At 54.1% G+C, this 56,048-nt stretch carries 62 protein-coding genes and 2 pseudogenes (2 of these 64 cut by a window edge); 46 read left to right on the top strand and 18 right to left on the bottom strand.

The genetic code is table 11. The features are described from left to right. Positions 1-644: the 3' portion of a hypothetical protein gene (locus BMX91_RS10430; RefSeq protein ID WP_092053501.1), read on the top strand. The gene continues 307 nt to the left of window position 1, outside the view; 644 of the gene's 951 nt are visible here — the last part of the coding sequence; the start codon falls outside the window, past its left edge; the stop codon is at positions 642-644. Between the two features lie 51 nt (positions 645-695). Here the strand turns inward: BMX91_RS10430 and BMX91_RS10425 are convergent, their stop codons facing one another. Then, positions 696-1,376, bottom strand: coding sequence for a hypothetical protein (locus BMX91_RS10425; protein ID WP_092053497.1), 681 nt, complete (start codon positions 1,374-1,376; stop codon positions 696-698). Beyond that, positions 1,363-1,905 carry a sigma-70 family RNA polymerase sigma factor gene (locus BMX91_RS10420; RefSeq protein ID WP_245744404.1) on the bottom strand — a complete coding sequence of 181 codons (543 nt, stop codon included), beginning with the start codon at positions 1,903-1,905 and terminating at the stop codon, positions 1,363-1,365. Before BMX91_RS10420 ends, BMX91_RS10425 begins: the two co-directional genes overlap by 14 nt. Positions 1,906-2,073: 168 nt before the next feature. Here BMX91_RS10420 and BMX91_RS10415 point away from each other — a divergent pair, with 168 nt between their 5' ends. Next, positions 2,074-2,808 (top strand): sulfite exporter TauE/SafE family protein, encoded by a 735-nt coding sequence (locus BMX91_RS10415; protein ID WP_092053491.1) that lies wholly within the window; start codon positions 2,074-2,076, stop codon positions 2,806-2,808. Between the two features lie 87 nt (positions 2,809-2,895). On the opposite strand, the gene BMX91_RS10410 is transcribed toward BMX91_RS10415, so the two are convergent. Further along, the gene (locus BMX91_RS10410) at positions 2,896-4,203 is read right to left on the bottom strand and encodes a helix-turn-helix domain-containing protein (RefSeq protein ID WP_092053489.1); all 1,308 of its coding nucleotides are present in this window, start codon (positions 4,201-4,203) and stop codon (positions 2,896-2,898) included. A 222-nt stretch (positions 4,204-4,425) separates the two neighbouring features. Next, positions 4,426-4,569 carry a hypothetical protein gene (locus BMX91_RS15775; RefSeq protein ID WP_177168351.1) on the bottom strand — a complete coding sequence of 48 codons (144 nt, stop codon included), beginning with the start codon at positions 4,567-4,569 and terminating at the stop codon, positions 4,426-4,428. A gap of 240 nt (positions 4,570-4,809) precedes the next feature. Here BMX91_RS15775 and BMX91_RS10405 point away from each other — a divergent pair, with 240 nt between their 5' ends. The 21 genes from BMX91_RS10405 (at position 4,810) to glsA (ending at position 24,320) form a co-directional block, all read left to right on the top strand. Further along, positions 4,810-5,370: a hypothetical protein gene (locus BMX91_RS10405; protein ID WP_092053486.1), complete on the top strand. Its 561-nt coding sequence runs from the start codon at positions 4,810-4,812 to the stop codon at positions 5,368-5,370. A gap of 104 nt (positions 5,371-5,474) precedes the next feature. Continuing rightward, a complete protein-coding gene (locus BMX91_RS10400) occupies positions 5,475-5,654 on the top strand; it encodes a thiazolylpeptide-type bacteriocin (protein WP_092053483.1) in 180 nt (59 codons plus the stop codon). Positions 5,655-5,697: 43 nt separating this feature from the next. After that, positions 5,698-5,865, top strand: a complete 168-nt coding sequence (locus tag BMX91_RS10395) for a thiazolylpeptide-type bacteriocin (protein WP_092053480.1) — start codon at positions 5,698-5,700, stop codon at positions 5,863-5,865. A gap of 79 nt (positions 5,866-5,944) precedes the next feature. Continuing rightward, positions 5,945-6,961 (top strand): hypothetical protein, encoded by a 1,017-nt coding sequence (locus tag BMX91_RS10390; RefSeq protein ID WP_143059375.1) that lies wholly within the window; start codon positions 5,945-5,947, stop codon positions 6,959-6,961. Further along, positions 6,958-9,459, top strand: a complete 2,502-nt coding sequence (locus BMX91_RS10385) for a hypothetical protein (RefSeq protein WP_092053474.1) — start codon at positions 6,958-6,960, stop codon at positions 9,457-9,459. The genes BMX91_RS10390 and BMX91_RS10385 overlap by 4 nt, the downstream gene beginning before the upstream one ends. Next, a complete protein-coding gene (locus BMX91_RS10380; protein WP_092053472.1) occupies positions 9,432-10,169 on the top strand; it encodes an ABC transporter ATP-binding protein in 738 nt (245 codons plus the stop codon). Before BMX91_RS10385 ends, BMX91_RS10380 begins: the two co-directional genes overlap by 28 nt. Further along, the gene (locus BMX91_RS10375; RefSeq protein ID WP_245744389.1) at positions 10,166-10,909 is read left to right on the top strand and encodes an ABC transporter permease; all 744 of its coding nucleotides are present in this window, start codon (positions 10,166-10,168) and stop codon (positions 10,907-10,909) included. Before BMX91_RS10380 ends, BMX91_RS10375 begins: the two co-directional genes overlap by 4 nt. Positions 10,910-10,923: 14 nt before the next feature. Further along, positions 10,924-12,225, top strand: a complete 1,302-nt coding sequence (locus BMX91_RS10370; protein WP_092053470.1) for a hypothetical protein — start codon at positions 10,924-10,926, stop codon at positions 12,223-12,225. Beyond that, positions 12,225-13,940 (top strand): YcaO-like family protein, encoded by a 1,716-nt coding sequence (locus tag BMX91_RS10365; protein WP_092053464.1) that lies wholly within the window; start codon positions 12,225-12,227, stop codon positions 13,938-13,940. The genes BMX91_RS10370 and BMX91_RS10365 overlap by 1 nt, the downstream gene beginning before the upstream one ends. Continuing rightward, positions 13,897-15,129: a hypothetical protein gene (locus BMX91_RS10360; RefSeq protein WP_143059374.1), complete on the top strand. Its 1,233-nt coding sequence runs from the start codon at positions 13,897-13,899 to the stop codon at positions 15,127-15,129. The genes BMX91_RS10365 and BMX91_RS10360 overlap by 44 nt, the downstream gene beginning before the upstream one ends. A gap of 22 nt (positions 15,130-15,151) precedes the next feature. Further along, positions 15,152-16,003, top strand: coding sequence for a thiopeptide-type bacteriocin biosynthesis protein (locus BMX91_RS10355; protein WP_092053455.1), 852 nt, complete (start codon positions 15,152-15,154; stop codon positions 16,001-16,003). Continuing rightward, complete coding sequence (locus BMX91_RS10350; RefSeq protein ID WP_092053452.1) at positions 16,000-16,728, top strand: SagB/ThcOx family dehydrogenase; 729 nt, start codon at positions 16,000-16,002, stop codon at positions 16,726-16,728. Before BMX91_RS10355 ends, BMX91_RS10350 begins: the two co-directional genes overlap by 4 nt. 9 nt (positions 16,729-16,737) lie before the next feature. Beyond that, positions 16,738-17,604 carry a hypothetical protein gene (locus tag BMX91_RS10345; protein WP_143059373.1) on the top strand — a complete coding sequence of 289 codons (867 nt, stop codon included), beginning with the start codon at positions 16,738-16,740 and terminating at the stop codon, positions 17,602-17,604. A 171-nt stretch (positions 17,605-17,775) separates the two neighbouring features. Beyond that, a complete protein-coding gene (locus BMX91_RS10340; RefSeq protein WP_092053442.1) occupies positions 17,776-18,576 on the top strand; it encodes a hypothetical protein in 801 nt (266 codons plus the stop codon). Continuing rightward, positions 18,577-18,939, top strand: coding sequence for a GntR family transcriptional regulator (locus tag BMX91_RS10335; RefSeq protein ID WP_092053438.1), 363 nt, complete (start codon positions 18,577-18,579; stop codon positions 18,937-18,939). After that, positions 18,936-19,658 carry an ATP-binding cassette domain-containing protein gene (locus BMX91_RS10330; protein ID WP_092053434.1) on the top strand — a complete coding sequence of 241 codons (723 nt, stop codon included), beginning with the start codon at positions 18,936-18,938 and terminating at the stop codon, positions 19,656-19,658. The genes BMX91_RS10335 and BMX91_RS10330 overlap by 4 nt, the downstream gene beginning before the upstream one ends. Continuing rightward, a complete protein-coding gene (locus BMX91_RS10325; protein ID WP_092053430.1) occupies positions 19,642-20,571 on the top strand; it encodes an ABC transporter ATP-binding protein in 930 nt (309 codons plus the stop codon). Before BMX91_RS10330 ends, BMX91_RS10325 begins: the two co-directional genes overlap by 17 nt. After that, positions 20,549-21,526, top strand: coding sequence for an ABC transporter permease (locus BMX91_RS10320; RefSeq protein ID WP_092053426.1), 978 nt, complete (start codon positions 20,549-20,551; stop codon positions 21,524-21,526). The genes BMX91_RS10325 and BMX91_RS10320 overlap by 23 nt, the downstream gene beginning before the upstream one ends. Before the next feature lie 137 nt (positions 21,527-21,663). Continuing rightward, on the top strand, positions 21,664-22,458 hold the full coding sequence (gene murI, locus BMX91_RS10315) for a glutamate racemase (protein ID WP_092053423.1): 795 nt from the start codon (positions 21,664-21,666) through the stop codon (positions 22,456-22,458). An 81-nt stretch (positions 22,459-22,539) separates the two neighbouring features. Beyond that, positions 22,540-23,094: a M15 family metallopeptidase gene (locus BMX91_RS10310; RefSeq protein WP_092053420.1), complete on the top strand. Its 555-nt coding sequence runs from the start codon at positions 22,540-22,542 to the stop codon at positions 23,092-23,094. A 296-nt stretch (positions 23,095-23,390) separates the two neighbouring features. Beyond that, a complete protein-coding gene (gene glsA / locus BMX91_RS10305; protein ID WP_092053416.1) occupies positions 23,391-24,320 on the top strand; it encodes a glutaminase A in 930 nt (309 codons plus the stop codon). 151 nt (positions 24,321-24,471) lie between these two features. Here glsA and BMX91_RS10300 read toward each other — a convergent pair whose 3' ends face one another. Next, on the bottom strand, positions 24,472-25,353 hold the full coding sequence (locus BMX91_RS10300; protein ID WP_092053413.1) for a helix-turn-helix domain-containing protein: 882 nt from the start codon (positions 25,351-25,353) through the stop codon (positions 24,472-24,474). 139 nt (positions 25,354-25,492) lie between these two features. On the opposite strand from BMX91_RS10300, the gene BMX91_RS10295 reads away from it, so the two are divergent. After that, positions 25,493-27,793 carry a hypothetical protein gene (locus BMX91_RS10295; protein ID WP_092053410.1) on the top strand — a complete coding sequence of 767 codons (2,301 nt, stop codon included), beginning with the start codon at positions 25,493-25,495 and terminating at the stop codon, positions 27,791-27,793. 13 nt (positions 27,794-27,806) lie between these two features. Further along, a complete protein-coding gene (locus BMX91_RS10290; protein ID WP_177168350.1) occupies positions 27,807-28,682 on the top strand; it encodes a lantibiotic dehydratase C-terminal domain-containing protein in 876 nt (291 codons plus the stop codon). Positions 28,683-28,918: 236 nt separating this feature from the next. Here BMX91_RS10290 and mscL read toward each other — a convergent pair whose 3' ends face one another. Beyond that, the gene (gene mscL / locus BMX91_RS10285; protein ID WP_092053405.1) at positions 28,919-29,305 is read right to left on the bottom strand and encodes a large conductance mechanosensitive channel protein MscL; all 387 of its coding nucleotides are present in this window, start codon (positions 29,303-29,305) and stop codon (positions 28,919-28,921) included. Between the two features lie 211 nt (positions 29,306-29,516). Between mscL and BMX91_RS10280 the strand changes: the two genes are divergently transcribed. The 4 genes from BMX91_RS10280 (at position 29,517) to BMX91_RS10265 (ending at position 32,483) form a co-directional block, all read left to right on the top strand. Beyond that, positions 29,517-29,738, top strand: coding sequence for a WYL domain-containing protein (locus tag BMX91_RS10280; RefSeq protein ID WP_092053402.1), 222 nt, complete (start codon positions 29,517-29,519; stop codon positions 29,736-29,738). A 156-nt stretch (positions 29,739-29,894) separates the two neighbouring features. Beyond that, on the top strand, positions 29,895-31,241 hold the full coding sequence (locus BMX91_RS10275; RefSeq protein WP_092053400.1) for a M20/M25/M40 family metallo-hydrolase: 1,347 nt from the start codon (positions 29,895-29,897) through the stop codon (positions 31,239-31,241). 152 nt (positions 31,242-31,393) lie between these two features. Then, positions 31,394-31,741 (top strand): PadR family transcriptional regulator, encoded by a 348-nt coding sequence (locus tag BMX91_RS10270; RefSeq protein WP_092053397.1) that lies wholly within the window; start codon positions 31,394-31,396, stop codon positions 31,739-31,741. Further along, complete coding sequence (locus BMX91_RS10265; protein ID WP_092053394.1) at positions 31,719-32,483, top strand: DUF1129 family protein; 765 nt, start codon at positions 31,719-31,721, stop codon at positions 32,481-32,483. Before BMX91_RS10270 ends, BMX91_RS10265 begins: the two co-directional genes overlap by 23 nt. Before the next feature lie 21 nt (positions 32,484-32,504). On the opposite strand, the gene BMX91_RS10260 is transcribed toward BMX91_RS10265, so the two are convergent. From BMX91_RS10260 to BMX91_RS10240, 5 genes are all read right to left on the bottom strand, one after another. Next, a complete protein-coding gene (locus BMX91_RS10260) occupies positions 32,505-33,059 on the bottom strand; it encodes an RDD family protein (RefSeq protein WP_092053391.1) in 555 nt (184 codons plus the stop codon). Between the two features lie 64 nt (positions 33,060-33,123). Next, positions 33,124-34,029, bottom strand: coding sequence for an acetamidase/formamidase family protein (locus BMX91_RS10255; protein ID WP_092053388.1), 906 nt, complete (start codon positions 34,027-34,029; stop codon positions 33,124-33,126). Between the two features lie 149 nt (positions 34,030-34,178). Next, on the bottom strand, positions 34,179-34,514 hold the full coding sequence (locus BMX91_RS10250; protein WP_092053385.1) for an MGMT family protein: 336 nt from the start codon (positions 34,512-34,514) through the stop codon (positions 34,179-34,181). After that, complete coding sequence (locus BMX91_RS10245) at positions 34,487-36,043, bottom strand: PH domain-containing protein (RefSeq protein WP_177168349.1); 1,557 nt, start codon at positions 36,041-36,043, stop codon at positions 34,487-34,489. The genes BMX91_RS10250 and BMX91_RS10245 overlap by 28 nt, the downstream gene beginning before the upstream one ends. Then, the gene (locus tag BMX91_RS10240) at positions 36,043-36,540 is read right to left on the bottom strand and encodes a PH domain-containing protein (protein WP_092053379.1); all 498 of its coding nucleotides are present in this window, start codon (positions 36,538-36,540) and stop codon (positions 36,043-36,045) included. Before BMX91_RS10240 ends, BMX91_RS10245 begins: the two co-directional genes overlap by 1 nt. 123 nt (positions 36,541-36,663) lie before the next feature. On the opposite strand from BMX91_RS10240, the gene BMX91_RS10235 reads away from it, so the two are divergent. Further along, on the top strand, positions 36,664-38,313 hold the full coding sequence (locus BMX91_RS10235) for a DUF2207 domain-containing protein (RefSeq protein ID WP_092053376.1): 1,650 nt from the start codon (positions 36,664-36,666) through the stop codon (positions 38,311-38,313). Between the two features lie 16 nt (positions 38,314-38,329). Then, positions 38,330-38,599, top strand: a complete 270-nt coding sequence (locus BMX91_RS10230) for a hypothetical protein (protein ID WP_092053373.1) — start codon at positions 38,330-38,332, stop codon at positions 38,597-38,599. 91 nt (positions 38,600-38,690) lie between these two features. Here the strand turns inward: BMX91_RS10230 and BMX91_RS10225 are convergent, their stop codons facing one another. After that, a complete protein-coding gene (locus BMX91_RS10225) occupies positions 38,691-39,326 on the bottom strand; it encodes a spore coat protein (protein WP_092053370.1) in 636 nt (211 codons plus the stop codon). 106 nt (positions 39,327-39,432) lie between these two features. Between BMX91_RS10225 and BMX91_RS10220 the strand changes: the two genes are divergently transcribed. The 5 genes and pseudogenes from BMX91_RS10220 to BMX91_RS10200 all read left to right on the top strand — a co-directional run bounded on the left by BMX91_RS10220 (position 39,433) and on the right by BMX91_RS10200 (position 42,721). Then, positions 39,433-40,002, top strand: a complete 570-nt coding sequence (locus tag BMX91_RS10220; RefSeq protein ID WP_092053368.1) for a GNAT family N-acetyltransferase — start codon at positions 39,433-39,435, stop codon at positions 40,000-40,002. Between the two features lie 101 nt (positions 40,003-40,103). Further along, a pseudogene (locus tag BMX91_RS10215) lies at positions 40,104-40,451 on the top strand (carbohydrate ABC transporter permease); the annotation flags it as partial. Further along, complete coding sequence (locus BMX91_RS10210) at positions 40,451-41,329, top strand: carbohydrate ABC transporter permease (protein WP_092053365.1); 879 nt, start codon at positions 40,451-40,453, stop codon at positions 41,327-41,329. The pseudogene BMX91_RS10215 and the gene BMX91_RS10210, both read left to right, overlap by 1 nt. A 71-nt stretch (positions 41,330-41,400) precedes the next feature. Next, on the top strand, positions 41,401-41,634 hold the full coding sequence (locus tag BMX91_RS10205) for a hypothetical protein (protein ID WP_092053363.1): 234 nt from the start codon (positions 41,401-41,403) through the stop codon (positions 41,632-41,634). Next, complete coding sequence (locus BMX91_RS10200) at positions 41,594-42,721, top strand: ABC transporter ATP-binding protein (protein ID WP_092053360.1); 1,128 nt, start codon at positions 41,594-41,596, stop codon at positions 42,719-42,721. The genes BMX91_RS10205 and BMX91_RS10200 overlap by 41 nt, the downstream gene beginning before the upstream one ends. 64 nt (positions 42,722-42,785) lie before the next feature. On the opposite strand, the gene BMX91_RS15770 is transcribed toward BMX91_RS10200, so the two are convergent. Further along, on the bottom strand, positions 42,786-42,941 hold the full coding sequence (locus tag BMX91_RS15770) for a hypothetical protein (RefSeq protein ID WP_177168348.1): 156 nt from the start codon (positions 42,939-42,941) through the stop codon (positions 42,786-42,788). A gap of 129 nt (positions 42,942-43,070) precedes the next feature. On the opposite strand from BMX91_RS15770, the gene BMX91_RS10195 reads away from it, so the two are divergent. From BMX91_RS10195 to BMX91_RS10180, 4 genes and pseudogenes are all read left to right on the top strand, one after another. Beyond that, entirely contained in the window at positions 43,071-43,925 is an 855-nt protein-coding gene (locus BMX91_RS10195; RefSeq protein ID WP_092053357.1) for a dimethylarginine dimethylaminohydrolase family protein, read from the top strand. 75 nt (positions 43,926-44,000) lie between these two features. After that, positions 44,001-44,390: a DUF302 domain-containing protein gene (locus BMX91_RS10190; protein WP_092053353.1), complete on the top strand. Its 390-nt coding sequence runs from the start codon at positions 44,001-44,003 to the stop codon at positions 44,388-44,390. A gap of 166 nt (positions 44,391-44,556) precedes the next feature. Continuing rightward, positions 44,557-45,014, top strand: a pseudogene (locus BMX91_RS10185) (helix-turn-helix domain-containing protein). Positions 45,015-45,120: 106 nt separating this feature from the next. Next, complete coding sequence (locus tag BMX91_RS10180) at positions 45,121-46,110, top strand: M23 family metallopeptidase (protein WP_092053350.1); 990 nt, start codon at positions 45,121-45,123, stop codon at positions 46,108-46,110. Positions 46,111-46,141: 31 nt separating this feature from the next. Here the strand turns inward: BMX91_RS10180 and BMX91_RS10175 are convergent, their stop codons facing one another. The 3 genes from BMX91_RS10175 to BMX91_RS10165 form a co-directional block, all read right to left on the bottom strand. Beyond that, on the bottom strand, positions 46,142-47,551 hold the full coding sequence (locus BMX91_RS10175) for a sensor histidine kinase (RefSeq protein WP_092053347.1): 1,410 nt from the start codon (positions 47,549-47,551) through the stop codon (positions 46,142-46,144). Continuing rightward, the gene (locus tag BMX91_RS10170) at positions 47,548-48,258 is read right to left on the bottom strand and encodes a response regulator transcription factor (protein WP_092053344.1); all 711 of its coding nucleotides are present in this window, start codon (positions 48,256-48,258) and stop codon (positions 47,548-47,550) included. Before BMX91_RS10170 ends, BMX91_RS10175 begins: the two co-directional genes overlap by 4 nt. A gap of 220 nt (positions 48,259-48,478) precedes the next feature. Further along, a complete protein-coding gene (locus tag BMX91_RS10165) occupies positions 48,479-49,906 on the bottom strand; it encodes a trypsin-like peptidase domain-containing protein (RefSeq protein ID WP_092053341.1) in 1,428 nt (475 codons plus the stop codon). Between the two features lie 148 nt (positions 49,907-50,054). Here BMX91_RS10165 and BMX91_RS10160 point away from each other — a divergent pair, with 148 nt between their 5' ends. Together BMX91_RS10160 and BMX91_RS10155 are read left to right on the top strand one after the other, a co-directional pair. Continuing rightward, positions 50,055-50,339 (top strand): DUF6509 family protein, encoded by a 285-nt coding sequence (locus tag BMX91_RS10160; protein WP_092053338.1) that lies wholly within the window; start codon positions 50,055-50,057, stop codon positions 50,337-50,339. A gap of 199 nt (positions 50,340-50,538) precedes the next feature. Then, positions 50,539-50,721, top strand: coding sequence for a hypothetical protein (locus tag BMX91_RS10155; RefSeq protein ID WP_092053335.1), 183 nt, complete (start codon positions 50,539-50,541; stop codon positions 50,719-50,721). A 57-nt stretch (positions 50,722-50,778) separates the two neighbouring features. Here BMX91_RS10155 and BMX91_RS10150 read toward each other — a convergent pair whose 3' ends face one another. Together BMX91_RS10150 and BMX91_RS15765 are read right to left on the bottom strand one after the other, a co-directional pair. Further along, positions 50,779-51,162: a VOC family protein gene (locus tag BMX91_RS10150; RefSeq protein WP_092053974.1), complete on the bottom strand. Its 384-nt coding sequence runs from the start codon at positions 51,160-51,162 to the stop codon at positions 50,779-50,781. A gap of 100 nt (positions 51,163-51,262) precedes the next feature. After that, complete coding sequence (locus tag BMX91_RS15765) at positions 51,263-51,400, bottom strand: hypothetical protein (protein WP_177168329.1); 138 nt, start codon at positions 51,398-51,400, stop codon at positions 51,263-51,265. A gap of 129 nt (positions 51,401-51,529) precedes the next feature. On the opposite strand from BMX91_RS15765, the gene BMX91_RS10145 reads away from it, so the two are divergent. The 4 genes in view from BMX91_RS10145 to BMX91_RS10130 are tightly spaced (at most 16 nt apart) and all read left to right on the top strand, a layout consistent with a single transcriptional unit that may run on beyond the window. Beyond that, positions 51,530-51,931 (top strand): (deoxy)nucleoside triphosphate pyrophosphohydrolase, encoded by a 402-nt coding sequence (locus tag BMX91_RS10145; RefSeq protein WP_092053332.1) that lies wholly within the window; start codon positions 51,530-51,532, stop codon positions 51,929-51,931. 16 nt (positions 51,932-51,947) lie between these two features. After that, entirely contained in the window at positions 51,948-55,079 is a 3,132-nt protein-coding gene (locus BMX91_RS10140; protein ID WP_092053329.1) for a DEAD/DEAH box helicase, read from the top strand. Positions 55,080-55,095: 16 nt separating this feature from the next. Next, entirely contained in the window at positions 55,096-55,548 is a 453-nt protein-coding gene (locus BMX91_RS10135; RefSeq protein ID WP_143059372.1) for a hypothetical protein, read from the top strand. Position 55,549: 1 nt separating this feature from the next. Beyond that, positions 55,550-56,048 carry the 5' portion of a phosphotransferase family protein gene (locus BMX91_RS10130; protein WP_092053323.1) on the top strand. 284 nt of this gene lie beyond the right edge of the window, so only the first 499 of its 783 coding nucleotides appear in the window; the start codon lies at positions 55,550-55,552; its stop codon lies off the right edge, out of view.

Raw genomic sequence — 56,048 nt, 5'->3', positions numbered from 1 at the left:
AAGAAACGTCCGCGCTGAAAGCTGAGCTTAACCGTCCTGAGTATGAGTTCCTCGATGACGACTGGGAAGCGTTCCTGCAGGAAAAGGAACTGTGGATGCGCAACAACGATGAGGCCGCAGTCAAGAAGCTTCAGCAGGTGGCCGATGAACGGGCGATGCTCCAGTCGCTCCGCCGGGAGATCGAGGAAGCGATCCATGCCGGTCAGGATGCCGGACGGGTGCTGCAGTCCGCAATGAGCCAGCTCGGCAATGCGGAAGGGATGTCCATGTGGGATACATTTCTCGGCGGCGGCATGATCGTCACGGCGATGAAGTACTCCAGCATCAACAGTTCCGATGACAAGATCCACCGCGCCCAGCGTGCGCTGCGCCGTTTCCAGTCGGAGCTCGCGGACGTTGAGGAATTCGACCAGCATCGCCTGACGGTCAACAAGGGAGATTTCCTGAACTTTACGGACTTCTTCTTCGATAATATGTTCACGGACTGGATGGTCCACTCGCGCATCACGGAAGCGAAAGGCGAGCTGGACCGTGTCCTCGTTGATATTGAGCGAGTGCTGCGTGAACTCCGCGACCGGCTCACGCGTACCGATGAAGAAATTGCGCGTCTTGCCGCACGGGAGCGGGAGATCATTCTTTCATAATCAGCAAAGCACCCGGGACCTTTCAGGTCCCGGGTGCTTGCATGAGCGGACTTATTCCGCCACGCTTTCGGATCGGCCAATGGAGAAATAGCGCTCCGGCTTCATTACCCCGGCGTATCCTTCCAGGTCGAGGGTGAGGCCGGCCAGGTTCACCTTGTCCTCGCGGAAAACAGCAGATGGCAGGCTCGTTGTGAAAGAGTACGTTTCTCCCGGTGCCAGTTCCCGGTCGGAGAACAGGGAAGCACGGAATGGATTGGCCTGAATCTGATTGTTATCGTTCCGGTCGTAGCTTGCGTACAGCCGGAGGGCTACCAGACGGATAGAAGAACGGTTCACAATGGTGAATTCATAGCTGGTCGCCCGTTCGCTTCGGCTGATCTCACGGGAAGTCAGCTCAACGTTCTTAAGTTCTTCCCAAAGCCCGTCATCTGCCAGAACGGCGGTGGATTTCCCGGGACTGACCTCTGTGGGCGGAGAGGCCGGGTCCGGAGCGGCTGTTTCGGGGGATGCCGAGGGTTCTTCAGTCAGTTCCGGCATCAGGAATGAAGCCCCGAGAAGGAGGAACAGTGCGGTAGCGGCAGCTGCGACCACCCAATAGATCGGGCGGGCTTTCTGCTTTCTCTCCGTATTGATGGAATGGTAAAGCCTTTCTTCTTCACGTGCCGTGAACCGGATGTCACTGTTCACAGACTTCTTCAGCTCCGAAGAAACGCTGCGGTCAAACGGATCCATTCGTCTCGCTCCTTTCCAGTGAATGCTTCAGGGACTCCCGGCCCCGCTGCAGCCGGGTTTTGACGGTGCTGACGTTCAGTTCCAGAACCTCGGCGATCTCTGATACGCCCATCTCCTGATAGTAGTACAGGATGAGGATCTCCTTGTATTTCGCGGGGAGCGCGGAGATCCGGTCAATCATTTCCTGGGAGTGATGCCGGCCCATCAGCTTTTCTTCGGCGGAAGGGCCGGTTCTGAACAGGCCGATGACCGGCTTGTAGACCAGGTTGCGGAAACTCCATTTCCGATGATGGTCTTTGCACTTGTTGATGGTGATCCGGATCAGCCAGGTTTTATATTCGGATTCCTGCCGGAAGTTCCCCAGGTTCTTGTAGCAGCTGATAAACACTTCCTGGACAATGTCCTCGCACTCTGCACGGTCGTGGACATAGATGTAAGCAATCCGTTTCAGCTCGTCCGCATGCTGACGGACGAGGCTGTTGAACAGTTCACGGTGCCCCGCGCCGGTTTCAGCCTGACTGTGTGCCATGATGTCCAAGCGCTCACCTCCTTTTCAATGATTAGACGGATGCCAAAAGGTGCCGGACTCAAATCATTTGATAAGAGTTACTTATATTAATGAATAATAACAATCTAATTTTCTTATCGATGATTTAGTCGTATACTTATATTACCAACTAAAGAGGGAGGTGCGGTGATGGAATACATCGGGCTGTTTTTTATCGGGCTCGTGGCGGTGACGATCGGGACGCTTGCCGGAGGCGGCGGGCTGATCACGTTGCCTGCGATGCTCCTGCTCGGCATACCGGTCCACGCCGCGGTCGGGGCGAGCAAGATTTCCAACACTGTCAGCTCGCTTTCGACATTCCTGACGGTCCTCCTGAAGAAGAAAATATCTTTTAGGGAACTGTACTGGATCATGCCGGTATCGCTTTCGGGCGGGTTAGCAGGCGGTTTTATCGCAAACGGGCTGAGCGAAGCGACGATGCTGGCAGTCGCATCGGTGCTGCTGGTCGTGGCGTTTATTTTCTCTTTCCTCTCGAAAGGGGACTTCAGCGGGGATGCCAAGCTCAAGCCAAGCAGGACCGCTGTTCCGAGCCTGTTCGGGGTAGGCATTTATGACGGCCTGTTCGGTCCCGGCCAGGCGACGATTCTCCTGCAGCTGTTCGGCCACCTGAACATTTCCTATATCCGGGCAATCGGATTTGTCCGTGTCGCCACGTTCTCCAGTGCGTTCGGAGCGGCGATCGGCTATATCACATCGGGCAACATCATCTGGCCGGTTGCCATTGCGCTCATGCTCGGCTCGCTGACCGGCGCGCGGGTCGGCGTGCATATCGCGGAGAGGATCAATCCACGTTTTGTTAAGCCGATCCTTCGCCTGGTCACGCTCCTGCTGATCGTCGAGATTGCAGCGGAGAACTTCCTATAACCTTGTACGGCCAAAAGCGCCAAGTCCCCCGGGGGCTTGGCGCTTTTGGGTGCAAACAAAAAGACCCGTGACCAGGATTGGGACGGATCAGTCTCTTTCAAGTGCAAGCCGGTAATACTTGGCGGCCATCTTGTATGCCCTGACTTCATAATAATGATCGGCCAGCTCTGTGCTGATTTCTTTTACGTCAACGGTGAAACTCCAGTCGGATGCCAGCTGGATGGCTTTCTGCATTTCTTTCTCGTATGCGGGTTCGTCACCCTTCACTTTGTGCAGATGTGCCTGTTTATGCAGAAGCAGGACTTTTGATCCCGGCAGGTCGTACTGTTCAGCAACGTCGAAAGCATGGTTCAGGTAATACTCCGTCCGTTCCCAGTTTTTCTGTTCGGCGTAGAGTTCTGCGAGTCTTGTCAGAACCGGAGTGGTGAATTTTTCGTTTTGGGCGAGTGTATCCAGTTCGAGGCTTTTTTCAAAATAGACAAGGGCTTGCTCTGCATCTCCCATCTTTTGATAAATTCTGCCGTAGTTATAGTCAATGACAGCCCGTTTGGTGAGTTTGGCATGACCGTCTGTTTCGTCTTCGGAGACAGACAAGTAGCCGAGCGCCTCGTCATCCAATTCATTCAGGTATTCAAGGGCGTTTTCAAATTCCCCCATTCTGTGGGTGATGATCGATAGTGTGGTCAGGCAATCCGCCACACCTTTTTGGTGATCTGTCTGGCGGAAGATGTCAAGCGCCTGGCTGCCGTAATGAAACGCGAGTTCCAGGTCTGCGTCGTCGTCGAGCTGTGTGCGGGTGAGGGCGAGGTTGAAGTAATTTCTCGCGCGGTCGATGCCGGGACAGTCTTCGTCCAGATGCTTCTCAATGATCTTCTCGTAACGGTAGGCTTTTTCAAATTGCTGCTTGGAATAATAGAAGCGGGACAGTGCTCTGTAGTAGTCGAGTGCAACGTCCCGGTCGTGGGGTTCAGGTTCTGAAGGCAGAAGGTTTTCAGAGCGCCGGACATATTCTTCTGCCTGGATGGCCGGGTTTTCCTGAGAAGAGGCATGTTCGATCAGCATGGTGTAGATCTGGAAAAACGTTTTGGGTGAGTGATTTTCAAGGGCGGTCATCCCGAGGAAAGATTGTGTCGAATCATCAAGCGGTGTTCCCTGTTTATAAGAGTCATAGATTTTGGCGACTTCGAGTTCAGCCTGCTCATTGTCCGATTCAATGATCAAAGAAGGCAATACGCCCAGTTTGTCGGCCACTTCCCTGATAAAACGCCCGGATGGCTTCACTTTTCCGCCTTCAATCCGGCTGATGTAAGTGACCGAACAGATTCCTTCCACCAATTCCGACTGTGTAAATCCTTTATGTATGCGGATTTGCCTTAACCGTTCTCCCACTTCCATTTTCTCTGCCCCCCTCTTTGCAAAACCAGCTTAATAATATCTTCCCAAAAATGGAATCAGGAACTAAAGTATCAGTTTCGATGAACAAAAAAAAATTCCTTCACAATGGAAGGAATTGATCGGAAGTGCTTAGTGTTATGGGTTACCTATCTCCTATTATCGGAAAACCGGCTGTGTCGAAAAAGGTGAATTTGAGCCATATCGCCCCCAAAAGTCTCGGAATCAGAGAATCTGTTCGCCGCGGTCGCCTTTGTCGAGGGGACTAATTTCGTTGTTGCCGGCACCAACTTCTATAGATGAAATCCCAGGAAGAACCATGACCAGGACCATTGCTGCAGCCAAAACCAGATCTTTTACTTTTTTCATTGTTATATTCCTCCCTGCCCGTTTTGTAACTTCATCGTAATGGAGGGGAAATGTTAAAGAGAAGAAGTAAAATTCAGTTAATTATCGACATGTTCATGACACGATTCAACCTCGGAATTTTAGTAAAGTCGCCATGTTTTCAGCCGGTTAACCGGCTGTTTTTTTATGCCTGTTTTACTTATTGAGCTTTACTTTTAAACCGCCGTACGATTGGGCTACACCGAAAGGAGGTGAGAACACATGAACAAGGCAGCCGGACAGCCTGAAGCGGCCGGACATCATCCGGAGCAAGTTGAACCGTGGCTGATTCCTTTTCGGATTTTCCGGAGCGATCAAGCGTCCGCCGCACATGATTCAGAAATACCGTTGCTTCATGTGAATACGCTGGCGCAGATGCTGTATGAAGCTTTCCGTTTGAAAGATCCGGCCCATGCTTTGACGCCCGGCGTCATTCTGTTCCGTGAAGGTGTGGTGGAAGGCCTGCCCGGTCCGGGCGTCTACATTCCGGATTTCCGGCAGGATGCATTCCGTCTGACGGACCGGATCGATGTCCGCCGAATCAGGCATCAGCTGGGCCCGTCCGGCCTGAAAGCGCCATTGGCCGTCGGTTACTTCCAAAACGGGAGTCACCCGGAAGAAGAGACTGTCAGGCTCCGCGGGAAGAGCGCGGACCTTGCACGCGGACTGAGCGCCGTGCTTTCTCTTCACGGGAACCTGGCCGACTATCTGGACGCCGCCGGGCCGGAACATCCGGATCTGCCGCTGCTCAGCATTCAATGGATTGCGGAAGCGGAAGATTGAGCGCCTTCCTGCATTCATTGAAAGGGGGAAACAGAACGCTTTTCAAGCAACAGAAGTCGGAAAGACCTGCTGTAACCAACCATCAAACAAAAGGGGAGATACCAATGAACAAACCAGTAAACAAGCAAGCAAACGAACAGGCGAAAAAAGAATTCGAAGTAGACGTGGACTTCCTTGATCTGGACGAAGTAAGCGCAATTCCTGAAACGACGGCGAGCTCGGGCTCGACATCCTGCTCGGCCACCTCGACATGCGGCTCGACTTCCTGCTGCGGATCCTGCTGAAACCGGACTCACTGACAAACCCAAATAAAAAGGAGAGATTCAGATGAACAGCAAACCGGAAGAGCAAACAAAAAAGGAATTTGAAGTAGATGTTGATTTCCTCGACCTCGACGAAGTAAGTGCAATTCCTGAAACGACAGCTAGTTCAGGCTCGACATCCTGTAGCGCCACATCGACATGCGGTTCCACTTCCTGCTGCGGTTCCTGCTAAAGCTGCGGAAAACAGAACGAACAGCTGAGGGCTGCCTGCAACAGACCCCGGCAAAATCATGAAGAAGGATGCGGATATCATGAAAGACGTGAAAATCTTCAACTTCAGCAAGGCGACGGATACCGCATTTGTCCGGACTGTCATTTTCAGGGCGCGGGATGTCAATGTTCCCTACTACATCTCGCGATCCTGGGAATCCGGACCGCATCTTGCGGTGACGTTCGACGGGTCAGCGGAAGACGCCGTGATCAGGCAATTTGCCGCGCAGATCAGGCGGGAAGCAGAGGCGATTCAGCTGAATCCTGATGATGAACTGCAGGTCCGGGAACAATACCGGAAGATGGTGAACCGGATTGCCGTGCTGGAAAAGAAGGACGTTCCGGAAATGATGGCCGATCACGGGTCGGTGAAGGTGGAGGCGAACCGCTTCGATTACCATAACCCGACTTTGACCCGGATCATCCATCAGATGCGATTTGAACTTCAGCCGGTGCTGGAGGAAGTGTTTTTCCGGCTGCACGAAGATGGTGAAGCGATGCCGGCACTCATGCCGCTGCTGTTCCATCACGTATCGGAAACTTATCGGGATGAGGGGAGAAACAAAGGGTACTTTTCGTTTATCTCTCACGTCCAGGGGTTCCTGGAACTGTCGGAAAAGCAAAACCTGCCTTATACCGAAGCTGATTTTGAAAAGCGGTTCCGGACACACGAACATGATATCGGCGCACTTGACGCGCAAGGCGATCCCCACATTGAACGCTGGAAGGAAGTGTGGGGAAAGATATCAGACTCGTACAAGGCCGAGATCCACCGGAATCTCGATGAAAGTTACCTGGACACCATCAGAAAGTCGGTGGCTGATCTGGATACCGGCTTCCAAAATGACTTTCATCAGCAGTTTGTCCGTTACTTCAGACAGACCGGGTTTTTGGCAGACATGGATGCCACCGCCTACCGGTTCATCGTCAATGTTCTGTATCTTTCCCTGCCCTTCCTGAAGGTGAGCGCGCTGAAAAAACAGCAGTTCATCTACATGGCATACCGATACACCGAAACAAAAAACGCCCGTACGTGGAGAGAGGAGATAGGGGTTTGAACGTCGAGGTACTGAAAAATCCGATTGTGCTATTTAGGGGCAGTGACATCCCGAAAACCTGGTATGAACAGATGCAGGAGCAATCCGCTCCGCTGCCCGCCCTGCTGGATGCGGTGGAAGAGACCCGGCAGGACGCAGAAGAAGCCTCGGAACGGGCGGTCATCAGGCTGGAAGAGCTGTTCGCGGAAACCAAAAATCCGGATCTGCTCAACCTCAAGCGGGATCTGTTCAACCGAAGGCTCGAACGGCTGTCCAATGCCCTCGGGAAAAATCATCCGGAAGCGGCCCTGAAGGCCATTTATGACTATCTGGAAAGTGAAAATCACCATCAGACAGCGGTTGATGCGTTCAAAAATGCGTATCACTCCGCTGCCGAAGCTAACCGCGGAGCGCTGCAGGAGCATGCCGCCCACGAAGATCTGGCGAAATCCATCGCCTTCTTTAATGACACGATCTACGAAAAGCTGGAGAAATATCTGGACACAGATCATGCCGGCCACAACAAGAAACTGAGAAAACTCGATTTCTTCCTGCTCAAGCTGCTTGTCCGGGGCTCCATGAAGACGAGTCCGTTTTCCTACCTGACCAAGACCGGACTCGCCGGTGAGGGAAAGGAAATCTTTGAAAACACCAGCTTCTGCGAGATGAACCACTCCATCATCCTTAAAATCGTCCATGAGTTCCTTCGGACAGATGAGGCCGCACTCAGGAAGATTCCAGTAAAGGTGGAGAACTTCGGTGTCCGGGACGGCAAGGTCTATTATGTCAGCCAGCATAGCGTCAACCAATCCCAGAAAGTATTTGAGACTAGCGACAAGTTCGTGGAATATCCGCTCCATCCCGGCCTGATCGGCTACCTGATGGAACAGAAAAAGCAGACTCTTACTTACGTGGATTTCGCGGAACAGGCCGGACAGATTCCTGAGTACCGGGGGGAAGAGGAAGCTTTGTTCGCCAAGCTGATCCAGCTAAAGCTGCTCAGGCAGCAGGTCGATATCCCGAATAACCGGGGCATCCTGCAGTCCGTCCGACGCCTGTTCGGCACTTACGGCATCGGCGAAGACGTGATCGGACAACTGGATGAGCTGGATGCCGAGCTGAAGGCATTCGAAAAGAAAGGCGCCTTTGACAGGATTGCCCACTGGAAGCGGATCGGGGAACTTATCAGGCAGGCGCACCCTCAGTCCGGCAAGGAACTGATCTATGAAGACGTCATTTTCGGAAAGACCCGGCAGGATCTCGTCTCCTCCATCGTAGAGGAAGACTTTATGAAAGTGATCGGGGACTTTCTCCTGCTGTTCGATGTCAACGTCCGTGTGCAGTATGAAATCGGCCGCCTGTTCCATGAAGAGTATGGGGACGCGCCGCAGAAACTGACGGACAGCCGGCTGCTGAATCAGGTGTTTTTCAAGAACATCCATCATTTCTATCCGTACTACCAAAACCAGAGGTACCGGTACAGGGAGGCAGCGGCCGAGGAAATCGGGATTCTCGATGATCTGCGGGACGGGTTCCTGGATGAGTTCAGCCGGCTGATCGAAGAAAGCGGCGGCGGAGATGTGGACGCCGGAGAACTGATCCGTTCGTACAGTGAGCGGATTCCGGCAGCCATCAGACGCGATATCGACATTTCCTGCTCACTGTTCCTCCAATACGCAGACAAGGATACCGTCGTACTCAACGACGTGTATGACGGACATGAAAAATTCATCTCACGCTTCAAGGACTTTTTCGGAGAAGCCGCGGAAAACCGTGAATATGCGGACTACATCAATCGGGTTTTCCGCAACCGGAACTACTATGAAATCGATGAGCTTTTCGGGTTCAACGGGGGCATCCATGTCCGAAAAGACCTGAAAACGGCCAAGCTTGAAGTCGGATACCGGCAGTTCTCCAAAGACGGCGGCCAGCCGGTCAGCGACATCACCGTCCGGTATAACCCGAACACACGAAAAATCGAGTTCCTGGACAGCGACGGAAAGATTTGCCGGATCGTCTACAAATCCTCGCTCGTGCCGATTTTCCTGCCGGGGATCCTGTCCGTCATGCTGCATCTGTTCCAGTCGGGCAGGATGAACTTCGATATTACGGCTCTTCTGAAACCGTACCGGGAAGCGCCGCGGGTGACGATGGGCAATGTCGTCCTGTCGCGGAGAAAGTGGCAGCTGCAGACGGAGGAGCTGCGGGAGCTGATGAACGGAGCGGCCGACCCGGAAGAGCTGTATGCACGGGTGAACCGATACTTTGAGGAAAAAGCGCTGCCGAAACGATTTTTCCTCAAGTACTTCCGCAACGAAGGGGACTTTGTCGTGGAAAAGCCGATGTTCTTCGACGTATCCGTCCCGCTGTTGCTGAAGTTCTTCGCCAACGAGCTCAAAGACAACGCGTATATCGAGGAATTGCTGCCGGATCCGGAGATTCCGCTAAATGAATTCCTCGTCGAATACTCACTTGAAAAGGAGCGAAACACATGCCGAACATCATCGTCAAAGGCCTGAAAAAGGCATACGGGAACAAGCAGGTGCTGAAAGGGTTGGATTTCACTGCGGAGCAGGGTGAAGTGATTGCGGTCATCGGAAAAAACGGAGCGGGGAAATCAACCTTCCTCGAGACTCTTATGATGATCCGGGACTTCGATGAAGGCACGGTCAACCTGTTCGGTAAGGATGTCGGATCACTCGGGGCAAAGGGCGTCCGTGAACTTAAAAAGGACCTATCCATCGTCCTCCAGCCGACGAACTTCTATAAAAACCTGAGAGTAAAGGAACTGCTGGAATTGTTCCGGTCGTACTACGGCAAATCAGCCGACGTCAAGGCGACGATCCGGGATTTCGAGCTCCAGGAGCATCTGAAGACACCGTTTGATAAGCTGTCGGGCGGATGGAAGCAGCGCGTGGCGCTTGCCATCGCGTTCATGAGCTCCCCGAAACTCGTGATCCTGGATGAGCCGACAACCGGCCTGGATCCGTACATGAGGGATGTGCTCTGGAAGAACATCATCCGGCACAACAAGGAACACAACGGGACGATTTTGCTTTCCACCCACTACATGGACGAAGTCGAACGGTATTGCGATAAGGTGATGCTCATTCACGAAGGGCAGTCCAACGTGTTTGATACGCCGGCCAACCTGCTGGCGAAAACAGGGCATACCTCCATCAATGATTTTTATCTGGACCGGATCGGTGAAAAGGAGGCAGTACGATGACGATGCTTGCAACCCAGCTGAAATATGACCTCATCATGTTCTTCCGGGAGATTTTCTACCTCGTCTTCACGGTGATCGTCCCGCCGGCCACCTACCTCTTCATGGGGCAGCTGTTCGGAGGGGAAACGTATGGCGGAGACCTGAGCTACGTCCAGTTCTATACGCCGTCCTTCATCATCCTGATCACGTTCTCCGTCGTGTTCTTCGCTTTCGGCTTTGACCAGGTGATGAACCGCTCGCTCGGAATCGAAAAGCGGATCAGCGTCTCGCCGGTCAATATGCGCACCATCCTGCTGTCGAACATTATCAAGTCGGTCATCATCACGTCGCTCGGCTTCATGCTCATCACATCCATCGGCATCGCGGTGTACAGCCTGAAGATCAGCCTGGCAGATTTCTTCTCCGCCTACGCCGTATTTATTCTGATCACTGCGGCACTGCTCACCATCTCGTCCGCGATCTACTCATTCTTTAAAGAGATGAAAAGTGCCCTCGTCTTCTCCATCGTCATTTTCCAGGTGGTCCTGTTCACTGCAGACTTCACAGTCCCGGTCGCACAAATGCCGCAGTTTGTACAGTGGATCGCAAACCTCAACCCGATCTATCACATCAATCACATCTTCATCGACGTATGGAACGGACTGTTTGTCCTGAACACTGAAACCACGATCTCGCTCGCGTACCTGACATTGCTGGTCTTTGTCTCGGTGCTGCTCGTCAGCCGCCGTGCAAAAGTTTAAGGGAGGAGAAACAGATGGCAATCCTGAAATATCGGTCCAATTGCCGGTTCCATTACCATAATGGAACCGTCATTTTTACAAGTGAATCCAAAAAGTTCAGCATCAGGGCGACGGAAGCCGTGTATGTGGAGATTCACCGGATGCTGGGGGAGCTCGCCGACGGGATGGACAGGCAGAAAATCACGGAGCGCTATCCTCACTTCGGCAAACTGGTCAGCCTGCTGGAAAATCAGGGACTCATTTATGAGATTGGGGAAACGCTTCTTCTGCAGCACAGGGACAAGGCCTACTTCCGGATGGTGGAAACGGAAGCGGTCGGCGTGGAAAGTGCGCTTGAAGGAATTTCAGAAGCCAAGGTCACCGTTTCTCCCGGCTTTTTCGCGGGTGGGGCACTAAGTGACCTGCTGTTTGCAAGCGGCCTTGCGGTCGGCATGGCGGGGAAAGACCTGGACAATGATATTACCGTCCTGTCAGGCGGGCAGACACTGGCGATCAATGTTGCGGTGAATCCGGCAGGAGAAGTGGCTGTCGCAGGCGCAGATCGGCAGATGATCCGTCACCTCGGTTCCGGGAAAGCCGGGAGTGAGACGGTTTCGGCTGAACTGCTCGCCCCTTTCCTGTTCTACAGTGTCATTCTGACAATCATCGGAAAAGCGCCTGAGGTATTTACCATCAATGAAGAGTTCGAAGTCGGACGGAAAACGCTATATGACCCGGCAGCCGGGCTTCCGGAAGAATTCAGGGCGGCCGGGGAAGACCCGATCGCCGGGCTGAACAAGGTGGAGCGGTTTATCGGCATGTACAGTTCACGGATCCTGTCGGTCAACAGGAACCCGGAGTATGACGACTACCGGCAGCTTCCGCTTCAGATTTTGACCATCCAGTATGCGGACAGTGCCGATAAGGTCCGAAGCCTCTATTACGCGGACATGGACTACGGCCGCCTGGCCTCTTTCGTATCCCGGACGGCGTTCCCGGAGATTCTCGGGCAGGCATACGGCAACAGGCCGGCAGCCTTGAGCAAAGCCGAAATTACCGTGGAAACTCCGGATTCGGATACCATCCGGCAATTGATCAAAGAAAAAGAGATGGATCTGGATTGGACGATCACCGGGCCTCTGTCCGGCAGATACACTGTCCGTATTCACGACAAAGATGCGGACATAACGGCAGCTTTCAAGATGCCGCTGGAGATCAGCGAGATTCCGGTCGCGCTCTACACCTATGTAAGCGCAAGGGAAAACGGCGTCGGTACAGAGGCCGCAGGTTTTAAAGTCACGGAGCACGCACAGCAACTGGCGGAGGTGAATGGATAATGGTCAATCTACTGGATCAATGGGAAGACGCGGCGGATCTGAAGGAAGGGGATCTTCCGGTCATTGCGACCCACCCGTTCATTTTTATCGGTCCCGTCAGGCAATCCGGAAGCTTCTGCCTGTCATGCCTGAAAAGCCGGATTGAAGAGATGGAACTGGCAGATCATTATTTGAACGGAGAGGATGCTAAGGAGCCGGACATGATCGAGCAGCGGCTTATCAGCTCCTATGCATGGATGCTGCAAAACGAGAAAACAGCGGACGGGCTGTTCGCCATAAACCGGAATACAAAAGAAGTCACGATGCTGGCTACCTACAAGCGCGGAGACTGTCCGGTCTGTTCCGGAGATGTCCCGGCAGCGGAGCAGCACCAAAAGCCCTCGGTGATGTTCAATCCTGATGATCCCCGTGAGCACCGGTGGGAAGACGTCAAGGCCCGCCTCCGCCGTCATAACAAAGTGATCCGCGGCAGCCGCCTGTCGATCGTCAACCGGGAAAGCCGGTCGGGCGACTCATATGGCCTGCCGATGGTGGAGACAGAAGTGCATCACAATGGCATATCTCTTCTGTCGTACGGCCGTACCGATACATATGGGAAGTCACGCCATACGTCGGTCCTCGAGTCCCTCGAGCGGTATGCGACGGCCTTTCCATACGGTCCGGCGGACGCCGTTCTGCGGGAAGGCGAAGACCCGCGAATCGGGCTGACTCTGACCGGGGTGATGGAATCGGCGGAGATGGAAATGGGGGCATACACCCCGGAAAAACAGATCCGATACCGGGAAGCCGAGGAACTCATCAGCGGAGAAATGCAGCTGATTCCGGAACAGATGATTTACTTTGATTCCCATCATGTGTCCGGGGAGCCCCGCTATCTGTTTGACAGTTCAAATGGCAGCGCGCTCGGGTCGACCGTGAATGAAGCCAGTCTGTTTGCGATGCTGGAACTGTTTGAGCGGGACGCCTTCCTCAGCACCTGGTACGGGCAGATTCCGCCAGTACGCATCAGGGAATCCTCGATCCGCTCAAAGACGCTGAAAAGCTATTTGGTCGCCCTGCAGAAAAAAGGGATCCGTGCCCATCTGTTCGATATCTCGATGGAGCTGAAGATCCCGACCATCTGGGTGCTCCTGGAGAAGGAAGACGCAGGGGAAGAGGATATGGCGTTTTATACCGCGGCGGCGTCCTCATTTGATCTGGAAGACGCGATTGAAAAGGCGCTGATCGAAGCGACCACGGCCATATCGGTGTTCCAGAATGTTTTCCGGAAACAGGAGTATCTGGAGAGGAAGGCGATGCTTCTGGACAATCCGGAGGCGGTAAGCCGGCTTGAAGATCATCTCCTTCTTTATTCCAACCGGGAGGCGGAGACCTATCTGCGGTTTGCGCTCAACACCCCCTACCAAAATACGATGGAAGAGCTGGAAGAGTCTTATACCCGTTTTAGCGGAAGGTATGAAGATGTCATCGGCCGGTTCCACGAAATCGTAAAAGGCCTTTCCGGGAAGGCATTCCGCGCGGTCACCAAAAACCCGAACCTCGACCGGATCGGCTTTGTCAATGTGAAGTACATCGTGCCGGAGATGCTGACGATGACGTTCGGGCACCAGAACCGGAGGATCATCCGCAGCCGTGTGGAGAAGGCAATCCGTCTGAAGGGGCGCGGGCATCTTGACGAAGAATGGCTCAAGCGTGTCCCGCACCCCTTCCCGTGAGGTGAGCACGATGGATGCGGCTTATCTGGACGCCTTTACTGACAGGCGGTTTGAACACTTTGCCCGGGGGGAGGTGTCGCCGGATCCGGACCGGATCGGAGCGGCTGTCCGGGCGGGACGGCCGTCACAGGCAGCGCCGCAGAAGGTGCGGATGATGCGGCTGGTCTACGAATACACGGAGAAGGTCCGCAGGGTCGACCTGGCGAGCCGCTATCCGTTCCATCCGCTTATACCGGGCGCAAGGAATATGAAGACCATCAAAATCCTGATCATGACGGAAGGGCGGATCCATGCCTATGACCCGTTCAGGGACCGCGTGGTGGACATCGGTCCGGCGGAGGGGACAGGAGACCGGGCCGTTCTCATGACGGATGACCGCAGACTGCAGCTGTATTACGGCGAGTTCTCCCGGATGCTGTCCGCCCTGAACGCCGGCCACGCCCTGTTCAATCTGGAGTTTGCCTTGCAGCAGGCGGGATGCGTGTACCGGTATGCACCGGCAGGCAGTTCTTCAGAAACGGATCACCTGTCCGGCATCCATATCCGCCCTCGTGCGGTTCTCCGCGTCGGTCCGGGAGAAGCCAGTGCCGACAGGGAACCCGGGGCGGTGCCGGACGCGATGCTATTCTCCCTGACGGAAAGGCATTTTACAGACCGTACGGCGGACCAGAGAGGAGAAGGGGACGTCTTTTACCACCGGACACTGGACCAGCAGCCGCTTAACGACCTGATGGAGCGGGCAGGTCCTGTGCTGGAAGAGGCCGGCATCAAGCTATTGGTCGCAGTGAACGATGTCAGAGGGTTTGCGCCGGGTTACTACCGGCTGGAGGAAGGCCGTCTCATTCACATCTGTCCGTTTGAAGGGGAGCGGGAGGATCAGCGGCTGCTATCGGAGTACCATGAGTTCTCGAATTTTCTCGGGTTTCAGTTTTGGGTCTTTATGGCGTTTAGTAAAACGGACATCAAGGCGGACGCCACGCCATTGTTCATGGAAATGGGCCGCCTGATGCAGTTTATTTCTGTTTCCATGGCCGGGGAAAATTGTGCGGTGCGTCCCTTGAAAAACGTTGATGACGCGTACGTCAGAAGAAAAACCCGTCTTCCGGACGACATGGCCATCGGCTACTCTGCCGTCGTGTTCCCGGATCGGAACCAGGCCGTGACGATCAAGGTTCCCGGCGGCCGTTAAGTAAATAGAAGGAGGGGGAGACATGTGGCATTCGAAACACTTGTTTATTCATGATTTTGGGCTGATTGACCAATTCCTCAGCGGTCATCTGTTCAGGGTGATCGATGCGGTGACACCGGATCAGTGGTTTTTTATCCGCTATTGGCAGGGAGGTCCGCATATCCGGCTCCGCTGCCGGTTTGAGGATCCCGTCAGAAAAAAGCGGTTTGACGCCTTGCTGTCAGACCGGCTGGAGGCATTCGGAAAGGACCATGCAGATCATCCCTTCAGGGAAGTCAGCTATGACAATCGGATCGTCGAACTGGAGGGTGTGAACAACCTGGAGGTGTATCCGAATTTCAGCATCCGGGATATCCCGTACGGGCCGGAGTGGGAACGCTACGGAGGGCAGGAGGCCATGGGCCACTCGGAGCAGCTGTTCCACAGATCGTCGGAGATGGCCAAAACGATCATAGATTCGCTTGAATGGCCGAAACGGTATGTGGTGGCGTTCGACCTGATGCAATACAGCTTCATGATCGCGGAAAAGATCGGCATGACCCGCTCGGAGGAGGATTTCTTCTCGGCTTACCACAGGGTCTGGGAATCGTTCGGTGCGGATGCGCGGCATGAGGCTGTCCGGAACGCGCTCCAAAAGCGACTGGAAAAGAACCGGTACAGGAGCGAGGTGCCGGAGGTATATCGGGATTATCTTGCAGACCTTGAATCCGCCATGCGACGGATCCTCGACATCCAAAACACGTACCGTGAGGAAGACGTCCATTACCTCATGGTGTCCCACATCCATATGCTGAACAACCGGCTCGGCATCTCCCCTGAAAATGAGCATTTCCTGTCGGGGATATTTTTGGCCAAGGGCGCCGCGGCGGTATGAGGCTTTGGGATTTCAAAGTCGGCTACGACCGTCTTTACCAGGACTATCATCGCCTGACAATCAATGATCCGGTTTATACGAGCATGCAGGTTTACAAGCACAGCGAACGGATTCCCGAGCCTGTTGAGGGGGAAGTCCTTCATCAGATGGACTATGTTCCTGATCGAACAAACGGCTTCGAGAATGCACTGATGCAGCGGCATACCTGGCCTTATCCGTTTCCGAACGAGCAGACCATCGACTTGCCGCTGATCGCCCGGTTTACCCAGCTTGCGTTTATCGGCCATGAACGAGAGGGAAGGGCCTATCCGTCCGGAGGTGCCCGCTACTATGTCCGGATTCATCTGCTGTTCAATGAAAATAGGGTGGAAGAATCCCTGGGAAGGTGGAATGTCTGCCAGGTGGATGCGGACCGGGGCCTCCTGGCCGGACGGAAAAGTGTCCCGTGGAGCCGGATCGAACAGGCATATATCCAGAAGGAAAGTGCGGCCACCGCACAGTTTGCCATTGCCCTTACGGCCGATCTGGACTCGATTGCCGCCAAGTATCCCGATATTTCCTACAAGCTGGTCCAGCAGGAAGCCGGGCATATCGGCCAGAACATCCAGCTCGTGGCGAATTACCTGGGAATCCGGTCGCTTCCGCTCGGCGGATTTTATGATGCGCCTCTCGGAACGATTATCGGAACAGGAGACGACGTGCTGTACTCATTCTTATTAGGGTAGGTGATTGGAATGTTCATCATGCGACCGGCCGTCGGCCTATATGACAGAGGCGGGCTGGTGACCATTGAAAACAGTGAGAAGGGAACAGTGGAAGCGGCTGTCCGGAAAGGGGAACTGAACTTTCTCCGGTTCAGCATGTTGCTGAATCAGGGCTTTTCCGGGCAGGCAGCCGAACAATCCCGGGAGTACGCCTATGCAAAGGCGTTCCTGAATAAATTTCCGGGCCTGTTCATGGAGTGCCGGTCAGAAAGGGAGCGTGCCATGCTGTCTGCCGTCAGATCCGATCTGGAGGTCTTCAGGAATCTGTTTCTGACCGGCAGGCCATTTGGGAGGATTGAGCAGACGGTCAGGGACTTTGCGGAGAATGGCAGCGGGTTCCGCATCTGGTTTGCAGCGGATCCGGAGCGTTTTCCGCAGCTGCGAACCATGCTGGGGAAGATTCCATATCTTCAGGTGGATACGAAGAAAACGGCCGGGAGCTATGATGCGGTAATCTTGGAAAGCTCGGAAACCGTAAGGCGCGACGATGCCCGGGCGGCTTCGGAACGGGTGCTGTTCATGGATCTTACCGGCAGCCGGATCGAGGTGGGGCCGCTGATCTTGACGGACCGCTTCCGGATGCCCGATTCTTTGGAGCAGGCCGCGGATCTGCCACAGGAAAGTCCCGGTGAGGCCGCCTTGCTGTACTTCTTTATTCGCCGGATCTTGTTTGCCGTACTGTATGGACTGGAGGAGGACCTCTCGGAGGATGTAGGGCTTCCATTGCGGAGCAGATTATTGATTGACCGGGTTTCGTTGGAGGGGCGTGCGGAACCGGTAGTGACCCGGCCCCTCGAAGTTCAATCACCAGTGCTGCACCGGACTGCGGGATTCTAGGGATCCCGCTTTTTCTCATTCTTCTTGTGACGCCTTCTGCAGAAGGCGTTTTTATTATGGGCAACCAGATTTCCAAATAAATTCCGCGAACGCCTTGCATTTTGTTTGAATACCAGTGTACTATGTAACTAATACACCGATACACAATGCAAATTCAAGGAAGTGAAGTTTATGAGCCGATGGAAAGGGCTCTTGTGGAAAGAGTGGATTCAGGCGCGTCTGGGGATGGCGTTTCTGGTACTTGCTGCCGTGCTCAGCATTGGGGTGGTGCCGTTTTTGCTGCAGCGCTATGCCTTCCACGAAGTTCCGGTGATGAACATTGCGTTCATCATCATGGGCTTCTGGGTGCTGGCACTCAGCTATATGCCGGTGGTCAGCCTGCTTGTCAGCCTGCAGGCGGATATGAAACGGCCGGATATCTGGCTGCATTCCCCTGCACCGTCCTACGTTCTCGTCGGCGTCAAAGCGGTCTTTGCCGTGCTGATGACCGTGGCATCCATGCTGTTTCTATTCACGGTCCTGGCACTGGCCAATGGGATGATTCACCTGTTCGGCGGAGGGTCAGGCCTTCCGGAGGGCATGCCGCTCGGATGGTTCATGGGCTTCTTTGCGGAGGTCGGTACTGTCTCGCTGTTTCTCGGAATCATGCAGATGGTGCTCGGCTTCCTGTTCTGGACCATTTACCAGTGGCTGAAGAAGTTCACGAAAATCGGCGCGGTTATCCTGACAGGCATGCTGGTGGGCGGAACGTTCTATGTATTCCAGAAAGTGGCCCGATGGGGGCCTTATGAAAAGCTCGCGGGTTATGGTGAGATTCCGCTGACCTACACGGAACGCCTGAACCGGGTCAATGACTGGTCGCTGGATTTCACGGGGACAATTGCTGCCAGCGGAGTCGGGCTTGCCGCGATCGAGGCAATTCTCCTCGCGATGCTCGCCATCTATATCTTCAACAGGAAGGTGGCGCGATGAATGAGTTTTGACTTCCTGCCGGATAAGCCGATCTACCAGCAGCTGATCGACCGGATCACGGGTGACCTGATCCGGGGCGCCCTGAAGCCGGGAGAAAAGCTGCCGTCGGTAAGAGAATACGCGGTCGAAGCCGGCGTCAATGCCAATACGATGCAACGAGTGTACAAGGAGCTGGAGGGGATGGGCATTACCGAAACGAAGCGGGGCCAGGGGACGTTCGTCACGGAGAACGCGGAACGGCTCGGACAACTGAGAGAGGAGAAAAAGGCGCAGCTCATCGATGATTTTATCCGGAACATCGAGGCGCTCGGCTTCACGGAACAAGAAATCGCGGAGTCCATGACGAGGAGGAGACAGGGATGATCGAGATCAAACAGGTAAGCCGGTCATTCGGCCGGCGCCGGGCGCTGGCCGGCGCGACCGCGGCCTTCGGGCGGGGTAAAATCATTGGACTCGCGGGGGAGAACGGAAGCGGCAAATCGACACTCCTGAAAATTATGGCCGGCGTCATGGGGGCGGATACAGGAGATGTTCTTCTGAACGGCCAGCCGATTACACGGATCTCCGCCGGCCGGCATATTGCCTACATGGCGGACGCCGATCTGTATTACCCGTATTTCACAACTGATGAGCTGCTCCGCTTCCAGGAGTCGCAGTATCCGGACTTTTCAATGGAAAAGGCGCTTGAGGCAGCGGAATTTCTGAATGTCGACAGGAAAACCAAGCTGAAAAACCTTTCAAAAGGAAACCGGGGACGTGCCAAGATCGTAGCAACATTAGGGAGGGAAGCGGATGCCTACCTGCTCGACGAGCCGTTTTCGGGTCTTGACCCGATGGTCCGCGAATCAATCGTGAAAGGCCTTATCCGATTCACCGACCCGGAGCGTCAGACTGTCATCATGTCGACGCACGAGCTGCACGATGTCGCCCCGCTCCTCGATGAAATCGCCGTACTGAAAAACGGGCGGATCGCCGCCCATGATGCTGTGGAAGATATCCGGATGGCGCAGCCGGGCGGCCTGACCGCGTATTTGCGCACACTCTACCAAAAGGGAAGTGAACCGGTTGGCAAACCAAGCTGAGCCGATAGTGGAACTCAGGCACTTATCAAAGGCAATCCGCGGAAAGAAGATCATTGACGACTTGAACCTGAAGCTTTACCCGGGCCAGGTAACCGGGTTCCTCGGGCCGAACGGAGCAGGGAAAACAACGACAATCCGTATGATGGCAGGACTGATGAAGCCGACATCGGGAGAAGTATTCGTCGCGGGCAAGTCCGTCCAAAACGAATTCGAAGCGGCCATGTCCAATATCGGCGTTATCGTCGAGAACCCGGAGATGTACAAATACATGACCGGCTACAAGAACCTCGTCCACTTTGCCCGCATGCACAAGGGCGTCACAAAGGACCGCATCATGGAAGTGGTCCGCCAGGTGGGACTCGAGAACCGGATCCATGAGAGAGTCGGCACCTATTCGCTCGGCATGCGCCAGCGCCTCGGACTCGCACAGGCGTTGCTGCACGATCCGAAATTCCTCATCCTGGATGAGCCGACAAACGGACTCGATCCGGCCGGAATCAGGGAGTTCCGCGCGTATCTCCGGAGCCTTGCGGAAAAATCGGGTGTCTCGGTCTTTGTCTCGAGCCACCTGCTGTCTGAGATCGAGCTGATGTGCGACCGGATCGCCGTCATCCAGAACGGTAAGCTGATCGACATCCGGGAGATGAAGGAAGATTCAAGGCCGCATCATTACATCGAAGCGCAGCCGGCAGCACAGCTCAAGGCCGTCCTCGAGTCAAAAGGGTACGAGCCGGTTGAATCCGGTGCAGGGTTCATCATCGAAGAGGGGGCGGAGCGGATACCGGAGCTTGCGAAAAGCGTGATTGCCGGAGGCCTCGACCTGTACGCGGTCCGTCCTCACCGCAAGACACTTGAAGACGAGTTCATTGAAATGACGGGAGGCGGACAGATTGCTGAAGCTGTTGCAAAATGAATGGATGAAGCTGTGGAACAAAAAAGCAACATGGGTCATGGCCATTCTCCTGGTCGTTGGCGTAGCCGGCATGATGGGTCTGACCAAGTGGATTTCCACGATGGAAGAGAACCGCGCGGAAAGCGGAGGTGTCTCGGTCGAGGGACCGGCCGCAGCGCCGGACTGGCGCATGCAGGCGGAAGCGGAACGGGAAGGAATATCTGCGCAGCTGGCTGACCCGGATCTTTCTTCCTCACGTGAGGCGGAGCTGAAAGAAGAGCTGCAGATCGTGGAATACCGGCTTGCCGAAGATGTTGAGCCACACGGAAGCTATAGCCGGCAACAGATGATCAAGGATTCCTCCGGCATCGCCACGCTCGCCATGCTGTTTGCCATCATCGTTGCGGCCGGCATCGTTGCCACGGAATTTTCCGATGGGACGATCAAGATGCTCCTTGCCCGACCGGTCAGGCGATGGAAGGTGCTGACCTCGAAGTTCTTGGCCACGGCATTGTTCGGCGCGCTGCTTACGCTGGTCGGCTTCGTGGTCTCAGTCGCGATGGCGTACATTCTGTTTTCTCCGGACGCAGGAGCAGAGCTTGCAGTGAGAAGCGGGGAAGTGGCCGAAGTCTCGGTCTGGACGCTTACGCTTTATCACCTTCTCCTCGCGTTCGTGAATGTCATCGTCTACACGACGTTCGCCTTCATGATCGGCAGCGTGTTCCGTTCCGGCGCGCTCGCGATCGGCCTGTCGCTGTTTATCTACTTTACCGGCAATACAGTTTCGGCACTTTTGAGCCGTTATGAAATTGCCAAGTACCTGTTCTTTTCCCATGATCTCGTGGCGCTTGCCCAGGGCATAACGTTTATCGAGGATGTCACCCTTCCATTTGCGGCCGCGGTGCTCGTCGCATACGCCGCCGTGTTCCTGGTCGTCAGCTATCTCGTCTTCTCGAAGCGGGACGTCACGGCGTAACAACTTGCCCCCTCTGACAGGGGGCTATTTTTTTATAGAGTCAGGGAACCACAAAGCGGCCGGATGCGTTACAATGGAAGGATCATTTAATTTCGCTTCCTGAAAACAGGGAGGCGTTAGCGAGAAGGTTAAAAGTTATGAAAAGAATAGCAATTATCGACTCCGGGAGCGGCGGGCTGACCGTCGCCAATGAACTGTTCGGCCGGCTTCCCGAGGAGCGGATCGTATATGTGGGCGACCATGGCAACTGCCCTTATGGCAACAAAAGCCCGGAAGAAATCAAAGAACTGGTTTTCGGAGTCATCCGTTTTCTGGAGCAGTTTGAGCTCAAAATGCTGATTGTCGCCTGCAACACGGCATCGGCGCTCATGCTGGACGAGCTTAAAGCGCGGATGGACGTCCCTGTGATCGGGGTCATCGAGCCGGGGGCGGAGATGGCCGCAAACACAACGCTGAACCGTCGTATCGGCGTCATCGCTACCCAGCGGACGGTGGAATCCCATATGTACAGAAAGACCATCCGTGAAAACGGGGACGGCCTGGATGTTTATGAAGAAGCATGCCCTAAACTTGTCTCCTATCTGGAAGATGAAGAAATCGGGGATAACGAAATCAAGTCTGCTCTTAAGGAATACTTGGCACCGCTGCGCGAACAGCAGGTGGACACGCTGGTAATGGGCTGTACCCATTACCCGCTTGCCGAACGGCAGATCCGGGAAGTATGGGGCGGCGACGTCCACCTGGTGGATCCGGCCCGTGCGACGGTCTCGCGTGCTGCGGACTGGCTGCGGGAACACGGCGAACTGTCCACGGCAGCCGAGGGCGGGCATCTGTTCTTTACGACAGGAGACGTTCCGGATTTTGAGGAAAAAGTGAAGAAATGGACACCTGTCAGCAGGCCGGTCGTCCGGTATGCGGAAACAGGAGAATAAATTTGAAGGGAGGCTTCCGGAATCGGACAGAGAAAAAGGAAGAAGACGCACCCCGTCGCGCTTGCCGTCAAGGTTGCCGGCATGGTGATTGCCGGTTTGGTGGCTGCCGGGGTGTGGACCTTTGTCCAGCGTGAGCTTGATTTCCGCGAAGAGCTGGAAATGCGCCCGCTTCCGGAAGGCCTTCATCCGATGGTCGGGCAGAAAGCGGAGGAACTGGCCCGGACCGCAGCGGAGCGGGGCATCCGCATCGAAATCACGGACGGCTTCCGCTCCCATGAAGAACAGGACCGGCTATTTGCACAGGGGCGCACCATTGATGGTCCCGTCGTCACCCAGGCAAGGGGCGGCCAGTCGTACCACAACTTTGGGCTGGCGGTTGACTTTGCAATATGGACGCTTGACGGCCGGCTCATCTGGGACACCGGCTACGACGGCAACAGCAACGGGCAAAGCGATTGGTTCGAGGTCGCAGACATCGCCAAGGAGCTCGGATTTGAATGGGGCGGCGACTGGAGCAACTTCAAGGACTACCCGCATCTGCAAATGTCGTTCGGCCTCACTACCGCGGAACTCGACACCGGCTGGCGGCCTGAGGACACGGACAGGTACGAGGTCCTGGCCGGCGAATCCGAATAGAAAAGGGACTGTTCCGCAAACCGGCGTATGCCGATGCGCGGAACAGTCCCTTTTTAAGTCAGAATCAGTCGTTGCTGCCCGTGAAAGTCAGGACGAGGCCTGCAATCGTACCGATCGCGATGAATCCGAATAAGATAGCCAGGATAATAACGAACCACATATCAGTCTCCACTCCTTTGCAGGCAATTCAGCTTCATTATACCATCGGCCCGCGCGTCCGGCAATGAACGGCTGGCTTGATGGGCGCGGGAAAGGGTAAACTGTCGGCAGGATGTCATTTTTAAGGAGTGAACGATATGGATTGCCGTTCTGACGAAGAGCTGTATCAACTTGTTCAGGAATCGAAAGTACATACAATCGAGGGGATGGTCGCCGACTATATCCCGGCACTTGCCAAGGCGGATCTGAGCTCGCTGTCCGTTGCGATGGCGTTTCCGGACGGAAGCTGCTATTCTGCAGGGGACGTCGATACGAAATCGACGCTGCAGAGTATCTCGAAGGTGCTCGCCCTGGCGCTCGCCCTTCTCGATAACGGAGAAGAATATGTCTTCCAGCGCGTCGGCATGGAACCGACGGGAGACCCGTTCAACTCGATCATCAAACTTGAGACGATCGCCCCGCACAAACCACTCAATCCAATGATCAATGCCGGAGCCCTCGCCGTCTCGTCGATGATCAAGGGCGAAAGCGTCGAAGAACGGCTCGGGCGGCTGATCCAGCTTACTGAACTGATCATTGGTGAAGAAGGCGTCGGCTACAGCGAGGAAGTGGCCCAGTCCGAGCTTGAGACGGCAGACCTGAACCGCGCGATGGCCTATTATCTGAAGCAGCACAGCGTCATTGAGGAAGAAGTCGATACAGTCATTGAGCTCTATACGAAGCAGTGCGCCATCGAGATGAACTGTGTCGACCTCGCCAAAGTCGGACTGCTTCTTGCGATGGACGGCAAGCACCCGGCGACCGGAGAAATGATTCTGCCGCCGCGTGTCGCCAGCATCTGCAAGACGTTCATGGTCACCTGCGGCATGTATAACGCTTCAGGAGAATTCGCCATCCGTGTAGGCGTCCCGGCCAAATCCGGGGTTTCCGGCGGCATCATGGCTTCCGTCCCGCAACGCTGCGGCATCGGCATCTTCGGACCTGCACTCGATGACCGCGGCAACAGCGTCGCCGGCTGGGACCTGATGGAGAAAATGACCAAAAAATACGACCTCAGTATGTTCTGAGAAACCAAAAAACGGCTGCTCCCGCCCCGAAACAAAGGCGGAAAGCAGCCGTTTTTCCACGTTTTCAAAAGAAAAACCGAAAAAACCGTCGATATGCGTAAGTGCATATTTCTGTTGCTTAAAACTGTGTAGAGTAGTAGGTAGGAAAGAATCAAGCCTGAACGGTATTTAGATACTCGCCTTTCTTTGTCTCCAGGATTTTCTTGTAATAGTCCAATCCCAAGAGGTCGAAGAAGAATCGTGATTTCTGATAGCTGGCTTGGATCTCTTCAAATGGGCGCTCCAACTCCTCCAGAATTTGTGCTTGCTGGTAATGAAGCTGGCCGAGAATCGACATATCGCGGTGCTTAATTGAAAGGTCGATTGCTTCCTCTGTAGTTTCTAAGGCTTCGCGGTATTCTTTCTGAACAAATTGGGTTTTCCCCACATTGTAAAGGATTGTAATTCGCATTTTGTCATATTCCTCTGCTGCAACCTGTTCCTGAAGAATTTCTTTAAAGATCTTCATTCCTTCTTCATGTTTACTATTCTCAGCAAGGATAATGGCAATGGCGTTCTTTATACGAGTTTTGAGCAACACATCCATCCCGTTCACTTCTACATCTGTCAGCCTATACAACTCGGTGACACAGTAACGGTAATCGTGCTTCTTTAGATAATAAAGGCTGACGTAATAATAGGATTCCAGATAAGTTTTGAGCTCTGGATGAAGGAACCTTCCGTTATTAAGCAACTCCTGGGTGTATCTGTAAAGACCTTCATAATCTTTTTTTGATGAAAAGACTTTTACATCATCCAGCATTTTTTCCTTTGCCTCAAAGTCATCGTGGATAAGCACTTCAAAGAAGTATGAGAGAGGCAATCGGAGTTTGACTGAAATAGCCTGAAGTGTATCAATGCTCGGGTACGAATCACCTTTTTCCAGGCGGCTGATCTCGGATTGATTGCAGATGCCGTCTGCCAGTTGTTTCTGGGTCATCTTGCGGAGTTTCCGCCATTTACGGATTTCCATTCCGAGGCGAACCTGATTCATTGTCCATCACCCTTTTGGCAAATGGTCCAGTCGGATATCGGCTGTCCTGTCTCTATAGTAACGGAAAATTTCCTCAGTTTGTCAACCTTGTACGAAAATATGTTTGCTGTCCAAGACACGAAGAAAGGATTGAGGGATCATGAATCTGAACTTGAATCGAATTGAAACTTCCGTCCGCATATCAGAAGTTGCCATCGCGCAGGTGCATGATCTTCCTGCTTCAGTCATCGATTCACTCGTCCTGTCCGCTTCGATGAACCTGATTCAGCGCCTTAACCGTCACCGGGCCGCTGTTTCGGAAGCTTGGATTTCCGTGGAGGACGTGTTAAACCGGGCCGGACTGCAGACTGTTGACGAATTGGAGCAGAAAATTCCTGAACTCAGTGATAGCGACTGGGAAAGTATCCAACTGTGGGTGAAGAGAAAGACGGAAATGGACGATGCCCTGGAACGGTTTAGGCTGATTTACCGGGTAGGCAAGGAACAGGCGGACGCCAAGCTGAGCGGAATGACAAAGATTCCTGCTCTTCAGCGAAGTATTGCTTTAAATAATCCGAAGCTGCTTGATTTGAACCATGAACAGTCTGGAAAAATGGCGGAAGCTATTCTTCCGCATCTTCTCCAAACGACCGTGGAAAGCGCTCAGACCGGCACAGTCGAAGTCCGCTTCCGCTTCGGGAAAGAAACAAAAAGTGAAGCGCTGGAGGAAGTCCTTCCGAAAATGCGCATCAGACAGCCGCTCATCGACCGTTGGACCGAAGCGATTGCACGTGATGACCGCCTGAACGAAGGCCTGGCTTTCAAAGTAAACGACGGGCTCATTTGTCAGGATGGTAAAAGCGGTTTGCTGGTCGCAGATGGCATTGAAGTCGGCGGTGTCCCTACCATCCATGAATATGTTTATCCGGTTGAAGGCCAGGCGGCCGGCCATTTGAAAAAAGGTGCTGTCAGAAAAAAGAAAGACTGGATGCGTTCGCTTGGATCCGACGGAAAGTCAAAATTCGCTGAATTGCTGTCGAGGGAAATCTTAGTACCCGTATTGCCGGAGAAACAAGCCGCACAGTGCCCGCTTCAGGGATTGGCTTCTTTGGTTGCAAGAATCGATTCTCCTGAAGCCAAGCGCCTCCGAAGAAGCTTTCTTCTCCTTGAAATTCTGCTCAATCAAATGGAAAGTTGTGCTCCGGTTGATTTACCGGTTCTGCGTGAAAGGGCTGTGCGGGCAATACACCGGATTCACCGGATCCTGCCGGTCCGCCTGACAGGCCGTCTGGCGACGGGTGATTGGTTTACAGAGCACCAGGTATGTAATGAAAGGCCGATCAGTCTTCCTGAATCCGTCCGAGAGGATCTGGAAACTTACGCAAACAATCCTGGAGTGGTTATTGTCCGTTCAAGCATCGCGGAGACCATGACCGGCTGGTTTACAGAACAGTACGGTCTTGGAGGCGAAAGCAGGGATGTCCTCGGCTTTCTCTCCTACTGTTCGGCACGGATGGGATCGGCCGAGGAAGCAAGAATCGCTGAAGAAGACACGAGACGGGCAGTTGCCGGAGCTAAAACACCAGCACCGCTCAGTCCGACCGAGATGCTTCCGCATGGACTGCTTTCCTTCCGTGTGGCGGCCCTATCGGAACAGGCACTGAAACGGGGAGATTACCAGATTTCGGCTGAATGCCGCCTGGACAATGTTGCTTCGGAAGATGAGGGGTGCATCCGTGAACTGCTTCCTGATGCCGAACCGGTCTGGTTCTCGTACGGAGCAGGATGGACTGGAAAAAAGGCGCATCACAACGGCCGTCACCTATTGTGGCCTACCGACCGTCAGTATGCCGGAAGAAGCGGCCAGTTCCTGACGTTATCGGACCTCCGAATCGTCCATGACACGGAATCAGACTCCCTGATCATTCTCGGTCCGGAAGGCTTACCGGCTGCCCCTGTCTACACGGGTGAAATGCCGGTCCATCAGTTGCCAGCATGTGTTCGGCTGTTCCTGAAATTGAGCTATCCCTGGGTGTGCCTGAATAATGGGCATACAAACAGGAGGAAGCCGGGCCATACCCCGCGGCAAACTGAAGGCAGGGTGGTCACAGCCCCTGCTGAATGGCGTATTCCGACAAGAGAAGTGCCGATGAAAGATAGCGGAGAACCCGAATCGGACTTTTTCCTCCGCCTTCATGATTGGAGGGCGCGGAAAGGAATCCCGAAAGAGGCCATGTTTGCGGTCGTCGACTCGAAATACCCGACGGCAGCCTGCCGAAGCGGGAAGGATCACTATATCCATTTCGGCAGTCCGAGGCTGATTGAACGGCTTGATGGATGTCTGGGTGAAGGTGATCTGCTGGTTCTGACAGAGGTGTTTCCGGAACGTGGTGCTCATGCCATCGGGCGATCGGGCCAGCCTTGCGTCACGGAGTTCCGCGCAGCAGTAAAGTGGGTTTGAATGGAGGATGAACATGCATCTAGAAAAAGAATGGCACACTTACCGGTTCTATCCGAAATACGAATACCAGCTGGATGAGGTGGTCCATCAGATTGTCATGCCGTTGGCATCGGATCTGACCGGCGAGGTTCATTACTACTATTACTTGCGCCGGGAGGATCATCATGGCCATCACATTATGGCCGGTTTCCGGCTTACCGATGATGAAGCCGAGCGGCTGCGATACCGGATCCGCCATGATTGCAACATGCTCCTCCAGGCGATGGAGGAGGAAAAACCGAGGCGTAGGAGGAGACAACTGCCGTCTGAAAATCAGTCGGAGCAGCAGCCTGCCGTCCGGCCATATAAACGGGAGCCGGTATTCGGTGAGAATCCGGCGGCAGGCATTGTCTGGCCGGACCTGCTTCTGAAATGTTCGACTGACATTGCTTTTCTCGTCATTGAAAACGAAATTCTCGGAGGCACGGACCGGGCAACTGCGGTCACGCTCCTGATGCATCAGGCGATCCGTTCGGGACTCTGCAGCACTGATGCGGCGATCGGCTTCCTGGAAAAGTACGCGGCCCACTGCATCCAGGCTTGCGGAGATCCGGACCTTGCTGAAAGCCTGGACCGTGCGGTGGTAATGAATGAACGGGAATTCCGCAGCCAGTGGACGCGCTCGTTGAACAACGTTCATCTTCTCCGGACGATCCGGCCGTTTATCGAAGAACTGGCGTCCGTCCGCCATCAGGTGGAGGACCAGCTGGTCCCATCACCGCCTTTTGAGGAGTTTCTGTTCCATTACCTACATGATACAAACAACCGGCTTGGCATAAGTCATGAGGAAGAGGCATACATCGCAAAACTGCTACATAAGTCACTTGAGGAAAGTTCAAAATATGCATAATTGCATATTTACAATGAATCTTTCATGCTATACTGAGGTAAATCACACGGAAGGATGGATGAACAAATGAAGAAGAAAATCTTCATGACTTTAGCGCTTGGTGTGTGTGCATTTGGATTAGTAATCGGCGGAGTTAATCCGATGACAGATCTACCATATGAGCTAGTCACAAAATAATTATTAAAACCCGCTCCCCACGGAAAAATCCGTTAAGGGAGCGGGTTTCTTTTGGTTCTTCAGTTCTTCTGTTCCTTCAGCAGGTCGCGGATCTCGCGGAGCAGTTCTTCCTGTACGGTGAGTTCTTCTTCCGTTTCTTCCACCACTTCTTCTTCCTTCTGGCGCTTCAGCTTCATGAGGCCGCGGAGGATCATGAAGATGGAGAAGGCGATGATCAGGAAGTCAAAGACGTTCTGCAGGAAGACACCGTAGGTTACTTCGGCATCCCCGACCATTACACTCAGGCCTTTGAAGTTGACGCCTCCGACCAGGATTCCGATGAGCGGGGTGATGATATTCTCAACAAGGGAAGAAACAATCTTGCCGAAAGCGGCACCGATGACGACGGCGACAGCCAGGTCCAGAACATTGCCCTTGAACGCAAATTCTTTAAAGTCTTTCCACATTGGGGTCCATTCCTTTTCAATTATAAAATGCCGCACGCGGCTTGCGCTCAAGTGTAGCGCATGTCTTATTGGACGGGAAGGGACTAAATACATATTTTTCGACAAAAAATGACACAGTAGGGTTGCTTTGTATGATTTGAGGACAATTCGGTTGCGCCTCCGGGAATGTTCGCATATAATGAGAACAAACGTTCTTATTGGAGGGTGCGGGATGCACGGATTGTTGATGAAATGCATGAAGCGTCATCAGTTGACTGACATGATCTATATTGGTTCAGACGGAAGCATCACAAAGCGGCGTGTACGCCTGTTGCGCCTCCGTAAGGACAGCGTAACGGCGTACTGCTTTCTCAGGCAGGAGCGGCGCACGTTCAAGATCGACCGGATTTTGTCTGTGCGGCCGGTGTATGGCCACGAGAAGCAATCGGGATAATAAGTAGCAGTGCCTTCATGGCCGCGCGGGACTTCAGACCTGTCGCGGTTATAGACAGATGTGATTTTGTAACCGTTTTCATTTAAAGTGAAGGGAAGTCCGAATGCCGGGACGAATCCCCCTGATGGAACAAAACCGAAGAGGGGGAATGGAAGGATGAAGAAAAGCAGATTTGCGGCATTGACGCTGTCGGCGCCCCTTTTGCTATCGGGTGTGGTGATGATGCCGGCCGATTTCGGCGGGCAGACCACTGCCGAGGCGGCTAAGCCGGGCAACCCGGCGGCATTTGACCAGAAGGTGATCTCCAGAATTGATGCGGAGCGCATCTATTCGGACGTTTATCATCTGAGTGAAACGATCGGGCCGCGCGTTGCCGGAACCGCCGAGGAGAGGGAAACGGCTTCCCTGATCAGGGAGCGACTGGAGTCTTATGGTTACGAGATTGAGGTCCAGGAGTTCGGCATTCCAGACACGATGGTCGGCCATCTGTCCACGTCAAATGGAGATGAAGTGGAGGCGGCTTTCCCGTCCGGGTCCGCAGAGACACCAGAAAGCGGGCTGACTGCGCAGCTTTATGATGCCGGCTTGGGCTATCCGGCCGACTTCACGGAAGAGGCGTCAGGGAAAATCGTACTGATAAGCCGTGGAGAATTCTCGTTCCGCGAAAAGATTGACCGTGCCGCTGCGGCAGGTGCTGTGGGGGTCATCATCTATGACAACAGTGAAGCGTCCGGGCCTCCCAACATGAGCATCGGCGAGGATGCGCCGCTTCCGGTTGCGGGGATCAGGAAGGCATCCGGCGAAGCGCTCCTTGAAGATGTCGTTGCCACGGGCGGCACGGTCACCCTAAAGGTTGACGCACTCACCGGTCAGACGTCACAGAACATCATCGCGACGCGCGCGCCGAAGCACCTGAATAACCCGGACATCGTCCATGTGTCGGCTCACTTCGACAGCGTGCCGCTGGCGCCGGGTGCGAGTGACAATGCGACCGGAACGGCGACCGCGCTTGAGATCGCCCGCGTGCTGAAAAGCTACCCGATCGATAAAGAAGTGCGCTTCGCCTTTGTCGGAGCGGAAGAGATCGGCCTGGTCGGTTCCGCCCACTATGTTTCGGCTTTGACTCAAGATGAAGTGTCCAGGAGCATCGCGAACTTCAATATGGATATGGTCGGCACGTCCTGGGAGAACGCGACCGCCATCTTCATGAATACACTGGACGGCCAGCCGAACATCGTCACCGAGGCGGCGCTTGCTACACAGGACAGGATTGCCACTCCATCCGAATTGATCCTTTACCAGCGGGGCGCCTCGGACCATGTGAACTTCCATGAGGCGGGCATCCCGGCGGTGAACTTTATCCGGCGCGAACCTGGCACGGCGGCACTTGAACCGTACTACCATACACCGCAAGACACAATCGAGTACGTCAGCAAAGAGCGTCTGAAGGAAGCGGGCGACCTTGTCGGGGCTGCACTTTACTCAGTCATCCGAAAAAACTGAACAGCCGAACCAGCCGTCCGGCAGCCTGCCGGGCGGCTTTTTAGCATGCAGGTATTTTGTTTAACAAGATAGTTGACGGGAAAGACAGCACCCGGTATCATGGAAAACAAGATAGTGGTAGTTGGTTATGCAAGATACTGGAGGGGATCGCTGTGACCACAAGTCAGATGCTGAAAGGGGTGCTGGAAGGGTGTCTTTTGGCCATCATCGGCAGGGGCGAGACGTATGGTTATGAGATGGTGGAAAAATTGGGGGAATACGGGTTGACGATGGTAAGTGAGGGCAGCATCTATCCGGTGCTTCTCCGCATGCAGAAGGAAGGGTTGGTCATGACGGTCATGCGGCCGTCACCGAACGGACCGAAGCGCAAGTATTACCGGCTTACGGCGGCGGGGGAAGAAGAACTTGAAGCATTTAGAGATCGCTGGAACGTGATGGCGGGGGCCGTCGGAAATCTGCTGGAGGGGAGCGGAAAAGATGAAGTTGTCGAAGAGAAGTGAGGAATTCATTGCAAACGTCCGGATGTACCTGATGACGTCAGGCAAGAACGAACGGGAGATCGATGAAGTCGCGGAAGAGCTGGAGGACCATCTGGCAGAGCTTGAACGCCGCGGGGAAAGTGTGGACCGGATTACCGGGGATTCACCGAAGGAGTATCTGGCGTCGCTGGAACAGGAAATGGACAATGATTATGGCGGCTGGCTCAAGTATGTGCCTGCGTTTTTGCTGTCTTTCGCCGCTTTTGCCGCAATGGGCCCGGCCATCCGGGGAATGTTCTCCCTGAACTTGCTGCAGTTGATCGGCTATCCGGTTGTCGGAGCAATTGTCATCGTGCTTTACCGTGCCATGTTCCGCAAAATGGCGGTAGGCCAGTGGAGCAATAAGAAGCTGTTCTTCGCAGGCGGCGGCTTATCGATGCTGTCCGTTCTCCTATTTGTCGGAGTGCTTCTGGCAAGTTCCTTTATCATGGATCCGTTTTACACGGCCGGCCGGACCGGAAATCTCGTGGTCATCCTGGTGTCGGCTGCGGCGTTCGCGGCAGCTGCCATGATGATGGGCTCATGGCTCCTCATCACGATTCCGGTTGCGCTATTCCTTCCGGAGTGGCTGATCCTTTCCATGCCGCTCGGGCTTGGGGACGAAGCCAAAATGATGATGGTGGCCATCATCCCGTACATCGCTGTTGCCCTGGTCGTCACGGCACAACTGTTTTATGAAAAGCGCAAAATCAATCATGCATAAAAACCCCGGCAGTCTATCCGCTTAAGCGGTCAGGCTGCCGGGTTTTTGTTCCGCTTCCGTAGTTTCCAGTCTGATGACCTGCGTACGTGCGGCCATGTCGTACACGGACTGCTTTTTCTTGGTGAAAAACGGCGCAGCGATGTAAGCACCGATCAGGGAGTAGATGAGTCCGCCGATGACCATGTATCCGATCGGCACAGGTTCATCCCCAAGCCACATGAGCCGGTAGACGAGGAAATGGGAAAGTTCCCACGGCATGAATTTCAGCGCAGTCCTCACGGCGGAATGCAAGACGGAAAGAGGACGATCATTCATGTCCTTGACCCGAATCCCTGCGATGCGCTTGCCGAACGAACCGGCGCCGAGACGGGAATCGGTCAGAATAAAGTAAAGGGAGACGGGCAGTGTGATCATGAGGAACCCTGCCAGCTGAGCAGATGCCGGAGATGCTGTGAACAATTGCTGGCTCGAAGGGATGAGAAACATGCTAAAGACCATCAAGGTCAGACCATAAGCGACAATCAGCACATAATCCAGCAGAAATGCCTTGAGCCGGACGGGAAAACCCGCATTCATGTGATCCGCTCCTTTTTATTGAAGCAAAAGCCGGCTCCCCATCGGAAACCGGCTTGTCCTCATCTTATTCAAATAGGGTGACGCCATATGCTTCCAGTACATACTTCGGCACGAAAAAGCGCGCCGTCATGAGCGGGTCGACAATCTGGCTGATCTGTGAGTGTCCGGCCGCGCTCATCATCATCGCAAGATCTGCGATATCAAGGTTTGTTCTTGTCAGAAGGAAATCCGCCATCTCTTCGACGGCGGCCTTTGCCGCCTCGTCGATTGTCGGTTTTGAGACGAGGAAGGTGATGCCGTCCGCGTTCTCAAGCAACGGATGACGGAGGGCCCCCTCCTTCACGACTTCAAGTGTGACGGTCGCCTTGCCCGGGACTTCGATGCCGGAGACGCCGATTTCTCCGTCGCCCATCGCGGCATGGAAGTCACCGAGCGCGAACAGCGCGCCTTCCGCGAATACCGGGAAGTAGAGGGTGGCGCCTTCTGTGATCAGTGTCGTGTCCATGTTGCCGCCGTGTGCACCTGGCGTCCCGCATGGCACGGGCTCGCCTTCAGGAGCGACGCCGATCACACCGATCATTTTGTTGAGCGGGATTTTCAGCTTGTCGTCAAAGACGGCATGATCTCCCTCGATGGGGATGATCTTGGATGCCATCTCTTCCTGGCGGTGGCCGAGCACGCCAAGGTCAGGACCTGTCGCCATGACGCCCTGGCTGCCGATCTCAAGCTTCTCGATCCGCACTTTCAGCACATCACCCGGCTGCGCACCTTCCACATAGATCGGTCCCGTCGCAGGGTTGATCCGGTTCCAGTCGATGCCGCCGATTTTCGTCTCGGCCGATTGTACCTGGTTTTCAAAGCAGTCATACGTTTCGATTTCGATCGTCGTTCCCGATGCCACGCGTTTGACCGGTTCGTGTGATTTGTCGAACGCGTAGATCACATCATTGCACGCCAATGTTTCTGCCATCACCGATGCCCCCTTGTACACTTGTGTTGCCAATAGTCTATCAATTAGGGCGCTTAAAAACCAGCAGAAGCGCATGCGCTCCTGCCGGCAAACAAAGGTGGTGACTCATTGGGTATGAGGTAGTAACTCAGTAGGGGCGAGGTGGCGACTCAACGGGTGTGAGGTGGTAACTCGTCGTTTCCTGGATCCCACTTGTAACGTTCCATATCCACACGCTTTCCCGCGATTACGGGCACCCCTTCTTCGAGGAGACGTTCTTCCTGTTCAAAGGCGGCCTCCCCGTTCCTGATGACAATTTCCCCCTTCGCACTTACGATGCGGTGCCACGGAATGCCGTGTTTCCGGCTCATGGAGTGGAGGACCCTGGCGACCTGGCGCGCCGCTCTCGGGTTACCGGCAAGCCGTGCAATCTGGCCATAAGACGCGACCGTTCCCGCCGGCACTTCTTTCAGAATCGTTACAACTCGTTCTGTAAAATCTTCCATGACTCCACCTCCTCATCTGCACGGATGAGTTCCGGATTCCGGTCCGTATACCATCGGTCAAATTGTTCTGCGGCTGCTGCCGGCAAGTCTTTCAGTTCTTCGACGTGGACCGGCTTCGCGCGGTTGGTCGTACCGACCGTGGCGACACCGAACCGCTTTTGCAGCCAGGACTGGGAGACCGCTGCTTCGATCACCTTTTCCCGCCTGCTGATAAATGTCTCCCTCCACAGGCCGCCTTTCCTGAACTGGACGAGCGGCCCGCGGATGGCGTAGCGGGTGTTGCGGTAGTCAAAGTACCTCAGGAGATAAATGACGGCGAAAAGTGCCGCTGCCAGAAACGGCCAGTCCGGGACGTACGGGAAGTCCGCGCGCCAGAAGTAAAGCGCAAGGGTGCCGATCACGGCAATCCAAGGGAAGCGGAGCATCCTGACGGTCAGCGCTGCCTTCGGAAGGCGCTCCATTCCGTCCAGCACACGGACATCCGGGAGAAGTTCGCCGACCAGCTCCACTGCGCGCCGTTTGGGCAGAAACGGGTAAAGGGAGCTGATGTCTTCCAGGTTGTCCTCGAAGCTGCCGACAGTGACGATCTTTGCTTCCGCGAGGCCGAGCAGACGTTTCAACGGCGTTTCCGTGATCTGCACCGCCTGGACATTCTTTTTCCTGACGGAAAGCGACTGCTCGGTCAGCACACCCCGCCGGATGTAAATTCGCTCATCATCAGACGAAATCTCATACCGCCCGTACTTCAGGTAGGTCCGGATGATGCCGAACGCGATTGCCGCCAAGGCAAACAGGGCGATCGTGATGCCGAGTACAACCCCTGAGCCCGCCAGGAACGACAGGAATCCTTCGGCGCGGCTTTCGATATCAATAAAGTCATCGATGTTCGAGTAAACAGTCGCGAGCACGGGAATAAGCGCGATGAAACTGAACGACAGGAAGGAGGCTTTCAGCACGTCCTTGAGCTGGGCCGTGAAGTGGACGGTGCGAACTTTTTCCGGGAACGGTTCGGCAACGGCCGCCGCCGGGGTTTCGCCATCCGCGTTTTCTGTCCCTGACTCTTCTTGGGCGGTCTCCATCCGCTCCCTCCGGTAGCCGTCGAGCGCTTTTTCGATCCGGGCAGCTTCCGCTTTCGTCACAGCGGGAAATTTTACGCTTGCATCTTCTCCGTCCGCTCCGGTCTCGAGCGTGAGCGAAGTGAGGCCGAACAGGCGGAGGACGGCCGGCACCTGCCGGTTGACGTTCTGCACCCGACGGAACGGCACATTCCGGTGCTTGCGGGAAAAGACGCCGCTGTCGATCTGCACTGAATCCGCCTCCAGCCGGTAGGTCGTGCGCCACCACGACAGGAAGATGTTCAGGATGGAAATCGAAATGGCTATGATGAAGATCCAGCGGCCCGCGACCACCCACCCTGCATCTGATCCTCTTCTGAGAATGAACAGGAAGAAAAATGCGATGGCGCTGTTTTTGACGAGTTCATAAAGGGAGAGGATGATCCGTCCCGGATGCATGCGCCGGTTTTCCATCATTCTTCCTCCTCGCGAATCTTGGCGAGGCGGGAAATTCGGTTACGGAATTCCTTGGCTTCCTGCTCCGGGAGCGCCGGGATCGAGTGATTCGACCCCATCGTGCCGACCGTGAGCGTATAAAGCCCGTATTTCCGCAGGAGCGGACCCTGTTCGAGTCCGACATACTGGACCTTCGTCATCGGGACCGTCTGGTGCTGGACAGTGATCACGCCGTGGCGCAGCTTTACGAATTCCTCATCCGCCCCGTAGCGCCATGTCCGCTGCAGAATCACCGGCTCGATAAAGATCGAATACACCGCCGACACAATTGTCAGCCCGCCCAATATCCATAGCACCGTCATCGCCCAGTCCCACCAGCCGAACCGGCTGCCGGCGATGATCAGGCCCGCGAACACAAGCAGCGTGATTCCGTGGCCGATCGTGTTTGACAGACGCCATACCGTCACTGCCTTTCTTGAGATTCTTCCTTCAGGCTCCCTGATGTCGAGTTCCATATCCTGCACCTCCGAGTGATCTTAATTCTTTTACGGGACGATGCCCGTGAAGGTTTCAAGGAACCGGGTCAACTGTTCTTCTGTATACGGTATCATGGTAACAGGCAAACGGGAGGTGACCGGATGAAGCGATGGGTGATGGCAATGCTTGCGATCCTGATGGTACTTGCCGGCACCATTCCGGCAACCGCCGCGGATGTGACGGTGAGCAAATCCCAGGTCCGTCTCTGGATCGGAGCCGATGGCTCGGTCAGGGTCAATGAAATCCATACATATGAAATTCCAGAAGGAACAGGGGAGATTTTGAGGGACTTTACCTACGGCACCCATGAAAACGTGATTGGCTTCCGCGCCGGCGAAGTGGATGGCGCGGCAAAGGTCGGCGAAGTCGCGGATGACGAGGTCCGGCCCGTTGCGGTGCGGGAAGACGGAAGCGGCTGGGAACTGCTTTTGGACGGCGGGGGCGGCAAGCGGACATTCCTGCTGTCTTATTTATTGGAAGACGCGCTGAAGGTGTACGACGAGTACAGCGATCTCGAGATCGGGCTGTTTTCCAGCACGAGCTATGAGTTCGAGGGGCTCCGGAACCTTGAGGTTTCCATGATCCTTCCGGGCAATGCCGGTGCCGCTTCAATCCGGCCGTATACGAGGAACATGAACGGTTCCGAAGTGGAGATGAAGGACAATGGCGTCATTTTCAGGGACCCGCTCATCGCAGACCCGCTGGATGCGTCGTACCGCGTATTCTTTCCGTCAGGGGTCATGACGGAGGCTGTGAAACATGCCGCACCGGTTCCGCTGGAAGAAGCCGTGAAGGCTGAGGAGGAGCGGTTCACCCATGCTGCAAACATGCGCCCGCACCGGGAAACATTTGAGAAAGTCGGATTCCCTATTGCACTTGCGTTTATCCTGGCCGGTCTTGTGAGCCTGGCCGTGCCCCAGCGGCTGCCGATCACGAGAAGAGATGAGGCGCTGATCCTCTCCATGGATCTTGTCTATCTGCACTTTGTCCGATGGGCGGGCCGCTTCACGCCGCGTGCGGCGGACGCCATGCTGTACGGGCTGCTCGAGAAGGGGGCGGTGTCCGTCAACGGCGAATCGGATGCAAAGGTCTGGGAAGTGAAGGGCAGTACGGGCCGGCTTGAGCCGCATGAGCAGCTGTTCATCAGTAAGCTGTTCCGGGACACGGTCGGCCGTAGCACTTTCGGACCGCGGGAACTGGAATCGGACAGGGCAGAAAAAGCACTGAAGGAGTGGCACGGAGCTGTCCTGCGAATGCTGGAGGAAGCCGGGACGATGAACCTGAGGATCCCGAAGCGCGTGCTGCTGTTCTCGGCGCTCGTCCCGACGGCGGCCGCCATCATCGGCGCAGTCGTCGCAGCGATGCCCGCTGGATGGCTTGTGGCGTTCCTGGCAGGTATTCTCATCTTCTTGTATGTGCACGTGAAGAAAATGCACTGGCGCTGGTTCGGATTGATTTACGGAGGTTACCTGACCTTCGGCGTGGCGGCGGTTGACGCCCCGGGCACCGGAGCGGTGATCCTGCTGTTCGTCCTCGGCTATCTTTTCGTGTGGCTCTTTTTCCCGCGCACGCTTCTCGTATCGCGGTTCGCCTATCGGGTCAAGTTTGCGATCAACCGTCTGATCTACACCGACGACCGCTTCCGCATGCCGGACGGGACGCCGGAAGAACGCGGACTGCGCGAACACCGTGTGCACGTGCTGGCACCGAAATTCAGAGGACTCGCGCGGATGTACCGGGACTGGATGTAGAAAGGAGTGAAGCCGGATGGGCGACCTGATTGTTCTGCTGATCGGATTCCTGGAAACCCGCTGGCCGACAAAGAAAAACCGCCTCATCAGCCGGCGCTTGAAGCTTTTGAAGAAAAGCGGAGTCCAAAGAGATCTCGATGTCCGTTACGGTCCCGTGGTCCTGCAGAGCACGGAATACCGGGAATGGATAGGGATGCAGGAAGTGGAGGACATCCTGCGTGACCCCGGACGTACGGAAGGGTTTATGAGGGAACTGGATCAGTATGTAAAGGAGCAGGGACTGTAGTGCGAAACCGCAGCCAATACTCCGATCAACAACAAAAAAAGCATGCGGACCGCCAATGGGTCCGCATGCTTTTTCTCCGTTCATGCAGCGGTTACTGCATGCCTCCCTGGCTGCCGGCCGGGGCATAGGCGCCGAGGATCGCCTGCATGTCCTGCTCTGCAAGCTGCGGCACCTGATAGTAGTGGTGCTTGTTCTGGTAGATCGACAGCTCGTAGGCCATCTCGATGCAGTTCGGGATCGAGTCGGCGAGCACGCGGCGGACGACCGGGTTCGTCGTTTCAAGTGCCGCCGTCGTGCATGCCGTGGCGCTTGCTTTGTGGCCCGACAATAGGAAACCGGAGATGGCTGCGTCGTTCAGCTCCTGCGGGGACTGCATCGGCTTTTTCGGCTGGGACTGCTTCATTCCGTACACCCAGTCGTTGCCGCCCGACATCTTATAGCTCTGCGTCGGTATCTGCGGATCCGTGCCCGACTTGAAGCAGTCGACCAGTGTGTTGTACGACTGTTGCATGAACCGGTATTGGCGGTCGATGATGTCGATGAGTTCCGGGTCCTGCGCGTGCGGACGCATCAGCGTGGACATGTCCATCGCGCCGATCATCGTCGACAGCACCTCATGGACATCGAACAGCTCATGGCCGCCGTGGTTCATCTTCTGTCCCACCTGTCCGGTATGCATGTTCGTGTGTGTGACGTTTTGCGGGTCCTGTCCGAAGTTTTGCGTCATCTGCATATTCCCTCCATGTTACATGATGGCCGAACACGGATAGTATCCGCTTTCCTTCCACTGTTATGCATCCGCTATAATGGACGGTAATCGGAGGGACTTCAGAATGAAAAAAATTGAATTTGAAACAGAGCGCCTTATTCTCCGGCCTTATCAGGACTCGGACTATGCAGCGTGGCTAGCCGGGCTGCAGGGCAGGGGAATGTCCAGCGGTCCCTATGATGAGGGAAGGCCCCGTGATTTGTCGGGTGCTACAGAAGAGTGGTTCAGGGAATGGATCCTGGGATTCCGGGAAGCCGCCGATGCGGACGACATGGTCATCCTCGGGATTTTCCGGAAGTCCGACGGAGCGAATGTCGGCAAGGTTGAACTCATCACGATTCTCAGGTTCGACTATGATTGGGGCATGATGGGCTATCACATCAACAACCAGTATTTGCGCCGAGGATACGGAAAGGAAGCTGTATCGGCCGCCGTCGAATTTTTCATGGACAACCTCGGATTCCATCGGATCGAACTCCACATCCGGCCAGACAACCTTCCGTCCAAGAGGCTGGCAGAAAAAGCGGGATTCCTGTTTGAAGGGACCCGGGAACGCTTTGCCAAGGAAGGCGGCATCTGGTTGGACTATGACATTTATACTAGAATTAAGCAGGAAAAGGCAGGCTGTCATTAATCGACAAGTCCTGCCTTTTTTCGACAGAGAGAATTTGCAACTATTTGAATTGTCCATCTAATCTTGTGAGCTAGTGAAGAAGGTTTACTTCGCGTGTCGCGAAAAGTCTGTACGAAGCCGCTGAGATCGACGGCGCCAACGCCTGGCAGCAATTTACCCGCATCACGATCCCGATGATCACACCGGTCATCTTCTTCGACATCGTGACGAGCCTGATTGGCGGCTTCCAGATTTTCCAGGAGGCCTATGTCATGTCGAACGGAGAAGGCGGGCCAGTCAATTCGATGCTTTTCTACAACCTGTATATGTGGCAGAAGGCGTTTGAAGCATTCGACATGGGATATGCCATGGCAATGTCGTGGATCCTGTTCGTCATTGTTTTCGCCCTGACAATCGTCAACCTGAAGCTTGCACCGAAATGGGTGCACTATGAAGGGGGCGGAAAGTGATGGTGAAGCAGGCAGCGGGACGACAGAAAGTCTCGCATTTTGAAACGATCCAAGGCCGCAGGCAGGCGCTGAACATCATCAACTGGGTCCTTCTTGCCGCAGGCAGCATCCTCATGCTGTCGCCGCTCTGGTGGATGCTCGTCACTTCAGTCAAGACGATGCAGGAAGTGATGACCTACCCGCCGACGTTCTGGCCGGAAAGCTGGAACTGGAGCAACTACATGAAAACGTGGGAAGCGGCCCCGTTCGACTTGTACACGATCAATACGCTGACCATCACGATCCTCGTCGTCATCGGAAATGTATTCGTGAACTCCTTCATTGCTTACGGATTCGCGAAAGTCCCGTTCAAGGGGCGCAACGTGCTGTTCGCAATCGTTCTTTCTACAATGATGATTCCCGGATTTGTCACGCTCATCCCACAGTATGTGCTGTTCGCGAAGCTTCAATGGCTGAATACGTATTATCCATTAGTGATACCCGCGTTCTTCGGGAGCGCATTCAATATCTTCCTGCTCCGGCAGTTTTACATGACGATTCCGGATGAGCTGATCGAGGCGGCCAAGATGGAAGGGGCGAGCCACTTCTGGATTTGGTGGAAGATTGGCCTTCCGCTCACGAAGCCGGCACTCGCTACGGTTGCGATCTTCTCGTTTAACGGTGCATGGAACGACTTCCTCGGTCCGCTCCTTTATCTGAACGATGAAAATCTCTATACGCTCCAGCTCGGGCTCCAGGTATTCAAAGGGCAGATGAGCACGCAGTGGAACTACCTGATGGCCGGCTCGCTTCTCGTTCTCCTGCCGGTGATCATTCTGTTCTTCTTTTTCCAGAAGTACTTTATCCAGGGCATCAACCTGCAGTCCGGCGGAAAGTGAGGCAGTGCGGTTGATGAACCTGCCTAGCGCCGCATAAAGTGGGAAGCACGTGGACGAAAGGGGAAATGAACATGCTGAAATTCGAAGTAAAACGCACGGTCAGGGACACGGAAACGGCGGAACCGGTCCGGGAGTTCAGTTTCCAGGCAAGTACGCTTGTCCTGCTGCTTGTCTTCCTGCCGATCGCCATCCTGCTTCTCATGCCAAGACCGTTCAACCAGACATTCAACTTCTATCAGGCAAACGGGGAAAAGGAGAAATCACATGGTCAAGATCGAACTCAAGAACATCTCGAAAACGTATGACAAAGACGTCACGGCGGTAAAGGACTTTAACCTCGAGATCGAAGACGGGGACTTTATCGTCCTCGTCGGGCCGTCCGGCTGCGGGAAGTCGACGATGCTCCGAATGATCGCCGGACTTGAAGAAATCACGGACGGCGAGTTCGTGATGGACGACAGGCTCATGAATGACGTGCCGCCGAAAAGCCGGGATATCGCGATGGTATTCCAGAACTATGCGCTTTATCCGCATATGACCGTCTACGACAACATGGCGTTCGCGCTGAAGATGCGGAAGTTCAAGAAAGAAGAGATTAAAAAGCGGGTCACCGAGGCGGCGAAGATTCTTGGTCTCGAGGATTATCTGAAGCGGAAGCCCCGCGCCCTTTCCGGCGGACAGCGCCAGCGGGTCGCCCTCGGCCGCGCGATTGTCCGGGACGCGAAGCTGTTCCTGATGGACGAGCCGCTCTCGAACCTGGACGCAAAGCTCCGCTTCCAGATGAGGGCAGAGATTTCCAAGCTCCATAACCGGCTCAAGACGACGACTGTCTACGTCACCCATGACCAGACCGAGGCGATGACGATGGCGACCCGCATCGTCATCATGAAAGACGGTGTCATCCAGCAGGTCGGCGCGCCGAAGGATGTCTACGACTATCCGGAAAACACATTCGTCGGCGGATTCATCGGATCGCCAGCCATGAATTTCTTCACCGGTGAAGTCAAGGGCGGTGAGTTCGTCACAGCCGACGGCATCCGCCTTCCGCTCCCGGAGACAAAAGCCCGTGCGATGAATGCGGCCGGCTACGGAGAAGGCCCGGTCACGATGGGCATCCGGCCTGAGCATGTCACATTGGAACCTCCGGCCGCTGCAGGGCAGTCACTTGCCGCCGTGGACTCGGAAGTCATCGTCTCTGAATTGACCGGAGCGGAAACCCTGCTTTATTCGAAGCTCGGCAGCCAGGAGCTGATTGCCCGCATCGACTCAGGTTTGGACCTCCACACAGGAGAAACCGTCCGGCTTGCCTACGATATGGAACTTGCCCACTTCTTTGACGCTCAGAGCGGTGACCGGCTGAAACTCGGGGAAGAGGCAGGGATTACAGTCTAAATGACAAACGCCGTTCCGGATGTTCCGGGACGGCGTTTTTTACAATGCTGAACATGCTGAAGGGTTATTCGGATTTGTGATCCTGGTGAGTATCCGCCGCTTCACGAGCCTCTTTTTTGATGTCATCAAGCTTTTCCTCAGCCTTTTTGGCAGCGTCATTTGCTTTGTCGGCCCATTTGCCGTTCTGCTGATTTTTCTCGTTGTCCGCGTAGCTCTTCATCAGAATCGCTCCCTTTCTGTTCTTGCTCTTATTATTCCCGGGTGTCAGGGAACGAAACAGCCTGTTTTTATCAGACCGGAATGGGGAAAAGTAAACCGATTACGGCTTTGAAGTGGAGGAGAAGAAAAGTTGACACTGCCGAAGGACGAGACATCACAGATTGAAATCAGCACAGAGTACGGCACACTCCGGCGGGTGATTCTTTGCCCGCCGCGCTATATGGCCATCGAAGAAGCGATCAACGAAGTGCAAAAACAGTATGAAGACGAAAACATCGACCGTGGACGGGCGATGGCACAATACCGTGAGTTCCGTGACACGCTCCGCGCTCACGGTGCGGAAGTCATTGAACTGGAGCCGTCTGAGGAATTCCCGGAGCAGGTATTTACCCGCGACATCGGGTTCGCTGTCGGTGACGAGCTGTTCATTTCCCGGATGGCAAGCGATATCAGACAGGGCGAGGAGGAAGCGCTTGAGAAGCTTCTCCGTGAGAAAGAGATCCGCTATCGGAAGCTGGATGGCGGAAGGATTGAAGGAGGCGACGTGCTCGTCGACCGCGGCACTGTGTATGTCGGAGTCAGCGAACGCACATCCCGCGATGCCATTCGGATGCTGTCGGAGGAGCTGCCGGCACACGAAATCGTTCCGATCGAGTTTGACGGGAAGTATCTGCATCTTGACTGCGTCTTCAACATTTTGTCGCCGGAAACGGCGCTCATCTTTCCGGAAGCCCTGAATAATGAGGCTGTGGAGAAGCTTTCGGAGAAATATGATCTGATTAAAGTGAACGCGGACGAGCAGTTCACGATGGGCACAAACGTGCTTTCAATCGGCGGACGCAAGCTATTCAGCCTGCCCGTCAATCCCGAAGTGAACCGTGCAATGCGCGAGCACGGGTACGAGGTCATCGAAATCGATTTCACAGAGATCATCAAATCCGGAGGCTCGTTCCGCTGCTGCTCGATGCCGGTTGAGCGGAGCTGAACATTTCCCGACTCATTTCCCGGGAAATATCGATATTTCCCGGGAAATCGACAATGCAGAAAGGGAGGAATCAATATGTTCGACTACACGAAGGACACAGTGAAAACAAGGGAAGAAGCGATAAAATCCCTCAAAGAAGAGCTTGCCGATGTAAAGTTCGGAGTCCTTTGGGAGCTCGACATGACAGATACGCTTCAGCAGAAAGGGCAAGATTTCGACAAGCCGATCACGATCCTGGAAGTGTGCAATCCGGGCGCGGCGGCTGAAGTGCTGAAACAAGACATGAGAATCGGCTACCTTCTCCCATGCAAAATTGCTGTCTACGAGGACAATGGGACGACCCGGATCGGCATGCCGAAGCCGACTGTGCTTCTCGGTCTCACCGGAAGGGAAGATATCCTTCAATTTGCCGGGGAGATCGAAGAGACCCTGAAAGGGGTCATTGACCGGGCGGCTGCAGCATAAATAACGATTGACGATGCCGCTCCGGAAACGGGGCGGCATTGATGATCTAAGGTTCTAAGGCTTAGATGAATGGCAACCGGAAGTTGCCCCCGGGTGCGCATAGAACGTTCTTTACCGCTTCTTAGCAGTTCACCGATACTGAGTACAAGGAAAGGAGATGGCTGACATGAACTTTAGTGAACGCCTGAAAAAGGAACGTGAAAAGAAAGGCTGGTCACAGGCAGAGCTTGCCGAAAAGATTCATGTCAGCCGACAGTCGGTTTCCAAATGGGAGACCGGAAAAAACTATCCGAGTATCGAGGTGATCATCGACCTGAGCGATTTGTTCGGGATCACCATTGATGAACTGTTGAGGAGTGAGATGATGAATTGAAACAGAAAGTGATTCAGGACAGCAGGCAGCTGGCGCATCCGAAATGGAAAGTGTTTTTTGACAGTCTGTTTATGCTTGGTGTGTTTCTGCTGATTGCCAAGCTGGTGATGGTCGGACTCAATTACTTTGCCGGTACGGGAATCATCATCCCGGACGGCTGGCCGAAAGTCTTGTCCAACTTCCTGCCGCTCGCGCTGATGCTCATCGACGGAATCGGCTCTGATCAGTTAAAGAATAAGTATGCTGAGTGAGGCGAGCTTAATGTTAGCTTGAATCAACCTTAATATAACCGCAAATTGCCACTCATGAGAACGGAGCGGCCGGCAAGCCTAAGAAGGTGAAGGGAGGTTATGACCCGTGCGCCACGCCATTTGGCTGCCGGCCTATTTGCTGCTGCTTTCCGTCCTTTTTGTAACGATCGTCCGGGCGGAAGATTCAGGAGAGGAAAGTGAGCAGTCCATTGCTGAAGAGCGGATGAGTCTTTATATGACGTACGAGACGCCTGCTGTCCCGTGGCATACGCTGGCGGCAATCGACAGGTATGAGCGGAATATCCAGCGTGTCCGGAATGATCTGGAGGAAGTCGAAGGCCCCATTGCATTCCGATTTGAAGAGGAATTTTGGTCAGGCGCCCCGAACCCGGAACACGGAGAAAGCGATCCCGCGGCCATCGAATTTTTCGAAGGCGGCGGCCTGGACGGCAATGGTGACGGAAAGGCCGACCCTGAAGACCCCGAGGACATTCTTTATACACTTGCAAATACGATCGGAAAAAATGGGGGAGACACGCAGGACCGGCGTCTCGCGCTATACGAATTCTTCGGCAGCGAAGAGGCCGTGCGGCAAATTATGACGATCGACGAACTGTTCCGCAGCTTCGGCACCATCGAACTCGACGCCCATGTGTTTCCTTTGCCTAAGACCCACCATTACACCTACAGGAGCACATGGGGAGCCAGGCGCGGCTGGGGCGGCCGCCGGATGCATGAAGGGACCGACCTGTTCGCCTCTTATGGTGTTCCGGTACGGTCCGTCACATACGGTGTGATCGAGATGAAAGGCTGGAACGAGTTCGGCGGCTGGCGGGTCGGGATTCGCGATGCTCACAACGTATATCATTATTATGCTCATCTCTCGGGCTTTGAAAAAGGAATCGAAGAAGGGCAAGTCGTCGAGCCGGGAACCGTTGTCGGCTATGTCGGCAGTTCCGGATACGGCAAGGAAGGGACTTCCGGAAAGTTCCCGCCCCATCTCCATTATGGGATGTACAAATTCGACGGCCGCTCCGAATGGGCGTTTGATCCGTATCCGTCGCTGAACCGGTGGGAGAAAGAAGAGAGAAAATAGCGAAAGGGCCTTCCCGGTGCGGGAGGCCCTTTTACTCTTTTGGCGGAAAGCGCAGTATGAACAGTGTGCCTGCGTCTTTTTCGCTTTCAACCCGGATTGTGCCGCCGTGCAGTTTCACAAGCTGCCGGACGATCGACAGTCCGAGGCCGAATTCCCCGAACGGGTTGGATGTCCTGGAGACGCCGGCGCGGTAAAACCGTTCCCAGATGCGCTCGACGTCTTCCGGTTCGATGCCCTCGCCAGTATCGGCAATCACAATGACTGCAGTTTCCCCGTCCATGTACCCACGGAGCGTGATTGTGCCGTCCCGGGTGAATTGGATACTGTTTTTCGTGATGTTGATCAGAATTTGGGTCAGACGATCATAATCGGCGAAGACGAGGGCGCTGCTGTCTGCTTCCAGCCGGATGGCCGTGCCCTTTTCATCCGCGAGCGGCTCCAGCTGCTCGGCGATCATGGAGAGGAAGTCGTCAAGCGGAATCTCCGTTTTCTCGAGCGAGATCTGTCCGGAGCGGATCTTCTCATAGTCCAGGTTTTCGTTGACGAGCCGGATGAGCCGGCGGGTTTCCTTGCCTGCCAGAGCGAGCGCCCGCTCCCGCTCTTTTTCCTGGATCATGCCGTCCCGGAGTCCGTCGAGCGTCCCCCGGATTGTCGTGAGCGGCGTACGCATCTCATGGGAGACGTCGGCAATAAACTGCCGGCGACGGTTCTCAAGCCGGTCGATTTCATCCATCGATTCCTCCAGCTGTTCCGCCATCCCGTTAAAGTCTTCGGACAGCTCGCCGATTTCATCCACTTTTGAGGCGGGGACGCGCACCGAGTAATCGCCGGAAGCGACGCGTGAAGCTGCATCCCGGAGCCGCTTGAGACGCTTGACGTGGAAGGCGGACAGTCCCCATCCGAGCAGAAGGGAGGCGGCAAGCGCCGCAAGCATCGCCCAGAGCAGGTAGCGGTTCAACTCGGAGATGATCTCCCGTGAACCGGAGATCGGGGAAGTAAGCAGCACACCTCCGGTAAACTGGCCGCCCCGGATATAGGGCAGTAGAGTGAAGGTGACGCCGACATCCGACCGCTCAAACTCCTGATTCACGATGATGGCCTGGCCGCTCCGGATCTTGTCCCATTCTTCCTGGCGCAGCTTGATGAGGGACGCAGGCCTTCCAGAAGAGTAAATCACCGCTGAGTCCGAGTCGAATAAACTGAACTGAATGTCCCGGCCTTCGAGCACTCGCCCATATTCACCGAGTGTCCGTCGGGTCTGCCCCGGTTCTTCCGACAGGTCGCCCATCAGGTTACGCCCGTAGGACACGAGCTCATCGGTCTTGTCTTCATAGATCAGCTGCTCGGCGAAGTGGGCGAACAGCAGTGTCAGGATAAGGAAGGCGATGAGGAGGACGCCGATATGGCTGGCGATCAGCTGGTAGAGATAACGGAACTTCATCCGTCCATCTCCTCAAACCGGTAGCCGACGCCCCAGACGGTATGGAAAAACTGCCGTCCGCCCGATTCCGTCTTGGAGCGGAGGCGCTTCACATGTACGTCTACCGTCCGGTCATCGCCGTAAAAACCGTATCCCCACACGCTTTCAATGAGCTGCTCGCGTGAGAAGACCTGTTTAGGGTGACGGGCAAAGTGGGCAAGCAGATCGAATTCCTTCGGTGTGAGGCCGGGAAGCGGCTCACCGTCAAGACGCACTTCCCGTGTTTTCTCGTTGATCAGGAAATACCGGGTGCGGATCAGGCCGTCCTCCTCCTGCTGCGGCAGTTTCCCATACCTGCGGGTCACGGCGCGGATCCGGGCCATAAGCGCCGCCGGGCTGAACGGCTTCGTCACATAATCATCAGCACCGGTTTCAAGCCCCGTCACCTGGTCTTCCTCGGCCGTCTTTGCCGTCAGCATGATGACCGGCACATCCAGTCCCGCCTCGCGCACCTGCCGGCAGATCGTTACGCCGTCCATCCCCGGAAGCATCCAGTCGATGATCAGGCAGTCGTACACGCCGGTCATCGCCTCCCGGTAGCCCTCGTCACCGTCGGTGATGAACGTCCCGTCGATGCCTTCCTGCGAGAAAAACATCCCGATCATCGACGCCACACTCTCGCTGTCTTCAATGACAAGAATCCTCACCGTCTCCGCCTCCTTTCGCATCAGATTTCACTCCTTTAAGTATAAACAATGCTCCGGTTCACCTGCAAAACGGGGGCGGCCGGAATCGAGTGTTACGGAACGGGCTGTGAGTGTTACGGAACGGACCGCGAGTGTTACGCTTCCCGCCAATGTCCCGATACTCCCTCTGAATGTCTCGATAATCATCGTCCACTCCCCATAAAAAAAACCCGCCGGACGCAATCCGGCGGGCACATCCTCATCATGAAGGGGAAGAGGCTTTATTTGACCCGAGCGTGACCGGGATCTCGGTCTTCTTGCCGTCTTGGTAGACGGTGAACACCGCCTGGTCGCCGACCTCCAACTCGGAGTAGAGATAGCGGCGGAGTGCCTGGCCGTCTGCAATCGCTTCACCGTCGATGGCGGTGATCACGTCGCCTTCCTTGATGCCGGCCTTCCCGGCAGCGCCTTCCGGATCGACCCCGGCGATGTAGACGCCCTCGGAGATGTCGTTTGGCAGGCCATCCAGGTAACCGCGCGGAATCTGTGCGACATCATACATCGAGATGCCGGCATAAGGACGCTCGACATGGCCCGACTCCAGCATTTCTTCGACGAGCGGTACGACATCATCCGATGGGATGGCGAATCCAAGTCCCTCGACGCCGGAGCCGCCAATTTTCAGGCTATTGATGCCGATCACTTCGCCGTTCATGTTGACGAGCGCGCCGCCGGAGTTGCCCTGGTTGATGGCTGCGTCAGTTTGGATGACATTCATCTCCCATTCGCCGGCCGATGTGTCGACGCTGATCGAGCGGTCGGTCGCGCTTACAATCCCTTCCGTCACCGAGCGGGACAGTTCAAGACCAAGCGGGTTGCCGATCGCGACAACCGAATCTCCGGCCCTGAGCGCGTCCGAGTCGCCGAACGGAAGCGGTTCGGCGTCCACCAGGTTTGCGTCGACGCGGACGACGGCGAGGTCGCTCAGCGCATCGGCACCGACCAGCTCCGCCTCTGCACGCTCACCGTCGGACAGCGAGATTTCAAGTTTCGTCGCCCCTTCGACGACGTGGTTATTCGTCACAATATAAGCGGACTCATCGTCTTTCTTGATGACGACGCCGGAGCCGGTGCCGGCAGGGATATCCTGGCCGCTGCCTGAACCGCCGCCGAACGGATTTCGCTGCTGTTGCTGCTGAAAGTTCACGACACCGACGATTGATCCGGATACCTGCTCGACCATGTCGGCGAGCGACCCGTCCGTCGACACCTTCGTCACTTCACCCGTCGACTGCTGCTGAGACTCGGACTGCAGGCCGCTTTCTGCAGGCTGGTTGGTTTCAGCAGGGTCTCCGTTCAGGAGCGGGACGGCGATGGCAAGCGTCAGGACCGAGCCCGCGACCCCGCCTCCGATTGCCTGCAGCCAGCCCGCGCCGCCGCGTTTTTTCCTGTCGCGCTCGCCGCGGATGGCCGCTTCATTTTCCTCCGCGGCTCCGGGCATATCGGAGCGGTACGCCTCTTCCCGCGTCTCTCCGGCAATGAGTTCCTCCGGCAGATGCTCGGGAACCCCGTCCTCGCCGTGCTGCCATTCCTGTTCACGAATATCCGGCTCAGCCGGTCCGATGGGGTTTTCATTGATGGAATCATGCCGATTATCGCCGGGTTCCCGGCTGTTTTGGTCATTTGTCATCCGTATTTCCTCCTTGTTTCTGTTAACTCCACTTTAAGGGGCAAGTATGAACAAACTATTAACAACGCTCAAATTCGATTTCTTCGCGTTCCTCCCGCATCTGTCGGGTATAATATAACCACCATCAAGGAACGGAAGGATGTTGCATATGGAAATCACGGGCCACACGGTTGAACTGCTGAACGACCCGACAGGAATTATCGAAGGGGACCGCTACGAGTTCTTCCTGGATCTCGACATTGACGAAGAGGACGAGCTGTACATTGAAAGCGGCGCGAAACTCCGTGTTCTTTTTGCTTCAAAGGACGGCCGCGAATGGATCGCGAACTACGACTTCATCGAAGCCGCCACCGGCACGCCGATGGGCTTTGCGTTGGAAGAAGATGAAGAACAGGAAGTCCTCGATTACTGCCGTACCCATAAGGACGCATGACCCCACGGACCGGATGCACCGGTCCGTTTTTTCATGGCTGAGCTTCAGCACATATTCTTCCCTTCAGCCCAAAAGACAAACAACCGTAAGTTTTGGTGCAATCCTCTTTCTAAAGGGACGGAATTTTCGTATAATGATAACAAGAAAGGTTGTCTGTCTCCAAGTCTCTCTGGCACAGTACAGGTAAGGAGGGATATACATGGTAAGGCATCCGAACGGCAAGCCGAACCTGACCGACTTCCAGCACGGTGATGACCACGCGGTCCTCAACATGATCGATGAGGGCGGTCCGGTCCATTCCGCCCGCGAGGAACAGGACACGGAGTTCCAGCGGGAGAACGGCTTCGGTGAAGAGGAACTCAGGAATATCACGTATCAGTAAACAAGCGGACAGCGCCCCCTGCATCATGCGGGAGGGCGCTGTTCATTGCTTGTGGCATCAGTTATTGCAGATCATCAGCACATTGCCGTCCGGATCCCGGAAGTTAAAATAGGCGAAATCACCGATACGCTCAATCTCTCTTGCGACCGGAATGTCATTTTCCTGAATGAACCGGTAAGCCTCGTCGATATCCTTGGCATAAAAGTTGAACAGCACGTGATCTGATGGCTGAAGGCGAAAGCTGGGATCAAACGTGTGATCATCCAGTGTCAAGCCGGCCTGCGAAGTAACGGGAATGTTGTAAACAGGCGACTTCACATCTCGTTCATCAAACGGCAGGCCGAGCAATCGGCTGTACCACGCTGCGGACTTCTTCAGATCACTGACATGAATAAACACATTGTTTACCTTGCCGGCAATCGGCGAAACAGTAGAATTCATCATCATCCACCTTTCAGTAAGGGCTAATCTTAGCCTTCTATAAGGCGAGAAGAATTCCTCTAAACTCATCAAAAAAGCACCGCCTGGGCGGTGCTGATCATCAGTCCTCGTTTTGCTCCTGCTGCTCAGAAGGCTCTTCTGTCGGATCCGGCTCATCTTCATCGACTCCGTTCCCGCAACCGAACAGAAGTCCAGCTGACAACAGGACAGACATAAAACCGAATAGCTTTTTGTTCAACCTAATCCCTCCTTTCTTAGGGATGGGATTAGGTTGGGTGAGATTTAGGGGTTTTATTCCTTAAGCCTTTAGAGTAAGGGAGATCAAGGTATGATAGGCTGTAAATAAAGTGGGAATTGGGGTGGGAGCATGAAAAAGAACATTCGTGTAGTAGGAGCTGTGATTTGGAAAGACGGGAAAATTCTTTGTGCTCAACGAGGTGCCACGAAGCCCCTTGCTTATAAATGGGAGTTTCCAGGTGGGAAGATTGAGCAGGGGGAATCGCTGGAAGAGGCATTGATTCGTGAAATTCAAGAAGAGATGAACTGTGACATAGACGTTGGAGAACAAGTTGAACATACCGTTCATGAATACGAATTTGGCATCGTTCATTTGACAACGTTCCATTGTGAGTTAGTAAACGGCAATTTAAAGTTAACCGAACATATCGATGTAAAATGGCTCGAACCTAAAAATTTACATACTCTCGACTGGGCACCGGCTGATATACCAGCAATCCAAAAACTCCAGTCCTTACATTCTCTCCAATGAAAAGGAGCGAAACAATATGAAGCAAGGTATATATGAGCAACTAATTAACGAGAAGATCCGTACAGACTTAGACGCACTTTCGCTGGAGCTATATGCCGTTGATACAGAAGAACTTGATGAGGAAGAGTCAAAGACCTACCTATCCGCTTATATAGGTGCTGTAACGAAAAAAGCCCTCACACGGGTTCGAGAGAACAAAGCCGATGGCAAACTTCTCACGCAAATTAAAGTCTGTAACCAAATCATCCAGACCTTGAGTGAACAGCTTCGTGAAGAAGAATTTCTACAACTGCAACTCGATGAACATGGAGAGATTCTGACTTCCATCTATAAAAAGTTGAATTCTGTATATGCACTGAAAAACGAAAAGCCAGTTCGTCCGGTTACATCTATTTCCCAAAGTTCCTTATTTACCGGTTCTCAAGCTGAACCGAACATGCTTGAAGAACTTCGGAAGGAAATCCTTTCTGCTGATGAAATCGACTGGCTTGTCTCGTTCGTGAAGTGGTCTGGCACTCGGATCGTACTTGATGAACTTCGTCAGTTTACTACAAGAGGTGGAAAGCTTAGAGTGATCACCACTTCTTATATGGAGGCTACGGATTACAAGGCACTTGAGGAGCTCAGTAAACTCCCAAATACCGAAATACGAGTGTCTCTCGACAAAGAACGAACCCGGCTACATGCTAAAGCTTATTTATTCAAGCGAGAAACCGGCTTTAGTACGGCATATATCGGGTCCTCCAATTTATCTAATCCTGCTCTTACGTCGGGCCTAGAGTGGAACCTGAAAGTCACAGAGCAGGATTCTTTCGATATTATTCGTAAATTTAAGGCGACATTTGAAAGCTATTGGAACGATGAAGAGTTCCAATCGTTGAGCGAAGACCGCTCCTGGCTTCTACTTAGTTCAAGTCTCACAAAAGATCGAGTGGCAGAGGAACAGGCAGCTTATCATTTAGATATAAGCCCGTATTACTATCAACAGGAAATACTAGATGAACTACAAGCTGAACGTGAAGTGCATGGTCGATACCGCAATTTGGTCGTTGCTGCGACGGGAGTAGGGAAAACAGTTATTTCTGCGTTCGACTTTAAACGGATCTTAAAAGCCAATCCGAACGCTAGGCTGCTTTTCGTTGCTCACCGTGAGGAAATCTTAACTCAAAGTTTAGCAACCTTCCGGGCGATTCTAAAAGACGCTAACTTTGGGGAATTGTTTGTTGGCCAGCACGTTCCATCATCGATGGACCATTTATTTATGAGCATCCAAAGTTGGAACAGTAAGCAGATGGCGTCAAGAACGTCTCCTGATTTCTATGACATGATTATTGTCGATGAATTCCACCATGCTGCTGCAGCTGCTTATCAAAGATTGTTAAACCATTACGAGTCCAAAGTGCTGCTTGGTTTAACGGCAACCCCGGAGAGAATGGACCAACAAAGCATTTTGACTTACTTTGACGACTACATCGCATCGGAAATGCGGTTGACCGAAGCAATCAACCGAAAGCTACTTTCCCCATTTCACTACTTTTGCGTAACAGACGTCGTTGACCTGTCATCAATGAGATGGTCGAGGAGAGGTTACGATACAGATCAGCTCACTAATTTGTATACGTCCAATGACCGTAGGAGCGATTTGATTATCCAAGCGATTCACCGCTATGTGACTTCGATTGACAGCGTAAAAGGACTTGGTTTTTGTGTGTCTGTTGAGCATGCCGTTTACATGGCGAAATACTTTAACAAAAAAGGGATACCGTCTATTGCACTTCACGGAAAATCTCCAGATGAAGAACGTGAAACCGCAAAACAGAAGTTGGAATCAGGTGTGATTCGAATGATCTTTGTTGTTGACCTTTACAACGAAGGCGTGGATATCCCTGCAGTTAATACGATCCTGTTTTTGCGTCCAACAGAAAGTTTGACGGTCTTTCTTCAACAGCTCGGCCGAGGGTTGCGGTTATACGAGGATAAGGAATGTCTAACTGTATTGGACTTTATCGGACAAGCGCATAAAGATTACCCGTTCGAAGAAAAATTTAGGGCGCTGGTTGGACCGACTAAGCATTCCATTCGTCATTACGTGGAAAATGGATTCTCATATTTGCCGAAGGGCTCTGTGATTCAGATGGAGAAACAAGCTAAGGAATATGTCTTGCGAAATGTGAAAGCCAGCAAAACTTCGAAGAAACAACTCGTTGACAAGCTTCGTTACTTTGAGCAAGACACCGGCCAACCGCTGACATTACGAAATTTCTTGAAGTATGAACAGCTTTCACTTCAAGAGTTTTACGGAACACAGCGCAATCGAACATTCGAGGAGCTAAAAGCTGAGGCGGGTCTACGAGAACAGGTTGATAACCCATATGTGCAAGTGATGAAAAAGCAAATTCACAAGCTATTTCACATTGACTCACAAGACTTTATTCAATTTATCACTCGATATGTGAATGGAACAGAGACTCTGTCAAAGCAGGATCAGCTAATGGTTGGCATGTTTTACTACTCTTTTTATCGCAAACAGCCTAACGAGATCGATTTTGAATCAATGGATGAGGCGCTGCGAGACCTACTTGGATACGAGGATAATAAAAATGAGATTTTAGCTGTTTTAGAAGTCTGTTATGAAAATATTCATCACGTCGATCATCCGTCACCGTTTACCTATCCATCTCCGTTGCGAGTACACGGCCGCTATACGACTGATCAGATCATGGCAGCGTTTGACTATTATAATGACCAGCAGGCACCCGCGTTCCGTGAGGGAGTCAAACACTTTGAGCCGGTAAAGACGGATGTGTTCTTTATTACGCTTAACAAATCTGACAAGGAGTTCTCGGAGTCTACAATGTATGAAGACTACGCAATTAGCGATCGACTATTTCATTGGCAATCACAAAGCCGTACAGCTGATACGAGCCCAACAGCACAGCGCTATATTCATCACCAGAAAAGTGGACAGCAGATTGCCCTGTTTGTAAGAGAATACAAAATGGAAGACGGATTTACGTCGCCATTTACATTCTTGGGAACGGCAAACTATGTGAGCCATGAAGGAAGCCAACCAGTGAGCTTTGTTTGGGAGCTTGATACACCAATGCCGGCTCACCTAGTTCCAAAGGCGAATAAAAGTATCGTGTAAGTAGGAGGAACATCCATTGACCAAACCAAAACTCTCCCTAATGGAGGCCTATATGGTCGAATCGCTCCGCAGCAAAGGGGTGTCAAACGAAGAAATCATCACTCTTGTCGAGCAGGAAGACACTGAAGGGCTAAAAGAGATCGAACCACGGTTTGATTACAGTGTGCTGGTGAAGGCTGCACAAAAGGATCTGGCGTCATTTCGGTCGGCTCTCTCTGACGGCTATGAAGTGAAGTTCGTAACGTTCAACGGATTAAAGAACCTGCTGCGGATGCGTTTCGGTAAAGAAGAGGATCGGGACTATTCAGTAATGGAGACGGGAATCCAGGGTCTCCGGCTCACTTCGTCTGAACTGGAGCAGTTTAAAGATATGCTGTCCTCAAACTGGCGGGTGACCAGTGACGGTTCCAGAACGATTAAGGTGGAACTGAACATGCCGGCTGAGGTCACGCCGTCCACAGGTGAATAACATGCCAATCCATCGTGAAGATATCCCCAAGGGGATAACTGAAAAACTTCCCGGTACCATCCACAATGTGGACAGTCTGCCGGAGGGCGGGACGTCGGAAGTGGCCCTGTTGACAACTGATAGGGGGAAGTTTGTGCTAATGCGCTCAAAGCAGCCGCCGTATGATGAATGGCTCAGGCGTGAAGCCCGGGTGTTAAAACAGCTAGCGGGAACCGGTTTGCCAGTTCCTCAGCTGATTGCTTTCCTGGAAGAGCCGGCCTGCAGTTGGGCTTTGATGTCGTTCATTGAGGGAGAGACGGTACGGAGTGCGTTAAAGCGGACAACCGACCCCATGGAGCGGCGTCGGGTCATCAAGACATTTGCAGAGGCGCTAAGGGCGATTCATCAGACGCCTGTGCCGGCCGTGCTTAAGCAGGACCGTCCTTGGATTGACCGTATGCTGGAAGAGGCGGAGGACAATCTTCATCGCTATGAAACGGACGGCTCACCTGAACTGATGG

The organism is Bhargavaea ginsengi (assembly GCF_900109165.1).
In the GTDB taxonomy this organism is placed as follows: domain Bacteria; phylum Bacillota; class Bacilli; order Bacillales_A; family Planococcaceae; genus Bhargavaea; species Bhargavaea ginsengi.
Note: the sequence above shows the minus strand (reverse complement) of the source record. Positions and strands in the feature narration are given on the sequence as shown.

Bases quoted from the DNA above. Each gene is read 5' to 3' on its own strand.
- BMX91_RS10425 (WP_092053497.1), bottom strand. From the start codon at position 1,376: ATGGATCCGTTTGACCGCAGCGTTTCTTCGGAGCTGAAGAAGTCTGTG.
- BMX91_RS10420 (WP_245744404.1), bottom strand. From the start codon at position 1,905: ATGGCACACAGTCAGGCTGAAACCGGCGCGGGGCACCGTGAACTGTTC.
- BMX91_RS10415 (WP_092053491.1), top strand. From the start codon at position 2,074: ATGGAATACATCGGGCTGTTTTTTATCGGGCTCGTGGCGGTGACGATC.
- BMX91_RS10410 (WP_092053489.1), bottom strand. From the start codon at position 4,203: ATGGAAGTGGGAGAACGGTTAAGGCAAATCCGCATACATAAAGGATTT.
- BMX91_RS15775 (WP_177168351.1), bottom strand. From the start codon at position 4,569: ATGAAAAAAGTAAAAGATCTGGTTTTGGCTGCAGCAATGGTCCTGGTC.
- BMX91_RS10405 (WP_092053486.1), top strand. From the start codon at position 4,810: ATGAACAAGGCAGCCGGACAGCCTGAAGCGGCCGGACATCATCCGGAG.
- BMX91_RS10400 (WP_092053483.1), top strand. From the start codon at position 5,475: ATGAACAAACCAGTAAACAAGCAAGCAAACGAACAGGCGAAAAAAGAA.
- BMX91_RS10395 (WP_092053480.1), top strand. From the start codon at position 5,698: ATGAACAGCAAACCGGAAGAGCAAACAAAAAAGGAATTTGAAGTAGAT.
- BMX91_RS10390 (WP_143059375.1), top strand. From the start codon at position 5,945: ATGAAAGACGTGAAAATCTTCAACTTCAGCAAGGCGACGGATACCGCA.
- BMX91_RS10380 (WP_092053472.1), top strand. From the start codon at position 9,432: ATGCCGAACATCATCGTCAAAGGCCTGAAAAAGGCATACGGGAACAAG.
- BMX91_RS10375 (WP_245744389.1), top strand. From the start codon at position 10,166: ATGACGATGCTTGCAACCCAGCTGAAATATGACCTCATCATGTTCTTC.
- BMX91_RS10370 (WP_092053470.1), top strand. From the start codon at position 10,924: ATGGCAATCCTGAAATATCGGTCCAATTGCCGGTTCCATTACCATAAT.
- BMX91_RS10365 (WP_092053464.1), top strand. From the start codon at position 12,225: ATGGTCAATCTACTGGATCAATGGGAAGACGCGGCGGATCTGAAGGAA.
- BMX91_RS10355 (WP_092053455.1), top strand. From the start codon at position 15,152: ATGTGGCATTCGAAACACTTGTTTATTCATGATTTTGGGCTGATTGAC.
- BMX91_RS10350 (WP_092053452.1), top strand. From the start codon at position 16,000: ATGAGGCTTTGGGATTTCAAAGTCGGCTACGACCGTCTTTACCAGGAC.
- BMX91_RS10345 (WP_143059373.1), top strand. From the start codon at position 16,738: ATGTTCATCATGCGACCGGCCGTCGGCCTATATGACAGAGGCGGGCTG.
- BMX91_RS10340 (WP_092053442.1), top strand. From the start codon at position 17,776: ATGAGCCGATGGAAAGGGCTCTTGTGGAAAGAGTGGATTCAGGCGCGT.
- BMX91_RS10335 (WP_092053438.1), top strand. From the start codon at position 18,577: ATGAGTTTTGACTTCCTGCCGGATAAGCCGATCTACCAGCAGCTGATC.
- BMX91_RS10330 (WP_092053434.1), top strand. From the start codon at position 18,936: ATGATCGAGATCAAACAGGTAAGCCGGTCATTCGGCCGGCGCCGGGCG.
- murI (WP_092053423.1), top strand. From the start codon at position 21,664: ATGAAAAGAATAGCAATTATCGACTCCGGGAGCGGCGGGCTGACCGTC.
- BMX91_RS10310 (WP_092053420.1), top strand. From the start codon at position 22,540: ATGGTGATTGCCGGTTTGGTGGCTGCCGGGGTGTGGACCTTTGTCCAG.
- glsA (WP_092053416.1), top strand. From the start codon at position 23,391: ATGGATTGCCGTTCTGACGAAGAGCTGTATCAACTTGTTCAGGAATCG.
- BMX91_RS10300 (WP_092053413.1), bottom strand. From the start codon at position 25,353: ATGAATCAGGTTCGCCTCGGAATGGAAATCCGTAAATGGCGGAAACTC.
- BMX91_RS10295 (WP_092053410.1), top strand. From the start codon at position 25,493: ATGAATCTGAACTTGAATCGAATTGAAACTTCCGTCCGCATATCAGAA.
- BMX91_RS10290 (WP_177168350.1), top strand. From the start codon at position 27,807: ATGCATCTAGAAAAAGAATGGCACACTTACCGGTTCTATCCGAAATAC.
- mscL (WP_092053405.1), bottom strand. From the start codon at position 29,305: ATGTGGAAAGACTTTAAAGAATTTGCGTTCAAGGGCAATGTTCTGGAC.
- BMX91_RS10280 (WP_092053402.1), top strand. From the start codon at position 29,517: ATGCACGGATTGTTGATGAAATGCATGAAGCGTCATCAGTTGACTGAC.
- BMX91_RS10275 (WP_092053400.1), top strand. From the start codon at position 29,895: ATGAAGAAAAGCAGATTTGCGGCATTGACGCTGTCGGCGCCCCTTTTG.
- BMX91_RS10265 (WP_092053394.1), top strand. From the start codon at position 31,719: ATGAAGTTGTCGAAGAGAAGTGAGGAATTCATTGCAAACGTCCGGATG.
- BMX91_RS10260 (WP_092053391.1), bottom strand. From the start codon at position 33,059: ATGAATGCGGGTTTTCCCGTCCGGCTCAAGGCATTTCTGCTGGATTAT.
- BMX91_RS10255 (WP_092053388.1), bottom strand. From the start codon at position 34,029: ATGGCAGAAACATTGGCGTGCAATGATGTGATCTACGCGTTCGACAAA.
- BMX91_RS10250 (WP_092053385.1), bottom strand. From the start codon at position 34,514: ATGGAAGATTTTACAGAACGAGTTGTAACGATTCTGAAAGAAGTGCCG.
- BMX91_RS10245 (WP_177168349.1), bottom strand. From the start codon at position 36,043: ATGGAAAACCGGCGCATGCATCCGGGACGGATCATCCTCTCCCTTTAT.
- BMX91_RS10240 (WP_092053379.1), bottom strand. From the start codon at position 36,540: ATGGAACTCGACATCAGGGAGCCTGAAGGAAGAATCTCAAGAAAGGCA.
- BMX91_RS10235 (WP_092053376.1), top strand. From the start codon at position 36,664: ATGAAGCGATGGGTGATGGCAATGCTTGCGATCCTGATGGTACTTGCC.
- BMX91_RS10230 (WP_092053373.1), top strand. From the start codon at position 38,330: ATGGGCGACCTGATTGTTCTGCTGATCGGATTCCTGGAAACCCGCTGG.
- BMX91_RS10225 (WP_092053370.1), bottom strand. From the start codon at position 39,326: ATGACGCAAAACTTCGGACAGGACCCGCAAAACGTCACACACACGAAC.
- BMX91_RS10220 (WP_092053368.1), top strand. From the start codon at position 39,433: ATGAAAAAAATTGAATTTGAAACAGAGCGCCTTATTCTCCGGCCTTAT.
- BMX91_RS10210 (WP_092053365.1), top strand. From the start codon at position 40,451: ATGGTGAAGCAGGCAGCGGGACGACAGAAAGTCTCGCATTTTGAAACG.
- BMX91_RS10205 (WP_092053363.1), top strand. From the start codon at position 41,401: ATGCTGAAATTCGAAGTAAAACGCACGGTCAGGGACACGGAAACGGCG.
- BMX91_RS10200 (WP_092053360.1), top strand. From the start codon at position 41,594: ATGGTCAAGATCGAACTCAAGAACATCTCGAAAACGTATGACAAAGAC.
- BMX91_RS15770 (WP_177168348.1), bottom strand. From the start codon at position 42,941: ATGAAGAGCTACGCGGACAACGAGAAAAATCAGCAGAACGGCAAATGG.
- BMX91_RS10190 (WP_092053353.1), top strand. From the start codon at position 44,001: ATGTTCGACTACACGAAGGACACAGTGAAAACAAGGGAAGAAGCGATA.
- BMX91_RS10175 (WP_092053347.1), bottom strand. From the start codon at position 47,551: ATGAAGTTCCGTTATCTCTACCAGCTGATCGCCAGCCATATCGGCGTC.
- BMX91_RS10170 (WP_092053344.1), bottom strand. From the start codon at position 48,258: ATGCGAAAGGAGGCGGAGACGGTGAGGATTCTTGTCATTGAAGACAGC.
- BMX91_RS10165 (WP_092053341.1), bottom strand. From the start codon at position 49,906: ATGACAAATGACCAAAACAGCCGGGAACCCGGCGATAATCGGCATGAT.
- BMX91_RS10160 (WP_092053338.1), top strand. From the start codon at position 50,055: ATGGAAATCACGGGCCACACGGTTGAACTGCTGAACGACCCGACAGGA.
- BMX91_RS10155 (WP_092053335.1), top strand. From the start codon at position 50,539: ATGGTAAGGCATCCGAACGGCAAGCCGAACCTGACCGACTTCCAGCAC.
- BMX91_RS10150 (WP_092053974.1), bottom strand. From the start codon at position 51,162: ATGAATTCTACTGTTTCGCCGATTGCCGGCAAGGTAAACAATGTGTTT.
- BMX91_RS10145 (WP_092053332.1), top strand. From the start codon at position 51,530: ATGAAAAAGAACATTCGTGTAGTAGGAGCTGTGATTTGGAAAGACGGG.
- BMX91_RS10140 (WP_092053329.1), top strand. From the start codon at position 51,948: ATGAAGCAAGGTATATATGAGCAACTAATTAACGAGAAGATCCGTACA.